The 55,141-nt window shown below is 73.7% G+C and carries 51 protein-coding genes, 1 pseudogene and 2 riboswitches (2 of these 54 running past the window's edge); of the genes and pseudogenes, 21 read left to right on the forward strand and 31 right to left on the reverse strand.

Annotation, left to right across the window (positions count from 1 at the left end; all coding sequences use genetic code 11):
* Positions 1-80, forward strand: partial view of a glycosyltransferase family 2 protein gene (locus ACZ7BZ_RS22495; RefSeq protein ID WP_470359838.1) — the final stretch only. It extends 964 nt beyond the left edge of the window; 80 of the gene's 1,044 nt are visible here — the last part of the coding sequence; the start codon falls outside the window, past its left edge; it ends in the stop codon at positions 78-80.
* Positions 81-137: 57 nt separating this feature from the next.
* Here ACZ7BZ_RS22495 and ACZ7BZ_RS22500 read toward each other — a convergent pair whose 3' ends face one another.
* Positions 138-734 carry a TetR/AcrR family transcriptional regulator gene (locus ACZ7BZ_RS22500; protein ID WP_470359839.1) on the reverse strand — a complete coding sequence of 199 codons (597 nt, stop codon included), beginning with the start codon at positions 732-734 and terminating at the stop codon, positions 138-140.
* A 123-nt stretch (positions 735-857) separates the two neighbouring features.
* Between ACZ7BZ_RS22500 and ACZ7BZ_RS22505 the strand changes: the two genes are divergently transcribed.
* Positions 858-1,127 carry a putative antibiotic biosynthesis monooxygenase gene (locus ACZ7BZ_RS22505; RefSeq protein ID WP_470359840.1) on the forward strand — a complete coding sequence of 90 codons (270 nt, stop codon included), beginning with the start codon at positions 858-860 and terminating at the stop codon, positions 1,125-1,127.
* 67 nt (positions 1,128-1,194) lie between these two features.
* Here the strand turns inward: ACZ7BZ_RS22505 and ACZ7BZ_RS22510 are convergent, their stop codons facing one another.
* From ACZ7BZ_RS22510 to ACZ7BZ_RS22525, 4 genes are all read right to left on the reverse strand, one after another.
* Entirely contained in the window at positions 1,195-2,058 is an 864-nt protein-coding gene (locus ACZ7BZ_RS22510) for a 5-oxoprolinase subunit C family protein (protein ID WP_470359841.1), read from the reverse strand.
* A gap of 52 nt (positions 2,059-2,110) precedes the next feature.
* Positions 2,111-2,728, reverse strand: coding sequence for a 5-oxoprolinase subunit B family protein (locus ACZ7BZ_RS22515; protein ID WP_470359973.1), 618 nt, complete (start codon positions 2,726-2,728; stop codon positions 2,111-2,113).
* A gap of 104 nt (positions 2,729-2,832) precedes the next feature.
* Complete coding sequence (locus ACZ7BZ_RS22520) at positions 2,833-3,627, reverse strand: LamB/YcsF family protein (RefSeq protein ID WP_470359842.1); 795 nt, start codon at positions 3,625-3,627, stop codon at positions 2,833-2,835.
* Complete coding sequence (locus tag ACZ7BZ_RS22525; protein WP_470359843.1) at positions 3,624-4,478, reverse strand: GntR family transcriptional regulator; 855 nt, start codon at positions 4,476-4,478, stop codon at positions 3,624-3,626. The genes ACZ7BZ_RS22520 and ACZ7BZ_RS22525 overlap by 4 nt, the downstream gene beginning before the upstream one ends.
* A 160-nt stretch (positions 4,479-4,638) precedes the next feature.
* Here ACZ7BZ_RS22525 and ACZ7BZ_RS22530 point away from each other — a divergent pair, with 160 nt between their 5' ends.
* From ACZ7BZ_RS22530 to pcp, 3 genes are read left to right on the forward strand one after another with little or no spacing between them, the layout of a single operon-like run.
* Positions 4,639-5,361, forward strand: coding sequence for a DUF969 domain-containing protein (locus tag ACZ7BZ_RS22530; protein ID WP_470359844.1), 723 nt, complete (start codon positions 4,639-4,641; stop codon positions 5,359-5,361).
* On the forward strand, positions 5,358-6,326 hold the full coding sequence (locus ACZ7BZ_RS22535) for a DUF979 domain-containing protein (RefSeq protein ID WP_470359845.1): 969 nt from the start codon (positions 5,358-5,360) through the stop codon (positions 6,324-6,326). The genes ACZ7BZ_RS22530 and ACZ7BZ_RS22535 overlap by 4 nt, the downstream gene beginning before the upstream one ends.
* A 35-nt stretch (positions 6,327-6,361) precedes the next feature.
* Positions 6,362-7,006, forward strand: coding sequence for a pyroglutamyl-peptidase I (gene pcp, locus ACZ7BZ_RS22540; protein WP_470359846.1), 645 nt, complete (start codon positions 6,362-6,364; stop codon positions 7,004-7,006).
* Positions 7,007-7,040: 34 nt separating this feature from the next.
* On the opposite strand, the gene ACZ7BZ_RS22545 is transcribed toward pcp, so the two are convergent.
* Positions 7,041-9,506, reverse strand: a complete 2,466-nt coding sequence (locus tag ACZ7BZ_RS22545; RefSeq protein WP_470359847.1) for a tetratricopeptide repeat protein — start codon at positions 9,504-9,506, stop codon at positions 7,041-7,043.
* Positions 9,507-9,859: 353 nt separating this feature from the next.
* Here ACZ7BZ_RS22545 and ACZ7BZ_RS22550 point away from each other — a divergent pair, with 353 nt between their 5' ends.
* Positions 9,860-10,048 carry a hypothetical protein gene (locus ACZ7BZ_RS22550; protein ID WP_470359848.1) on the forward strand — a complete coding sequence of 63 codons (189 nt, stop codon included), beginning with the start codon at positions 9,860-9,862 and terminating at the stop codon, positions 10,046-10,048.
* 21 nt (positions 10,049-10,069) lie between these two features.
* Here the strand turns inward: ACZ7BZ_RS22550 and ACZ7BZ_RS22555 are convergent, their stop codons facing one another.
* From ACZ7BZ_RS22555 to ACZ7BZ_RS22575, 5 genes are all read right to left on the reverse strand, one after another.
* Positions 10,070-10,567 (reverse strand): phosphoribosyltransferase, encoded by a 498-nt coding sequence (locus ACZ7BZ_RS22555; RefSeq protein WP_380459623.1) that lies wholly within the window; start codon positions 10,565-10,567, stop codon positions 10,070-10,072.
* Positions 10,568-11,256: 689 nt separating this feature from the next.
* Complete coding sequence (locus ACZ7BZ_RS22560) at positions 11,257-11,679, reverse strand: SRPBCC family protein (protein WP_470359974.1); 423 nt, start codon at positions 11,677-11,679, stop codon at positions 11,257-11,259.
* Complete coding sequence (meaB, locus tag ACZ7BZ_RS22565; RefSeq protein ID WP_470359849.1) at positions 11,676-12,668, reverse strand: methylmalonyl Co-A mutase-associated GTPase MeaB; 993 nt, start codon at positions 12,666-12,668, stop codon at positions 11,676-11,678. Before meaB ends, ACZ7BZ_RS22560 begins: the two co-directional genes overlap by 4 nt.
* Before the next feature lie 13 nt (positions 12,669-12,681).
* Complete coding sequence (gene scpA / locus ACZ7BZ_RS22570) at positions 12,682-14,889, reverse strand: methylmalonyl-CoA mutase (RefSeq protein WP_470359850.1); 2,208 nt, start codon at positions 14,887-14,889, stop codon at positions 12,682-12,684.
* Positions 14,886-16,754 carry a methylmalonyl-CoA mutase family protein gene (locus ACZ7BZ_RS22575; protein ID WP_470359851.1) on the reverse strand — a complete coding sequence of 623 codons (1,869 nt, stop codon included), beginning with the start codon at positions 16,752-16,754 and terminating at the stop codon, positions 14,886-14,888. Before ACZ7BZ_RS22575 ends, scpA begins: the two co-directional genes overlap by 4 nt.
* Before the next feature lie 451 nt (positions 16,755-17,205).
* On the opposite strand from ACZ7BZ_RS22575, the gene ACZ7BZ_RS22580 reads away from it, so the two are divergent.
* Complete coding sequence (locus tag ACZ7BZ_RS22580) at positions 17,206-18,234, forward strand: C40 family peptidase (protein WP_470359852.1); 1,029 nt, start codon at positions 17,206-17,208, stop codon at positions 18,232-18,234.
* A 73-nt stretch (positions 18,235-18,307) separates the two neighbouring features.
* Here ACZ7BZ_RS22580 and ACZ7BZ_RS22585 read toward each other — a convergent pair whose 3' ends face one another.
* The 4 genes from ACZ7BZ_RS22585 to ACZ7BZ_RS22600 form a co-directional block, all read right to left on the reverse strand.
* A complete protein-coding gene (locus ACZ7BZ_RS22585; protein ID WP_470359853.1) occupies positions 18,308-19,216 on the reverse strand; it encodes a M56 family metallopeptidase in 909 nt (302 codons plus the stop codon).
* Entirely contained in the window at positions 19,213-19,584 is a 372-nt protein-coding gene (locus tag ACZ7BZ_RS22590) for a BlaI/MecI/CopY family transcriptional regulator (RefSeq protein ID WP_470359854.1), read from the reverse strand. The genes ACZ7BZ_RS22585 and ACZ7BZ_RS22590 overlap by 4 nt, the downstream gene beginning before the upstream one ends.
* Positions 19,585-19,850: 266 nt before the next feature.
* On the reverse strand, positions 19,851-22,592 hold the full coding sequence (locus ACZ7BZ_RS22595; RefSeq protein ID WP_470359855.1) for an FtsX-like permease family protein: 2,742 nt from the start codon (positions 22,590-22,592) through the stop codon (positions 19,851-19,853).
* On the reverse strand, positions 22,589-23,350 hold the full coding sequence (locus ACZ7BZ_RS22600; RefSeq protein ID WP_380457606.1) for an ABC transporter ATP-binding protein: 762 nt from the start codon (positions 23,348-23,350) through the stop codon (positions 22,589-22,591). The genes ACZ7BZ_RS22595 and ACZ7BZ_RS22600 overlap by 4 nt, the downstream gene beginning before the upstream one ends.
* Positions 23,351-23,526: 176 nt before the next feature.
* A riboswitch (M-box (ykoK) riboswitch) is annotated at positions 23,527-23,703 on the forward strand.
* Positions 23,704-24,060: 357 nt separating this feature from the next.
* Between ACZ7BZ_RS22600 and ACZ7BZ_RS22605 the strand changes: the two genes are divergently transcribed.
* The 3 genes from ACZ7BZ_RS22605 (at position 24,061) to ACZ7BZ_RS22615 (ending at position 27,386) form a co-directional block, all read left to right on the forward strand.
* Positions 24,061-25,743 carry an NRAMP family divalent metal transporter gene (locus ACZ7BZ_RS22605; protein WP_470359856.1) on the forward strand — a complete coding sequence of 561 codons (1,683 nt, stop codon included), beginning with the start codon at positions 24,061-24,063 and terminating at the stop codon, positions 25,741-25,743.
* Positions 25,744-25,916: 173 nt separating this feature from the next.
* The gene (locus ACZ7BZ_RS22610) at positions 25,917-26,651 is read left to right on the forward strand and encodes an MgtC/SapB family protein (RefSeq protein WP_470359857.1); all 735 of its coding nucleotides are present in this window, start codon (positions 25,917-25,919) and stop codon (positions 26,649-26,651) included.
* A gap of 57 nt (positions 26,652-26,708) precedes the next feature.
* Positions 26,709-27,386 (forward strand): YoaK family protein, encoded by a 678-nt coding sequence (locus tag ACZ7BZ_RS22615; protein ID WP_470359858.1) that lies wholly within the window; start codon positions 26,709-26,711, stop codon positions 27,384-27,386.
* Positions 27,387-27,489: 103 nt separating this feature from the next.
* Here the strand turns inward: ACZ7BZ_RS22615 and ACZ7BZ_RS22620 are convergent, their stop codons facing one another.
* Complete coding sequence (locus ACZ7BZ_RS22620; protein WP_470359859.1) at positions 27,490-28,146, reverse strand: Rv1733c family protein; 657 nt, start codon at positions 28,144-28,146, stop codon at positions 27,490-27,492.
* 360 nt (positions 28,147-28,506) lie between these two features.
* On the opposite strand from ACZ7BZ_RS22620, the gene ACZ7BZ_RS22625 reads away from it, so the two are divergent.
* From ACZ7BZ_RS22625 to ACZ7BZ_RS22635, 3 genes are read left to right on the forward strand one after another with little or no spacing between them, the layout of a single operon-like run.
* The gene (locus ACZ7BZ_RS22625) at positions 28,507-29,031 is read left to right on the forward strand and encodes a PadR family transcriptional regulator (RefSeq protein WP_380457495.1); all 525 of its coding nucleotides are present in this window, start codon (positions 28,507-28,509) and stop codon (positions 29,029-29,031) included.
* Entirely contained in the window at positions 29,028-29,714 is a 687-nt protein-coding gene (locus ACZ7BZ_RS22630; RefSeq protein ID WP_470359860.1) for an ABC transporter ATP-binding protein, read from the forward strand. The genes ACZ7BZ_RS22625 and ACZ7BZ_RS22630 overlap by 4 nt, the downstream gene beginning before the upstream one ends.
* On the forward strand, positions 29,711-31,945 hold the full coding sequence (locus ACZ7BZ_RS22635) for an FtsX-like permease family protein (RefSeq protein WP_470359861.1): 2,235 nt from the start codon (positions 29,711-29,713) through the stop codon (positions 31,943-31,945). The genes ACZ7BZ_RS22630 and ACZ7BZ_RS22635 overlap by 4 nt, the downstream gene beginning before the upstream one ends.
* Before the next feature lie 66 nt (positions 31,946-32,011).
* Here ACZ7BZ_RS22635 and ACZ7BZ_RS22640 read toward each other — a convergent pair whose 3' ends face one another.
* Positions 32,012-32,464 (reverse strand): nucleotide triphosphate diphosphatase NUDT15, encoded by a 453-nt coding sequence (locus ACZ7BZ_RS22640; RefSeq protein ID WP_470359862.1) that lies wholly within the window; start codon positions 32,462-32,464, stop codon positions 32,012-32,014.
* Positions 32,465-32,501: 37 nt separating this feature from the next.
* On the reverse strand, positions 32,502-34,001 hold the full coding sequence (locus tag ACZ7BZ_RS22645; protein WP_470359863.1) for an SDR family NAD(P)-dependent oxidoreductase: 1,500 nt from the start codon (positions 33,999-34,001) through the stop codon (positions 32,502-32,504).
* A 292-nt stretch (positions 34,002-34,293) separates the two neighbouring features.
* On the opposite strand from ACZ7BZ_RS22645, the gene ACZ7BZ_RS22650 reads away from it, so the two are divergent.
* A complete protein-coding gene (locus tag ACZ7BZ_RS22650; protein WP_380457510.1) occupies positions 34,294-35,733 on the forward strand; it encodes a GuaB1 family IMP dehydrogenase-related protein in 1,440 nt (479 codons plus the stop codon).
* On the opposite strand, the gene ACZ7BZ_RS22655 is transcribed toward ACZ7BZ_RS22650, so the two are convergent.
* Positions 35,734-36,741: a DUF5995 family protein gene (locus ACZ7BZ_RS22655; RefSeq protein WP_470359864.1), complete on the reverse strand. Its 1,008-nt coding sequence runs from the start codon at positions 36,739-36,741 to the stop codon at positions 35,734-35,736. It abuts the gene before it with no gap.
* A 180-nt stretch (positions 36,742-36,921) separates the two neighbouring features.
* Here ACZ7BZ_RS22655 and ACZ7BZ_RS22660 point away from each other — a divergent pair, with 180 nt between their 5' ends.
* Positions 36,922-37,764 carry a poly-gamma-glutamate hydrolase family protein gene (locus ACZ7BZ_RS22660; protein WP_470359865.1) on the forward strand — a complete coding sequence of 281 codons (843 nt, stop codon included), beginning with the start codon at positions 36,922-36,924 and terminating at the stop codon, positions 37,762-37,764.
* A 49-nt stretch (positions 37,765-37,813) separates the two neighbouring features.
* Here ACZ7BZ_RS22660 and ACZ7BZ_RS22665 read toward each other — a convergent pair whose 3' ends face one another.
* Positions 37,814-38,203 carry a DUF3224 domain-containing protein gene (locus ACZ7BZ_RS22665; protein WP_470359866.1) on the reverse strand — a complete coding sequence of 130 codons (390 nt, stop codon included), beginning with the start codon at positions 38,201-38,203 and terminating at the stop codon, positions 37,814-37,816.
* A gap of 176 nt (positions 38,204-38,379) precedes the next feature.
* A complete protein-coding gene (locus tag ACZ7BZ_RS22670) occupies positions 38,380-39,468 on the reverse strand; it encodes a PP2C family protein-serine/threonine phosphatase (protein ID WP_470359867.1) in 1,089 nt (362 codons plus the stop codon).
* A gap of 126 nt (positions 39,469-39,594) precedes the next feature.
* Here ACZ7BZ_RS22670 and ACZ7BZ_RS22675 point away from each other — a divergent pair, with 126 nt between their 5' ends.
* The 3 genes from ACZ7BZ_RS22675 (at position 39,595) to ACZ7BZ_RS22685 (ending at position 42,582) form a co-directional block, all read left to right on the forward strand.
* Positions 39,595-40,542: a pseudouridine synthase gene (locus tag ACZ7BZ_RS22675; protein ID WP_380457523.1), complete on the forward strand. Its 948-nt coding sequence runs from the start codon at positions 39,595-39,597 to the stop codon at positions 40,540-40,542.
* Between the two features lie 217 nt (positions 40,543-40,759).
* The gene (locus ACZ7BZ_RS22680) at positions 40,760-41,518 is read left to right on the forward strand and encodes an SDR family oxidoreductase (protein WP_470359868.1); all 759 of its coding nucleotides are present in this window, start codon (positions 40,760-40,762) and stop codon (positions 41,516-41,518) included.
* The gene (locus ACZ7BZ_RS22685; protein WP_470359869.1) at positions 41,515-42,582 is read left to right on the forward strand and encodes an S-adenosylmethionine:tRNA ribosyltransferase-isomerase; all 1,068 of its coding nucleotides are present in this window, start codon (positions 41,515-41,517) and stop codon (positions 42,580-42,582) included. The genes ACZ7BZ_RS22680 and ACZ7BZ_RS22685 overlap by 4 nt, the downstream gene beginning before the upstream one ends.
* 30 nt (positions 42,583-42,612) lie before the next feature.
* Here ACZ7BZ_RS22685 and ACZ7BZ_RS22690 read toward each other — a convergent pair whose 3' ends face one another.
* From ACZ7BZ_RS22690 to ACZ7BZ_RS22700, 3 genes are all read right to left on the reverse strand, one after another.
* Complete coding sequence (locus ACZ7BZ_RS22690; protein WP_470359870.1) at positions 42,613-43,017, reverse strand: nuclear transport factor 2 family protein; 405 nt, start codon at positions 43,015-43,017, stop codon at positions 42,613-42,615.
* Positions 43,018-43,130: 113 nt separating this feature from the next.
* Entirely contained in the window at positions 43,131-46,811 is a 3,681-nt protein-coding gene (locus ACZ7BZ_RS22695) for a SpoIIE family protein phosphatase (RefSeq protein ID WP_470359871.1), read from the reverse strand.
* 285 nt (positions 46,812-47,096) lie between these two features.
* Positions 47,097-48,548 (reverse strand): MFS transporter, encoded by a 1,452-nt coding sequence (locus ACZ7BZ_RS22700; protein ID WP_470359872.1) that lies wholly within the window; start codon positions 48,546-48,548, stop codon positions 47,097-47,099.
* Positions 48,549-48,666: 118 nt separating this feature from the next.
* Between ACZ7BZ_RS22700 and ACZ7BZ_RS22705 the strand changes: the two genes are divergently transcribed.
* Positions 48,667-49,206 (forward strand): winged helix-turn-helix transcriptional regulator, encoded by a 540-nt coding sequence (locus ACZ7BZ_RS22705; protein ID WP_470359873.1) that lies wholly within the window; start codon positions 48,667-48,669, stop codon positions 49,204-49,206.
* Between the two features lie 69 nt (positions 49,207-49,275).
* On the opposite strand, the gene ACZ7BZ_RS22710 is transcribed toward ACZ7BZ_RS22705, so the two are convergent.
* The 5 genes and pseudogenes from ACZ7BZ_RS22710 to ACZ7BZ_RS22730 all read right to left on the reverse strand — a co-directional run bounded on the left by ACZ7BZ_RS22710 (position 49,276) and on the right by ACZ7BZ_RS22730 (position 52,862).
* Entirely contained in the window at positions 49,276-50,484 is a 1,209-nt protein-coding gene (locus ACZ7BZ_RS22710; protein ID WP_470359874.1) for an alpha/beta hydrolase family protein, read from the reverse strand.
* Between the two features lie 111 nt (positions 50,485-50,595).
* Positions 50,596-50,844 (reverse strand): annotated as a pseudogene (locus ACZ7BZ_RS22715) (steroid 3-ketoacyl-CoA thiolase); the annotation flags it as partial.
* 93 nt (positions 50,845-50,937) lie between these two features.
* Positions 50,938-51,084 (reverse strand): hypothetical protein, encoded by a 147-nt coding sequence (locus tag ACZ7BZ_RS22720; RefSeq protein WP_470359875.1) that lies wholly within the window; start codon positions 51,082-51,084, stop codon positions 50,938-50,940.
* 110 nt (positions 51,085-51,194) lie between these two features.
* A complete protein-coding gene (locus tag ACZ7BZ_RS22725) occupies positions 51,195-52,250 on the reverse strand; it encodes a serine hydrolase domain-containing protein (RefSeq protein ID WP_470359876.1) in 1,056 nt (351 codons plus the stop codon).
* Between the two features lie 189 nt (positions 52,251-52,439).
* Positions 52,440-52,862, reverse strand: coding sequence for an HIT family protein (locus ACZ7BZ_RS22730; RefSeq protein ID WP_470359877.1), 423 nt, complete (start codon positions 52,860-52,862; stop codon positions 52,440-52,442).
* Between the two features lie 178 nt (positions 52,863-53,040).
* Here ACZ7BZ_RS22730 and ACZ7BZ_RS22735 point away from each other — a divergent pair, with 178 nt between their 5' ends.
* On the forward strand, positions 53,041-53,229 hold the full coding sequence (locus ACZ7BZ_RS22735) for a YegP family protein (RefSeq protein ID WP_188299765.1): 189 nt from the start codon (positions 53,041-53,043) through the stop codon (positions 53,227-53,229).
* Between the two features lie 134 nt (positions 53,230-53,363).
* Here ACZ7BZ_RS22735 and ACZ7BZ_RS22740 read toward each other — a convergent pair whose 3' ends face one another.
* A complete protein-coding gene (locus tag ACZ7BZ_RS22740) occupies positions 53,364-54,059 on the reverse strand; it encodes an MSMEG_1061 family FMN-dependent PPOX-type flavoprotein (RefSeq protein ID WP_470359878.1) in 696 nt (231 codons plus the stop codon).
* 144 nt (positions 54,060-54,203) lie between these two features.
* On the opposite strand from ACZ7BZ_RS22740, the gene ACZ7BZ_RS22745 reads away from it, so the two are divergent.
* The gene (locus ACZ7BZ_RS22745) at positions 54,204-54,518 is read left to right on the forward strand and encodes an antibiotic biosynthesis monooxygenase family protein (RefSeq protein ID WP_470359879.1); all 315 of its coding nucleotides are present in this window, start codon (positions 54,204-54,206) and stop codon (positions 54,516-54,518) included.
* Between the two features lie 56 nt (positions 54,519-54,574).
* Here ACZ7BZ_RS22745 and ACZ7BZ_RS22750 read toward each other — a convergent pair whose 3' ends face one another.
* Positions 54,575-54,820 (reverse strand): SCO4226 family nickel-binding protein, encoded by a 246-nt coding sequence (locus ACZ7BZ_RS22750; protein WP_470359880.1) that lies wholly within the window; start codon positions 54,818-54,820, stop codon positions 54,575-54,577.
* A 299-nt stretch (positions 54,821-55,119) separates the two neighbouring features.
* Positions 55,120-55,141, forward strand: a riboswitch (FMN riboswitch); it runs 106 nt beyond the window's last position.

The following is a 55,141-nucleotide window of genomic DNA, read 5'->3' on the forward strand; positions in this document are numbered from 1 at the left end:
ACCGCTTCATCGCCGTCCAGCGCCTCCACCGCGCCGTCCGCCGCACCCGCCAGGCCGCCCAGGCCGCGCGCCGCCGCTGACCTCGACGGGGTCGCTGTCGGTCTCGGCGGATTCGATGACCTCGACGGAGCCGCCGTTCAGCCGCCTGCGGATGAGGTGAGCCGGCGGACCAGGGTGACCACGGCCGCCCGGTCCGTCGCGGCGTCCGCCGTACCGGCGAGCAGCAGTCGGACCATCTGCGGCAGCGTGAACCACGCGTTCACCAGCCCGATCACCGCGAACATCAGCCGCCCCGGATCCACGCCCCCGGCCACCCCGCCGGTGCGCTGCGCGGCCGCGACGGCCGCCACCTTCTCGCCGTAGTGCGCGGTGCGTTCCGGCCCGGCGGCCAACTCCTCGGCCTCCGTGCCGCGTTGCAGACCCTCCCAGGCCAGCAGGCGGGAGAGGTGGGGGTTGGCCGAGTGGTAGTCGAAGACTCGTCCGGCGTAGTCGCCGAGGTCCAGTACCGCTCCCGGCGCGAGCGGCACCGCCTCCGCCAGCTTGCCCAGTTCGGACGTCAGCACGGCGGCGAAGAGCTGCTCCTTGTTGCCGAAGTACTGGTAGATCCGCTCCTTGTTCACCCCCGCCCGGGTCGCCACCCGGGCGATCCGGGCGCCGTCCGGCCCGAACTCGGCGAACTCCTCGACCGCGGCGTCGAGGAGGAGCTGCTGCGTACGTGCGGTGTCCCAGGCCATGGCCCGAGGATATCCCAAATCTCCAACCCTTTGGTTGGACATCTGCGCCCGCGCGTGCCAAACTCCAACCGAAGGGTTGGAGATTAGGGCTCCAGCCACTCACCACAGGGGAGGACCCGAGCCATGACCACCGACACCATCACCGCGGCCGCACCCGTTGGCAACGCCCCGACTGCCCCGCATGTCCCGTCGGTCCACCGCCGCGCCCTGCTCACCTGGCTCGCCGTCTACCCGACCATCACCACCGCCTTCGTCCTCCTCGGCCCCCATCTCGGGAACCTGCCGGTGGCGCTGCGCACCCTGGTCATGACCGCCCTGGTCGTCCCCGTCGTCGTCTACGCGGTGATGCCCCTGCTCCTCAAGGCGGAGACCAAGCTCGCCCGCCGGAACTAGCGGGCACCGCAGGCCGTCCGCACGTGCCGCGGTCAGCGGCCGGTCGAGATACCGGTGCGGCGCGAACTCACCGCCGCCGGCGCATCGGGGTGAAGCGGACGGGGGTGCCGGGGGCGGCCTGGGCGGCGGAGGGGAGGGCGGCGGCGGGAATGACGCCGATGACGGGGTAGCCGCCGGTGGTGGGGTGGTCGGCGAGGAAGACCACCGGGCGGCCGTCGGGCGGCACCTGGACCGCGCCCAGGACCATGCCCTCGCTGGGGAGTTCGCCTTCGCGGGCGCGCTCCAGGGGAGGGCCGTCCAGGCGCAGGCCGATCCGGTTGCTGGTGGGGGAGACGCGGTAGCCGGAGCCGGTCAGGACGGCGAGGGAGCGCGCGGTGAACCAGTCGTCGCGCGGGCCCAGCAGCACCGGCAGGAGCAGCGGGTCCGGCGGTGCGGGCGTCGGCAGCACGTCCGCTCCGACAGGCGGGCCGGCCGGCTCGCCGAGCGGCAGCGCGTCCCCGGGGGCCAGCGGTGCGGGGCCCAGCCCCGAGAGCAGATCGGCCGAGCGGCTGCCGAGGACCGGCGTGGCGACGATCCCACCCGCGAAGGCGACGTAACTGCGCACACCCCGCGTCGCGGGGCCCACCTCCAGCAGCGCCCCGGCGGGCAGCCGCACCGGGGCGCCCCAGGCGGCGGGGCGCCCGTCGACCCGCACGGCGCACGGCGCGCCGACCACGGCCACCGTCACCGCGCGGTCCACCCGCACCGCGCAGCCGAGCACGGTGGTCTCCAGGGTGGCCGCCGTCGCGGGATTGCCGACCAGGCGGTTGGCGAGCCGGTGGGCGGGCTGGTCGAGCGCACCCGAGCGCGGCACGCCCAGGTGCGCGTGCCCGGGCCGACCGAGGTCCTGGACGGTCGTCAGCAGGCCGGCACTGGTGATGGTGACGGTCATGTCTCCTCGATCACGCTTCCTGGGGAGGGCTCCTGCGGTCATGCTCCCGCAGTCAGGCTTCCTCGATCACGAACCGGACCCGCGTCCCCGGGCTGAACAGGGCCGCGGGTTCCCGGGACGGGTCCCACAGCACGGCGTCGGTGCGCCCGATCAGCTGCCACCCGCCCGGCGAAGAGCGGGGGTAGGCGCCGGTGTACGGGCCGGCGAGGGCGATCGACCCGGCCGGAACGGCGGGGCGGGGGACGGCCCGCCGTGGCACCCGGTAGCGCTCGGGCAGGCCGGTCAGGTAGCCGAAGCCGGGGGCGAAGCCACTGAACGCGACGCGGAACTCGGTCGCGGAGTGGATCCGCGCGACCTCCTCCTCGGCGACGCCCCACAGCGCGGCGACCTCCGCGACGTCGGCGCCGTCGTAGCGCACCGGGACGGTCACGGTCTCCGCGGTGCCCGCCACCAGCGGCGGCACGCACCAGCCGGCCAGCTCGGCGGCCAGGGCGGCGGGATCGGCCACGCCGTCGAGCAGCACGGTCCGCTCGGCGGGCACGACCTCGGTGACGGGCGCGAGTTCGGACGCCGCGCGGCGGCGCTGGAGTTCGGCGTGGAAGGCGGTCGCCTCCTCGGCGCCGGCCAGCTCGACCAGGAGTGCGTCGAGGCCGACCCGCAGGACCCGCATCCTGGTCCCGTTCAGCCGGTTCATCTCGTCGGCCCGGTCCGTCCCGGCCCGCTCCGCCCGCTTCGTCGGCTCGGCCCGCTCCGTCCGCGCCGTCGGTTCGGTGCTCACGCGAACGCCTCCACGCGGACTCCGGCCGTCCACAAGGCCGTTCGCACCCGACGGGCGAGGTCCGCGGCTCCCGGGGTGTCGCCGTGCACGCACAGCGAGCGGGCCCGCAGCCGGATCCGGTCGCCCGTGCGGGCGGTGACCTCGCCGTCCCGGGCGATGGCGACCGAGCGGTGGACGACGGCGTCCGGGGCGTGGACGACGGCGTCGGGCTCGCGGCGCGGGACGAGCGTGCCGTGCGGGGTGTACGCGCGGTCGGCGAAGGCCTCGGCGACCACCGGCAGCCCGGCCCGCCCGGCCGCCGCGTGCAGCTGTGAACCGGGCAGCCCGAGTACGGACAGGGCGCGTTCCCGCGCCTCCGTGGCCAGGCGGACACCGCGGACCAACGCCTCGGCCTGCTCCTCGTCGTGCACCGCCCGGTTGTACAGCGCGCCGTGTGGTTTGACGTACGCCACGTGTGCTCCGGCTGCCCGCGCGAACACCTTCAACGCCCCTATCTGGTAAGCGACTTCGTCCGCCAGCTCGTCGGGCGGGACGTCCATCGCCCGCCGCCCGAACCCGGCGAGGTCCCGGTAGGAGACGTGCGCGCCGATCCGCACGCCGCGTTCCGCGGCCAGCTCGCACACCCGTCGCATGGTGGTCGGGTCCCCGGCGTGGAAGCCGCAGGCGACGTTGGCGCTGGTGACCACCGACAGCAGGGCATCGTCGTCGGTGAGCGACCAGCGGCCGAAGCCCTCGCCGAGGTCGGCGTTGAGGTCGACGACCGGTACGTGAGCGCCCTCGGGCGGGGTCATCTCGCCCCGTCCGCCATCGGGCCGTCCACCGCGAAACCGTCCGTCACGGTGCCGTACGTCATCGGGCGGTCCGCCGCGAAGCCGTCCGTCACGGTGCCGTCCGTCACGGTGCCGTCCGCCACCGGACGGCCCGTCACGGTGCCGTGTGCCATGGCGCCGTCCGCGATCCGGCCGTCCGTCATCGCACGGACGATCACCGCGCGCGCGTCGTCCAGGTACCTGGTCAGCTCCACCACGGCGTCGTCGATCTCGCCCGTCTCCAGCAGCCCGGTGAGCGTCTGGTTGCGGCGCAGGAACGGTGCGTGGAGCCCGCGTGCCGACGGGACGGCGGCGAAGGCCAGGCGCAGTTCGGCCATCAGGCGGGCCATGCACTCGTCGATCCGCCGGCTGCCGGCGATCCCCGCGACGGCCTGGTGGAAGTGCAGGTCGGCGGTGCCGACGGTGACCCAGTCGCCGGCCGCCTCGGCGGCCTCCGCGTGGTCCAGGGCGGTCCGCACGGCGGCCAGCCGCTCGGGTGCGGCGCTGTGCAGGGCGCGCACGCCGGCGGTCTCCAGGGCGAGGCGCAGCGTGTAGATGTCGGCGACGTCCGCCGGTTCGAGGATCCGGACGAACACGCCCCGGTTCAGCTCGTGGACGACCAGCCGTTGGTCGGCGAGCAGCCGGAACGCCTCGCGGAGCGTGTTGCGCGAGACGGCGAGTGCTTCTCCGAGCGCCTCCTCCGACAGCCGGGTGCCGGGGGCGAGCAGGCCCTCGGTGATGTGGTCGCGCAGCACCTCGGCCACGCGTTGGGCGGCGCTGGCGCGGTCGAGTCGGCCCCGGTCGGCCGCGAGCGCGTCGAAAACTCCAGTCACGTTCCACCTCCTGAACTCTTGTCGGATTGTTCCACAATCCCCTAGCCTCGCGGCAACCCCCGCACGGTCGCGGCCCACCCGGACGCGACCGCCTCCGCCCGTGGCGCCCGAGACGGTCAGCCAGTGGGCGGAGGCCCGTCCGAAAGGCGGCCAGGAACACATGATCGTTCTTGTCGGCATCCTCGTCGTGGTGGCCGGGTTCGCCACCCGGCGGAATCCGCTCCTCGTCGTCGGCGCCGCCGGCGTCCTCACCGGACTGCTGGGCGGGATGAGCCCGTTGAAGGTCCTGGAGGCCTTCGGCACCGGCTTCGCCTCCAGCCGCTCGGTGACCCTCTTCGCGATCACCCTGCCGGTGATCGGCCTGCTGGAGCGCCACGGCCTCCAGGAACAGGCCCGCACCCTGATGAACAGGTTCGCCAAGGCCAGCGCCGGCCGCGTCCTCGCGGTCTACCTGGTGGCCCGCCAACTCACCGCCGCCTTCGGCCTCACCAGCCTCGGCGGACCGGCCCAGGCGGTGCGCCCGATGGTCGCGCCGATGGCCGAGGCCGCCGCCGAGCGCCGCCACGGCACCCTGACCGACAGGGCCCGCGAACGGGTGCGCTCCTTCGCCGCGAGCGCCGACAACGTCGGCCTGTTCTTCGGCGAGGACTGCTTCCTCGCCGTCGGCTCGATCCTGCTGATCACCGGTTTCGTCGACGCGACCTACCACACCGACCTGGAGCCGGTGCAGCTCGCACTGTGGGCCATCCCCACCGCGGTCTGCGCCACCCTCATCCACGGCGCACGCCTGCTGCGCCTGGACCACGTCCTCGCCCGGGACCTGACCACAGCGGCCCCCACCTCGGCGACCGCCGCCGACCGCATCGAGGAGACCACCAAGTGATCAAGGTCGAGTGGCTGTACTGGCTGGTCGGAGCCGTCTTCCTCGCCATGGCGGCGCAGATGGCCGCGGACCGCGGCAACCCCAAGCGCTACGGCAGCGGCGCCTTCTGGGGCCTGCTCGGCGCGAGCTTCGTCTACGGCTCCTGGGTCGCCGACAAGAGCGCGCCCGCCGCGCCGCTGGGCGTCGCCGTCCTGGCGATGATCTGCCTGGCAGGCTTCGGCTTCACCGGTCGCGGCACCCCGACGGCCGCCGCCCCCGAGCGGCGGGCCGCCTCCGCCGCCCGCCTCGGCAGCCGGCTGTTCATCCCGGCGCTGGCGCTCCCGCTGGTCGCGCTCGCCTGCGGAACACTCCTCAAGGGCGTGCACCTGGGAGGCGGCGTGCTGCTCCAGACCGGCAGCGAGACGCTCCTCGGGCTCGGCATCGGCTCGCTCGTCGCCCTGGGTCTCGCCCTGCTGCTCACCCGCGAGCGCAACCCCGTCGTCGCGCTCCACTCCGGCCGCGGATTGCTGGAGGCCATGGGCTGGGCCCTGCTGCTGCCCCAACTCCTGGCCGTCCTGGGCTCGATCTTCCAGAGCGCGGGCGTCGGCACCCAGGTCGGCAGGATCACCACCCACTTCCTGCCGGACGGCAGCAAGTACGCGGCAGTGGCGCTCTACTGCGTGGGCATGGCCCTGTTCACGATCGTCATGGGCAACGCCTTCGCCGCCTTCCCGGTGATGACCGCCGCGATCGGCTGGCCGGTCCTGATCACCCAACTGCACGGCAGCCCGGGCGTGGTTCTGGCCGTGGGCATGCTGGCCGGTTTCTGCGGCACGCTGGTCACGCCGATGGCGGCCAACTTCAACCTCGTCCCGGCGGCGCTGCTCGGACTCAAGGACCAGTACGGGCCGATCAGGGCCCAACTCCCCACCGCCGGCGCCCTGCTGGTCTGCAACATCGCCATCATGTCGCTCTTCGCGTTCTGACGACTCCCTCTTCCGGCTTCCAGAAAGGCCGCCCCATGACCAGGGTCCTGCTCACCGGCTTCGAACCGTTCGACGGCGCCGACGTCAACCCGTCCTGGGAGGTCGCCCGCCTGGTCGCCGACAGCCCGCCCGAGGGGCTCCTGGTCACCGCCACCCGGCTGAGCTGCGTCTTCGGGCAGGCGGCCGACGAACTGCGCACGGCGATCGCGGGCTGCGCCCCCGACCTGGTGGTCTGCCTCGGCCAGGCGGCCGGTCGGCCGGACGTCACCGTCGAGCGCGTCGCCGTCAACATCGACGACGCCCGCATCCCCGACAACGCGGGCCGGCGACCGGTCGACCGGCCCGTCCTCCCCGGCGGTCCCGCGGCCTACTTCGCCACCCTGCCCGTCAAGGCGTGCGTGGCCGCCGTCCGGGCGGCCGGAGTCCCCGCCTCCCTGTCGCACACCGCCGGGACGTTCGTCTGCAACCACGTCTTCTACGCCCTGATGCACCTGCTCGCCACCGAACAGCCCACCACCCGAGGCGGATTCGTCCACATCCCGGCCCTGCCCGAGCAGGTCCTCGACGGCTCCGCCCCGTCCCTGCCGGCCGACCTCGTCGCCCACGCCGTGCGCGCCCTGATCACGGCGGCCGCGACCCGTACGGTGGACCTCCGCGTCCCGGAGGGGGCGACCCACTGAGGGCTACCCCCTCCGCCGGACCGGCCGACCGCGGCTACTCGTCGGACTGTGCCAGAACCTGCTCGGCCTCGTGCCCGGCGTTGGCCGCGCGGTACGCCGCGGCCGACGCCTCGCGCAGGGCCCGTACCTCGTCCTTCGGCCGGCCGGCGGCGAGCAGGGATGCGGCGAGCTCGCCCAGTGCGTGCCCCAACTGGAACTGGTCGCCCATCTCCTCGAACATGGCGACGGACCGTTCGCCGCACTCCACCGCCTCCTCGAACGCACGGGCGGCTCGCAGGGTCGTGCCGAGGTTGTTCAAGTTGAGGGCCTCGCCGTAGCGGTCGCCGAGGTCACGTTCCCGGGCGAGGGCGGTGCGCTGCGCCCGTTCGGCCTCGTCGAGCCGCCCCAACCGGTTCAGCGTCTTGCCGAGGTTTCCGTAGGCCCTGGCCTCGCCGCGTTGATTGCCGAGGTCCCGGTAGCGGGCCAGGGCGGTGCGGTGGGCCTCCTCGGCCTCTTCCAGCCTCCCCAGGTCACGCAGCGTCAGACCGAGGTTGTCCCAGGCGGTGGCTCCGCTGAGGAGATCGCCGAGGTCCTGGCACTGGGTGAGGGCGGTGCGGTGGGCCTCCTCGGCCTCTTCCAGCCTCCCCAGGTCACGCAGCGTGACGCCGATGTTGTTCCAGGCCGACGCTTCACGGAAGTCATCGAGGTCCTGGTACTGGGTGAGGGCGGTGCGGTGGGCCCGTTCGGCCTCCTCGAACCGCCGCACACCGGCCAAGGCGGCGCCGAGGCTTCCCCAGAGCATGGCTTCGCCGGCCGGATTGTGACAGTCCTGCGCAGCCGCGAGGGCGACCTCGGCGACCTCCAGGTGGCTTTCCACGAGGTGGCGCAGGCTCAGGTAAGGGGTGAGGTAGCCGGGAAGGGTGTGGGCGACGTGGTCGTGACTGCCGGTCCGAGTGGCGTGTGCGACGTGAACGGTCGCCACCAGGTTGGTGTGCTCCGCATCCAGCCAGGCCAGAGCATTGGGACGGTCGGTGAACTTCCGTCCCCGATCGCTCTGGGCGTCTTTCGAGACCAGGTACGTGTTCGCGTTCCTCGTGGAGCTGCAGTAGTAGTCGAGCAGCCGACGCCGGGCGGTGGCCGTGTGCTGCGGGTGCAGTCCGGCCTGTTCGGCGGCGTAGGCACGTACGAGGTCGTGCATCCGCCAACGGCCGGTCGACGGGTCCTGACGGATCAGGCTTGCTCTTGACAGGGCTATCAGACGGGCCCGGACGTCCTTGAGCTTGCCGACCCCGGTGAACGCCACCGCGGTCTCGGTGGACAGGTCGGGGCCGGGGTTGACGGAGAGGAGCCGGAACAGCTCGGCATGGGTGGGCGCGAGCCGCTGGTAGGAGCGCTCCAGTACGGTTCGTACCGCCCGCTCCCCGTCCTCCAGAAGGTCGAGCCGTTCGCCGAGGTCCTCCAGGTACTCGGCGAGCCGGCCCGGCTTGAGACCCCGCTCCGCCACCAGCTGGGCGGTGGCGATCCGCAGGGCGAGCGGCAGGTACCCGCACAACTCGGCCACCCTGGCCGCTCCGTCGGGGTCGGCGGCGATCCGCGCGTCACCCCGCAGCGTCAGGCGCAGTGCGGCGTCCATCAGTTCCACCGCCCGCGCCGGGGCGAGGACGTCGACGTCGACCAGGCGCGCGCCCAGGCCGGCGGCGAAGTCGTCGCGGGAGGTGACCACCAGCCGGTGCGGACCGTCGGCCGGGACCAGGTGCTGCACCTGCCCGAGGGCGGAGGCGTTGTCGGCGAGCACCAGCACGCGTTCCCCGGCCCGGGCGCGGACGGCGAGCTTCGCGCGGTAGAGCGCGGCCCGCTGGTCGGTGTCGGACGGGATCCGCTCGGCCTCCGTACCGAGGTCGCGCAGGACGGTGTCCAGCGCCCGGCCGGCGTCGAGGATGCCGTCGTCGTAGCCGTGCAGGTCGAGGAAGAGCACTCCGGTGAACAGGCCCCGCCGGAGCGCCTCGTGGGCGGTGGCCAGGCCGAGCGTGGTCTTGCCCATGCCGCCCAGACCGAGCACCGAGGTCACCACCACGGTCTCGTCGGCGGAACCGCCCGCACTGGTGGTCGGATCCAGCAGCGCCAGCAGGTCCTCCAACTCCTCCTCCCGACCGGTGAACCCCGCCGGTACGGCCGGGGGAGGTGCGAGGGCGGGTAGCGCCGGCCCGGTCCGGGCAGCGGCGTCCGAGGGCTTCGAGCCCGTGCTCCGGTGCGTGCGGTCGTACTCGTCGACCTTCTTGACGAGGGCCCCGTGCAGCTTCCGCCAGTGCGCCGGATCCCCCTGCGGGCCCTCCAGCGGGTACCCCTGAGCCTCGGAGAACGCCGCACAGGCGGTGACGAAGTGCGAGACCCGGTCCCACGGGGGAACCCGGAAGGTCCCGTTCCTCCCTTCCAGGAGCTCACTGATCACGCTGGTGTTCAGGGTGCCACCGGATACCTTGACCAGCTCGGGGCCGTTGGGATTGCCCGATGTGTGCTGCAACCGTCGCAAACCGTGCCCGAAGTCCCGCAGCGCCTGCTGTGCCTGCGGACTCTGTCCTACTGCCAACGATGTTCCCGTTCGTCCGTCCCCTGCGGCGCCGAGGGCGCGGAGCGGATCCGCACGCCGGAGGCGACCTCCCCGGGCCGGGCACCGCCGTCCGCGACCGTCCGGGGCGGTCCGCGACCGTCCGCCGGACCGGCCACCACCCTAACGCCCACCTGCGGCGACGGGGGCGGGTTCCGGGCTCTTCCGCAGGCGTCCGCGGATCGACCACCGGGACCCGCGGAGCGGAATCGTGGGAGTCACGCCGGCCGGCCGACCCGCACTCACCACGAGCCCTGGAGGGGGACCTGATGTCCCACGAGCAGCAGCGCAACCGGAACCGGAACAACTCCCTCGCCACCCAGCCCCCGGCCCGGCCGACCGCGGCCGCCGACCCCGCCGGACACCCCACGGCCCAGCTCGTCCGGGGGCTCGCCACCGGCGCCGCCCGGTCGCTCACCGACTGGATCATCGAGCAGCTCAAGGAGCTGGCGGCCTGACCCCGTCCCCTCCGCCCCGGCTCAGGCGTCGAGCACCTGGCCGGGGCGCTTGACCACCGGGTCCTGCGCCGACCACGGGAACTCGATCCAGTCGTCGGTCCGCTTCCACACGTACTCGCACTTCACCAGGGAGTGCGACTTCTCGTAGATCACGGCGGAGCGGACCTCGGCGACGTGGTCGAGGCAGAAGTCGTGCACCAGCTTCAACGTCTTGCCCGTGTCGGCCACGTCGTCGGCGATCAGCACCTTCTTGTCGGTGAAGTCGATCGCCGCCGGGACGGGCGCCAGCATCACGGGCATCTCCAAGGTGGTGCCCACCCCGGTGTAGAACTCGACGTTCACCAGGTGGATGTTCTTGCAGTCCAGCGCATACGCCAGTCCACCCGCCACGAACACGCCGCCCCGGGCGATGCTCAGGACGAGATCGGGCTCGAACCCGTCGTCGGCGATCGTCTGCGCCAGCTCGCGCACCGCCCGGCCGAAGGTCTGGTAGTCCAGGATCTCTCGCACATCAGTCACGGTGCTCAGTCTCCTCGCCGCCCGGCCGAGCGGCGAATCCGGCCCCCTGGGCAGCCCACCCCGCGCCGACCCCAGGGGCCGGGCATCAGCCGGGTGGTCGAGCCACGCCCACTGGCCCTCGGGCGCGACGGTGAGCCCGAGGAGGTCGGGCACGGGGCGACCGTTGTCGAGCCACCAGTGGTGCGCGGCCTCGACCTCGTCCCAGAGCCGACGCGGTCCGTGCTGCCAAACGGTGTACTGCTCGGTGGGGCCGCCGCCGTCCCCGTCGCCGCCGTCCCCGTCGACGGCGGCCCAGGGGCCGCACACGCCTCACCCAGCTGTACCTGGGTCGTGCGTCGGTCGGTTCGAACCAGCTCGATGATCTTGCCGTAGTTCCCAGGTGGAGGTGGCCGACCGGTGTGCGGAGTTGCCCCGGCGGGATCGCGACGACGAAGCGACCGGTGGGCGTGGGCTGTTGCTCGTCGAATCGCTGGCGCACACCTGGGGGTGGCGGTCGACGGGTGCGGGCAAGGTGGTGTGGTTCGAGTGCCTGGAGAACGCCGGAGCGCCGTGCCCCACGCATGGGTGGGGCACGGCGCTCGAACTTCACACCGGCTGTGAGGTGGCGTAGTGGCGACCGTCGCCCGACTCGTGTGGTGGGTGCTGTTCTCTGCCGCCGTGGTGGCGGGGTTCGCGTCGGGTTGTGACCGCTAACTGCGTTCCAGGGTTTCCTTCATGACCTGGGCGCCCCGGCTGACCCGCAGGCGGACCTGCTCGGCCCTCTCGTGCGGCAGCACGTCGGTGGTCCATACCAGCCGGCAGCGGTCCGGGTCCTCGGGGAGGACCTGGAACGAGGCGTGGTGGTGCGTCAGGGGAATCTTGAAGCCCTCGACCGCCGAGTACGCCAGCCGCCGCAGCTCGTCGTCCACGCTGACGATCAGCTCCCGGATGACCGTGCCGCCCGGCATGGTCAGGTACCGGACGTCGCCGTCAATACGGGTGTCGAGGACGTAGCCGGGGATGAGGCGCTGGTGTACGGCGCCCACATCCCTTACGGCGTCCCAGACTTCAGCTGCGCCGGCCTCGATGACGATGTCCTCGACGATGGTGGCGATGGTCCCCTGCCCTCTCAGGACGTACCGAAGAAGCTGTCCAGGATCCGTTGCGCGGCCAGCCCCGCCGGCAGCGTACCGGCCCGCACCTGGGCCTCCAGCTCCGGGGCGAGCCGCCGCACCTCCGGGTGTTCGTGCAGGCGCGCGTACAGCTGATCGTGGACCATCGCCCACGTCCACTCGACCTGCTGCTCTCGCCGCTTGGCCGCGAGTGCGCCCGTCGCGTCGAGCACCTTGCGGTGCTGCTGCAGCCGCTCCCACAGCACGTCCAGCCCGGCCCCGTCGAGCCCGCTGCAGGTCAGCACCGGCGGCGTCCATGCCGCGTCCGGCGGCTGCAACAGCCGCAGCGCGCCCGCCAGTTCACGCGCCGCAGCCTTCGCGTCCCGCTCGTGCGGCCCGTCCGCCTTGTTGACGGCGATGACGTCCGCGAGCTCCAGCACGCCCTTCTTGATGCCCTGGAGCTGGTCGCCGGTGCGGGCCAGTGACAGCAGCAGGAAGGTGTCGACCATTCCGGCCACTGCCGTCTCGGACTGCCCGACTCCCACCGTCTCGATCAGGACGACGTCGTACCCCGCCGCTTCCATGACCACCATGGACTCCCGGGTGGCCTTGGCGACGCCTCCCAGCGTCCCCGAGGTCGGCGACGGCCGGACGAAGGCGGCCGGATCGACCGCGAGCCGCTCCATCCGGGTCTTGTCGCCCAGGATGGAGCCGCCGGTCCGGCTGGAGGTGGGGTCGACGGCGAGCACCGCGACCCGGTGGCCCGCCGCCGTCAGCATCGTTCCGAAGGAGTCGATGAAAGTCGACTTGCCGACACCGGGCACGCCGGTGATGCCCACCCGCACCGCCCCGCCCGCGTGCGGCAGCAGCCGCTGGAGCAACTGCTGCGCGAGCGCGCGGTGGTCGGGCCGGGTGGACTCGACGAGGGTGACGGCGCGCGCGATCCAGGCGCGCGAGCCGTCCAGGACACCCGTCACATATGCATCGAGGTCGATGGTCCGAGGAGGCATGACGATCAGGCGATCACAGCTCGTGGCCGAGATCGGCCGCCAGCGACTTCAGCAGGTCGTAGGCCGCGTCCGGGATGACCGTTCCGGGCGGGAAGACCGCCGCCGCGCCGGCCTCGTACAGCGCCTCGAAGTCCTGCGGCGGGATGACGCCGCCGACCACGATGGTGATGTCCTCCCGCCCCGCAGCGGCCAGTTCGGCGCGCAGCGCGGGCACCAGGGTGAGGTGTCCGGCGGCCAGCGAGGAGACGCCGACGATGTGGACGTCGGCTTCGACGGCCTGGCGGGCGACCTCGGCCGGGGTCTGGAACAGCGGGCCGACGTCGACCGTGAAGCCGAGGTCGGCGAAGGCGGTGGCGATCACCTTCTGGCCGCGGTCGTGGCCGTCCTGGCCCATCTTGGCGACCAGGATGCGCGGGCGGCGGCCCTCGGCCCGCTCGAACCGCTCGACCAGGTCGCGGGTGCGCTGGAGGGGCGCCGACGGGCCCGCTTCGTCTCGGTACACACCGGAGATGGTACGGATCTGGCCGGAGTGGCGGCCGTACACCTTCTCCAGGGCGTCCGAGATCTCGCCCACCGTCGCCTTCGCCCGGGCCGCGTTGACGGCCAGGTGCAGCAGGTTGCCGTCCAGCGAGCCGCCGCGCTGCGGGCCGGCCTCGGCGGCCGCCGTCAGCGCGCGCAGCGCCGACTGCGTCAGCGCCTCGTCGCGCTCCTCCCGCAGCCGCCGCAGCTTCTCGATCTGCCGGGCCCGGACCGCCGAGTTGTCGACCTTGAGCACGTCGATCTGCTCGTCGTTCTCCACCCGGTACTTGTTGACGCCGATCACCGGCTGGCGGCCGGAGTCGATCCGGGCCTGGGTGCGGGCGGCGGCCTCCTCGACGCGCATCTTGGGGATGCCCGCGTCGATGGCCTTGGCCATGCCACCGGCCGCCTCGACCTCCTGGATGTGCTGCCAGGCCCGGGCGGCGAGGTCCTGGGTCAGCTTCTCGACGTACGCCGAGCCGCCCCACGGGTCGATCACCCGGCAGGTGCCCGACTCCTGCTGCAGCAGCAGCTGGGTGTTGCGGGCGATGCGGGCGGAGAAGTCGGTGGGCAGCGCCAGCGCCTCGTCGAGGGCGTTGGTGTGCAGCGACTGGGTGTGGCCCTGGGTGGCGGCCATCGCCTCCACGCACGTACGCGTCACGTTGTTGAACACGTCCTGGGCGGTGAGCGACCAGCCCGAGGTCTGCGAATGGGTGCGCAGGGACAGCGACTTGGCGTTCTTCGGGTCGAACTGCTTGACCAGCTTGGCCCACAGCAGCCGGGCCGCGCGCAGCTTGGCGACCTCCATGAAGAAGTTCATGCCGATCGCCCAGAAGAACGACAGTCGCGGCGCGAAGGCGTCCACGTCCAGGCCCACGTCCAGGCCCGCGCGCAGGTACTCGACCCCGTCGGCCAGGGTGTAGGCGAGTTCCAGGTCGGCCGTGGCTCCGGCCTCCTGGATGTGGTAGCCGGAGATGGAGATCGAGTTGTACCGGGGCATCTTCTGCGAGGTGTACGCGAAGATGTCCGAGATGATCCGCATCGACGGCTGCGGCGGGTAGATGTAGGTGTTGCGGACCATGAACTCCTTGAGGATGTCGTTCTGGATGGTCCCCGCGAGCTTCTCCGGGGGCACCCCCTGCTCCTCGGCGGCCACGATGTACAGCGCGAGCACGGGCAGCACGGCGCCGTTCATGGTCATCGACACCGACATCTTGTCCAGCGGGATGCCGTCGAAGAGCTGGCGCATGTCGTAGATGGAGTCGATGGCGACGCCCGCCATGCCGACGTCGCCGGTGACCCGCGGGTGGTCGCTGTCGTAGCCGCGGTGGGTCGGCAGGTCGAAGGCGACCGAGAGGCCCTTCTGGCCGGCGGCCAGGTTGCGGCGGTAGAAGGCGTTGGACTCCTCGGCGGTGGAGAAGCCAGCGTACTGGCGGACGGTCCACGGCTGGTTGACGTACATGGTCGGGTACGGCCCGCGCAGGTACGGGGCGATGCCGGGGTACGTCTCCAGGAAGTCCACGCCGGCCAGGTCGGCCGCGGTGTACAGCGGCTTGACGCCGATGCCCTCGGGGGTGTCCCAGACCAGTTCGTCGGCGTCCTTGCCGGTGGTCCGGCGCCAGGCGGCCTGCCACTGCTCGTCGGTGACGTCCGGGCGGGCGCTGTCGTCGTTCAGCCCGATGCCGGTGAAGTCGGGGATCATCGCGCCACTCCAATGAGGTCCAGCAGGGAGGTGAGGACGGCGATCGCGTCACCGCCCGCGTAGATGAACTCGTCTACTCCGGCGGGCACTTCGGCCGGGCGACCGGCCAGCAGAACCCGCTGGGCGCCGGCCGCCTTCAGGGCCTCGGCGACGGACGCGGCGTGCTCGCCGTACAGGGCGTCGCTGGAGCACAGGCAGGCGACGGTCGCACCGGATTCCCGGAACGCCGAGGCGAAGGCGGCCGGGTCGACGCCCTCGACGGAGGTGGTCGCGATGCCGCCGGCCTGGAACAGGTTGGCCGCGAAGGTGGTGCGCCCGGTGTGCGCGGAGGCGCTGCCGATGGAGGCCAGGAACAGCGTCGGACGGGCGCCGGTCGCGGCGACGAAAGCGTCCGAGCGGTCCCGCAGCGCCTCGTACGCCTCGGCCCGGCGTACCTGCGGCAGCCCGCCCGCGTACCGCGCCGGGGCCGGCTCGCGGACCAGCGGCTGCTCGTCCAGGAGCGGGAACTCGCTGACGCCGGTGACCGGTTCGCGCCGCTTGGCGAGCTTCACCGACCGCTCGGCCCAGGTCGCCGCGATCCGCTCGCCGACCAGGCCGGAGGTCAGGGCGGCGAACTGGCCGCCGGCCCGCTCGATCTCCTGGAACCAGGCCCAGGCGGCCTGGGCCAGCTCCTCGCCCAGCTGCTCGACGTACCAGGAGCCGCCGGCCGGGTCGATCACCCGGGCCAGGTGGGACTCCTCCAGCAGGATCGACTGGGTGTTGCGGGCGATCCGGCGGGCGAAGGCGTCGGGCCGGCCGAGCGCGCTGTCGAAGGGCAGCACGGTGACGGCGTCGGCGCCGCCGACCCCGGCGGCCAGGCAGGCGACGGTGGTGCGCAGCATGTTCACCCACGGGTCGCGGGCGGTCATCATCACCCGGGAGGTGACGGCGTGCTGGCGCTGCGCCGAGGCCTCGGCGGAGGCACCGGACACCTCGGCGACGCGGGCCCAGAGGCGGCGCGCGGCACGGAACTTGGCGATGGTGAGGAACTGGTCGGCGTCCGCGGCGTAGCGGAACTCCAGCTGGCCGAGCGCGGTGTCGACGGGGAGTCCGGCGGCGGTCAGCGCGCGCAGGTAGGCGACGCCGGTGGCCAGCGCGCAGCCCAGTTCCTGGGCGGGGGAGGCGCCTGCCTCGTGGTAGGGCAGGGCGTCCACGGTGAGCGCCCGGACGTTCGGGTACTCGGCGGCGCAGCGGGCGGCCAGGCCGACGGCCTCGGTGAGCAGGACGTCGGTCTCGGCGGCGGAGCCGGTACGGGCCTGGAGGCCGAGCGGGTCGGCGCCGAGGTTGCCGGCGGCGGCGTCGGGGGAGACCGCTCGTTCCTGGTACAGCGTGAACAACCGCTCGGCGGCGGCGGTGAATTCGGGTCCGGCGTCGAGGGCCACGGCGGCGAGGTCCAGGTACACCCCGGCGAGCGCCTCGGGCAGGGCGGTGACCGGCAGGCCCTCGCCGCCCAGCTCCAGCCAGAGCGAGGTCACGCCGTGCTCCAGGTCGGCCAGTACGGCCTCGTTGGCGCGCCTCCGGTCCGGGTCGGCGTGCCGCTGGCGTACGTCCCAGCCGGCGACGGCGGAGCCCTGCGGTCGGCCGCCGCGGACGAACGGCGGGAAGCCGGGGTAGCCGGGCTCGGCGGTGGTGTTCTCGGCGGTGTACAGCGGGCGGGCGCGCAGCCCGTCCGGGAGCGCGGTGGTGAGCGCCTGCTCGGCGGCGGCGGCGTCCTCGGGCTGGGCGCCGGACTTGCGCAGCACACCCTCGACGAGCTGCTGCCACTGCTCACGGTGCGCGGCCGGGAACTCGGCGGCGAGGGGGAGCCTTTCGGGCGGGACCTTCATGTGCGCAGGCTAGCGCCCGTTGGCGGACCGGAAGGAGGGGCGTCACGTGTGACCTTGTTCTCGATTTGGCGTGCTTCCGGCACGGTGTTCGCACTCCGTGCGGCGGGGAGTGCCACGGGGCGGTTCGTGGGGCGGTTCGCGGGGGTCGGATCGGTCCGGGGAAAGTGCCCGGGATCAGGGGGATTGCGGAACCCCGCCCCTCATCTATTAAGTTACTTCGAAGAAGGCGGGCGGGGACGGCATCCCCCGTACGGCTCCGCCCGTCCTTCGCCGTCTTTTCACACTCCCGAGCGCCCCCGGACGCCCCCGGACGCCCCGGATGAACGTGCGAACGCCTCCCCTACGTTCCTACGAGTGTCCACGCGTCACCGAACCTCCCCGCCCGTCCCCCGAAGGAGAGCCCACCGCGATGGGAAAACGCCGCAAGCCCAGCCCCCCGAGCCGGGCCCGCATGGCGGTCCTCACGACGGCGATGGCCGGCGGAGCGGTGCTCGCCGCCGGCACCGCCCACGCCGAGCCGGCCCCCAGCCTCGCCTCGGTCAAGGAGCAGGTGGACAAGCTCAACGAGGAGGCCGAGCAGTCCGTCGAGCAGTACAACGGCTTCCAGGACAAGCAGCAGAAGCTCCAGGGCGACGCCAACCGTATCCAGGAGAAGGTCGCCCGCGGCCAGGAGGCGATGAACGAGCTGCGCACCCGGCTCGGCGCGGTCGCCGCCGACCAGTACCGCAACGGCGGCATCGACCCGTCCGTCCGGCTGATGCTCGACTCCGACCCGGCCGGCTACCTGGAGCGCGCCTCGGCGCAGAACCAGGTCGCCGGCAGCCAGGCGGCCCTGCTCAAGCAGGCCCAGGAGGAGCAGCGCAAGCTCGACCAGGACCGCGCCGAGGCGACCGCCACGCTCGCCCAGCTCGACTCTGTCGGCACCGAGCTGACGGCCAAGAAGCAGCAGATCCAGACCAAGCTCGCCCAGGCCCAGGCCACGCTCAACAGGCTGAGCGCCGAGGACCGTGCCAAGGTCAACGCCCAGCAGGCCGCCGACAAGGCCAAGACCGAGGCCCGGCAGGCGGCCGAGGCCGACCGCGCCTCCCGTTCGTCCGCGCGCCCGGACATGAGCAGCCCGGCCCCGCCGGCCAGCGGGCGGGCCGCGGCCATCATCGCCTTCGCCCAGGCGCAGCTCGGCAAGCCGTACGGCTGGAGCAAGAGCGGCCCGGACAGCTTCGACTGCTCCGGCCTCACCAGCCAGGCCTACAAGGCGGCCGGCGTCACGATCCCCCGGATGTCCCAGGACCAGTGGAACGACGGCCCGCGCATCTCGCGGGACGCCCTCCAGCCCGGCGACCTCGTCTTCTTCTACGACGACATCCACCACGTCGGCATCTACATCGGCGACGGCAAGATGATCCACGCCCCGCGCACCGGCAAGAACGTCGAGGTCCTGCCGATCTCCGCGATGCCCTACAAGGGCGCCGTCCGCCCGTAACGCCGCCACGCCTCGCGCCGCCGGGCCCGGGTCCCGTATCGCCGGGCCCGGGCCCCACGCCGTTGGGCCCGGATCACGGATGTGGCGCGCAGGCCAGCAGGTACGGCAGGAGCGGTAGGAGCGGTAGGAGCGGCAGCGCCGACAGGGTCAACACCCCGAGCCGCCCGGCCGGTCGGCTCCGCCGACCGCCGCTCGGCCGGGCCAGTCGGTGGACCCTGGCCAGCACCCCGGTGGAGGCGACTCCGAGCGTTGCGCCCGTAGTCGCCCCGGAGGTGGCCAACGCGCAGAGCGCCGAGGCGAGTTCAGTCCGGGACACCTGTGTGAGCGCCGCGTCGTCCGCCGCCATCTCCAGCAGCAGCGCCACCTCCGAGCGCCCCAGCCGGGCCAGCGGCAGCGGCCCCAGCAGCAGCGCGAAGGTGTCGGCGGGCAGCCGGAACAGGTGGTGGCGGCCGCGGATGTGCCCGTGCTCGTGGGCGACGGCCGCGGCCAGCTGCCGTTCGTCCAGCAGCCGCAGCGCCCCGCGCGACAGCACGACCCGGGAGCGCCGCCCGGGCAGGCAGTAGACCGTCGGGTGGGCGTGCTCCAGCACCAGCACGCCGCAGCGCCGCTCCCGTACGGCGACCACGTCCAGCATCGCCCGGTGGCGCCGCCGGGCCCGCCCGGCCCGGATGCCGACGGCGGCCAGTACGGCGAGCAGCGCCCCGGCGGCGACCGGCAGCCACCGGCCGTGGGTGTGCGGCAGCACCGGCCCGGTCGGTTCGAGGTGGGGGAGCAGGCCCATCAGCCCGGCCGGCTCGTGCGCGGCGGGCTCTACGGCGTGGTGCGCGGCGAGCACCAGGGCGACGGTGAAGGAGACCATCAGCGCCAGCCACAGCGCCGCGCCGAGGGCCGGCCGGGCCTGCAGCCGGGGCGAGCCGGCCAGTCGGCGGGGCAGCAGCACGCCGGTCACGGCCAGGTAGAGGCCGAGCAGGGCGAGCGTCACTCGGTGCCCCGGGTCTTCACCTGTTCGAGGGCGGCGAGCAGCGCGGACGCCTCGTCCCCGCTGATCCGGTCGACGAAGTGCAGCAGCGCGCCGGCCCGGTCGGTGCTGGTGTCCAGCGCCTGGTGCATCAGCTGGGCGGTGTACGCCTCGCGGGTGCAGGTGGGCTCGTACACCCAGGCGCGGCCGACCTTGTCGCGGCGCAGCCAGCCCTTGGTGTGCAGGATGTCGGCGACGGTGGTCACGGTGGTGTAGGCGACGGCCCGCTGCCGCTGGAGGTCGTCGACCACCTCGCGCACCGTGGCCGGCCGGCCCCAGGACCACAGCCGGTCCATGATCTCGGCCTCGAGATCGCCGAAACCCCGTAGCACCGCCCTCGTCTCCCTCGCCGCACCGACTGCCGGCGCCCTTCGCCCGCTGGAACGCGGCCCATCGTACGGTGAGCGCCGGGCGCCCGCCCCCTGGTGGAAGGGACGGGCGCCCACGGAGTCCGGGCGGTGCCCGGGTGGTGTTCGGATGGTGCTCGGGTGGTGCTCAGTCGGGGCTCAAGGCGCGCTCGACGTGCTCGAACGGGTGGGAACCGGGTGGGAATCGGGGGGCGGATGGGGAACGGCGTGGGGAGGCGGCCGGCGAGGGGTCAGGAGAGCCGTCGCGCCAGCGGCACCTTGGAGCGGGTGAGCAGCGCCGCGAGCAGCCCCGCCACCACCGGCAGCACCAGCACCACCAGCAGCAGCTCGCCCCAGGGTGCGGCCAGCAGCATCGGCTTCGAACCGAACCCGCTGGCCCGGGACTTCAGCAGCCCCACGGCCGGGATGAAGCCGTTGGCCGCCCCGAGCACCGCCCCGAGCAGGGCGATAAGCGCGCACTGGAGGCCCGCCATGGTCCGGCGGATCCGCGGCGGGGCGCCGACGGCGGCCAGGGTGGACTGATCCTGCCGGGAGTCGGCGGCGGCGAGCCCGGTGGCGATCCCGGCGGCGCCGAGCACCACGAGTCCGGCGAAGCCCGTGAGCGCCAGGGTGAGGGCGTCGCCCTTCGACTGGTAGCCGCGTTCGACGTCCAGCTCCGAGTAGTGGTCCAGCTGGGCGGCGGCGGCCGCGGCCCGCTGCTGGGCCTTGCGGTCGGGCGGGGTGGCCGGACGCCACACCGAACCCTGGGGGGCCGAGGAGATGCCGAGCTTGGCCAGCGCGGTGGTCGGCACCAGGCCCTGGGCGAAGCGGGCGGCGTCCGGGCTGTCGACCAGCACCGCGTCGACCGGGATCTCCTGGAGGTCGGGCTTGGGGATCTGCCCGGGCTGAAGCGGTCCGCCGCCGCCCCCGCGCAGCTCCATCACGACCTTGCCGTCGGCGCCGATCAGCGACCGGTCGAAGACCAGCATCTTCCCTGCGGCCAGGGCCTGTTCGGCAGCCTGGTCCCGTATGTCGAAGAGGTTGTGCAGCACGGTCGCGTCGCCGGTGGCCAGGTGCGGGACGGCGGTGAGCGTGCGCCAGTTCGGGGTGCCCTTGAGCTGGACGGCGCTGGAGCAGTTGTCACAGAAGCGGTAGACCGCCTGGCCGAGGTCGGCGCGCGGCCCGAGCCCGGTGAGCTGCTTCTCAACCTCGATCGGCAGCTGTGCGGCCTGCGGCCCCTCGCTGTGGGCGATCAGCTGGACGGCGCCGTACGGGGCCTCCGGCCGGTAGTCGCGCCGGTTCTCGGCGTCGGTGCTGGTGCTGTACACCCCGATGGCGACGGCCCCGGCGACGGCGGCCATCACCGCGGCCACGGCCGGTGCGGTGCGGGAGCGGTTGCGCGCGGAGTCCCGCAGGGCCAGCCGGGGGCCGAGCGGCAGTCGTCCGGCGAGCCGGCCGAACAGGGCGACCAGCACCGGCGTGCAGGCGAGCAGGCCGAGTTCGGCGGTGACCGAGCCGCCCAGCACGGTGAGGGTGCGGGTGTCGTAGGTGCTCACCACGGGCAGGCCGCGCTGCACCGCGCCGGCGCCGTACATCGCGATCGCGCCGCCGCCGAGGATCAGCACCACGCCGACCACGGTGACCAGGCGGTTGGGTGCCTGGACGGTGTCCCGCCCGGTGAGGCCGGCGGTGACGCTGCGCCGGGCGGCCTGCCAGGCCGGCAGCGCGGCCGCGAGCAGCGCGGTGAGCAGGCCGATCCCGGCGATCGCCAGCAGGTCCAGCGGGGGCAGGGCGAAGTGTCCGAAGCGTGCTCCGCCGACCTCCTCGATCACCGGCCGCAGCCAGGCGACCAGGCCGGTGCCGACCGTCACGCCGAGCGCCGCGCCGGCCAGGCCGAGCACGAGGCCGCCGCCGAGCACCACCGCGCCGATGTGGGTGCGCCGGCCGCCGGCGGCGCCGAGCAGCGCGAGCTGGCGGCGGGAGCGGCGGGCGCCGACCGCGAAGGCGGGCCCGGCGAGCAGGGCGACCTCCAGCAGCGCCATCCCGGTCACGGTCGCGACCACGACCTTGGTGCTGTTGCCGCTGGCCGGGTCGTGGTAGGTGGTGGAGTCCCGGAAGTAGGGGACGGCCCGGTACGGCGGCGGGTCGAGCGCGACCGAGCGCGCGGTCAGGGTGTAGCCGTGGGCGTTGAACTGCTGGACCTTGGCCCAGTCGAGGGCGGCCCCGCCCGGCAGGTGCACCAGCCAGGCGGCGTGCCCGCTCGCGGGCCGGTCGGCGGAGGCCTGCCCGGGCTTGGCCGCAGCGGCCAGCGGGTCGAGCAACTCGCCCGGCCTGGCCACGAGTTCGACCCGGCCGAGGTCGCCCGGGTGCTCCACCACACCGGTGATGGTGAAGGTGGTCCCGTCCAGCCCCTGGACGGTGGTGGTGCCGCCGAGCGGGAGCCCGGAGTTGTCCAGGAAGGCCTGGGTGACGGCCACTTCGCGCGGGGCGCCGGGGGCGCGGCCCTTGACCAGGTCGAGCCGGCCGTGCCAGACCGGGTCGCCCAGGTCGGCCTCGGTGGTGAGGGTGCGGACCAGTCCCTCGGGGGAGGTCGCGCCGGTCTCCGGGCCCGGCCGGGCCGGGGTGAGTGCGCTGCCGGGCGGCAGCAGCGAGCCGACCAGGGTGGCCGGATCGGTGCCGGCGGCCTTCAGCTGTTCGGGCGTGGGCTGCTGCCCCGGGCGGGGCTGGACGGCGAAGGCGCCGTCCTCGGCGATCGGGGCCTGTTCGACCGTCTGGCCCGGGTTGAGCGCGGTGACCAGCGCGTCCGCGCCGCCCACCACCCGCTCGACCCGTTCGGCCGGGGAGAGTTGTCCGCTGCGGTGGACCACGTCGGCGCCGGTGACGCCGAGTACGGGCAGCGCGATCATCGCCAGGATCAGGGCGCTGCGGCCCTTGGCGCGCAGGGCGTCGCGCCGGGCGATCCGCAGCGCGATCTTCCATGCTCCGAGCCTCATCGCGTCACCTCGCCCAGTGCGTGGGGCCGGTGGACGGCCGCCTGGCAGCCGCCGGAGCGGCGCCCGGTGCTCTCCGAGGCGACCGCGCCGTCCCGCAGGTGGACCACCCGGTCGGCCCAACTGGCGTGGGAGGCCTCGTGGGTGACCATCATGGCGGCGGCGCCGGCGTCGCAGCGGGCGCGCAGCACGGCGAGCACGGCGTCACCGGTGGCGGAGTCCAGTGCCCCGGTGGGTTCGTCGGCGAGGACGAGTCGGCGCTCGCCGATCAGGGCGCGGGCGATGGCGACGCGCTGCTGCTGGCCGCCGGACATGTCGTCGGGGAAGCGGTCGGCGAGTTCGCCGATGCCGAGTTCCTCCAGGGCTGCCAGGGCCTCGCGGCGGGCGGTGCGGCCGGAGACGCCGTCGAGTTCGCGCGGCAGGGCGATGTTCTCGGCGGCGGTGAGCGCCGGGATCAGGTTGTAGTCCTGGAAGACGTACCCGACGGAGCGCCGCCGCAGATCGGCGAGCTTGCCCTTGCTCAGGCCGCCGAGGGTCACGCCCTCGACCAGTACCTGGCCCTCGCTGGGCAGGTCCAGCCCGCCGGCCAGGGTGAGCAGGGTCGACTTGCCGGAGCCGGAGGGCCCCATCACGGCGACGAACTCGCCGGCGTGGACGGTCAGGTCGACCGCGCGCAGGGCGTGGACCTCGGCGGCGCCGCGCCCGTGCACCCGGGAGACCCCGGCCAGCTGCAGGACGGGCGCGGGCCGGCTCGGATCGATGTGGGACACAGTTCCCCCTCGTGAGCTGTTCAGCTGCATATGTCGGTGAACTATATATGCCGGTAGAGGATGCGCAAGCCCTCGCGGGTTTGGTCAAGGTTCTACAAAGCTGTCGAAGGTCGGCCGAAAAGGTGACTCCGGGTGGCCGGGCCGGTCTATGCTTTGGGAGGTTTGAAAAGGCACCTCGTTCGGTGAGGCGTCTTCACGGACACAGGCCACTGACCCGACGACGTCGAGAGACGCCCAGGTTCAGGACAGGTCTTCCCGAGTTAAGGGTTGACCCCAAGTGGCTTCCGGCCGATCCGGCTGGACACGCCGTGGAGTGCCAAAGCTCTGACGAGTTGGGGTGTACCGGTCCTCGAAGGCCGGTGTGCTCCTTGCCGTGTCGCGATGCGGCGCACAGACGGTGCGCCCCCGACCGGGAGGAGGCGAGAGACATGGACTGCGATAGTCCGGGCCACAGTAGCCCCTACCCCCGCATGCTCTCGAACACCTCCGGCACGCGGTAACCAACTTTCCCTGCGCGTTCACCCGGCGCTTCGTCGTGCGCTCAAGCACGCCTCGACGCAAGGCGCCTGACGCATCGTCATGCCCGCACGGCCGCCGCCGCTCAGCGTCGCCGTACGGAGTCGATGCCGTGCGCCCGCAGGGAGGTTCGCTGCTGCGTGCCCCCTGACACCCCCTCAAGGAAGGGGGAGGGAGGCCCCGCCATGACCAACGTGATGCTGGACCCGAACGTCTCCACGGTCCCCACCGGCCCCACTGCCGCCGCTCCGGACGCCGCCCGGTCCGCCGTCCTGGACGACGCCCACCTCGGCGACATCAAGGGTGCGCTCGGCACCATTCGACTCGACGACACCACCCCCCGCCACGGCCTCTCCGCCCGGCTCAAGACCCTGCTGGCGATCGTCGGCCCCGGCCTGATCGTGATGGTCGGCGACAACGACGCCGGCGCCTTCTCGACGTACGGCCAGGCCGGGCAGAACTACGGCACCCAGCTGCTCTGGACGCTGCTGCTGCTCGTCCCGGTGCTGTACGTCAACCAGGAGATGGTGCTGCGGCTGGGCGCCGTCACCGGCGTCGGGCACGCCCGGCTGATCCTGGAGCGGTTCGGCAAGTTCTGGGGCGCCTTCAGCGTCATCGACCTCTTCCTGCTCAACGCGCTGACCCTGGTCACCGAGTTCATCGGCGTCACGATGGCCGCCGGGTACCTGGGCCTGCCCAAGGTCGCCTCGGTGGTGCTGGCGGCGGCGATCATCATCGCCTCGGCCTTCACCGGCTCCTTCCAGCGCTTCGAGCGGGTCGCCATCACGCTGTGCGTCGGCTCGCTGCTGCTGGTCCCGATCTACTTCCTGGTCCACCCCAGGACCTCGCAGATGGCCCACGACTTCGTGACCCCGAGCATGCCCGGCGGCGCCGGCCAGCTCGCGGCCGTCATGATGGTGATCATCTCGATCGTCGGCACCACCGTCGCCCCCTGGCAGCTGTTCTTCCAGCAGTCGTACGTCATCGACAAGCGGATCACCCCGCGTTTCATGAAGTACGAGAAGGTCGACCTGTGGATCGGCATCGCGATCGTGATCATCGGCGCGGCCGCGCTGATCGGCCTCACGGCGGCGGCCTTCGCGGGCACCGACGGCTTCGGCCAGTTCTCCGACACGGCCGCCGTCGCCAAGGGCATCGAGGCCAAGGCCGGCCACCTGGCGGGCGTCCTGTTCGCCATCGCGCTGCTGGACGCCTCGATCATCGGCGCCTTCGCCGTCTCGCTCTCCACGGCCTACGCGATCGGCGACGTCTTCGGCATCAAGCACTCGCTGCACCGGGGCGTCAAGGGCGCCAAGGGCTTCTACGCGGTCTACGCCGGCCTGGTGGCGGTCGCCGCGACCATCACCCTGCTCTCCAACGGCTACACCCAGGGCCTGATCACCCAGTTCGTCCAGGTGCTCGCCGGGGTGCTGCTGCCCTCCGCCACCGTCTTCCTGCTGCTGCTCTGCAACGACAAGGCGGTCCTCGGCCCCTGGGCCAACGGGCCGAGGACCAACGCCTTCACCTCGACGGTGGTCGGCGTGCTGGTGATGCTCTCGCTGATCCTGACCGCCTCGGTGGTCTGGCCGGGCATCAGCTCCGACGCGATCCTCTGGATCATGGGCAGCTGCGGCGTGGTGGGGGTGCTGGTCGCCGGATACTTCTTCACCGCCGGCCGCACCGGCACCAAGGAGGACCCGATCGACCGCACCGGCCGGGAGAACTGGCGGATGCCCCCGCTGGAGACCCTGGGGAAGCCGGTGATGTCCACCGCCCGCAAGGTCGGCATGGGCGCCCTGCGCGCCTACCTGCTGATCGCGATGGTCATGGTCATCATCAAGGTCGTCCAGACCGCGCTCAACCACTGAGCCGCCGAGCGGAAGCCCGTACGGACGGGTGGCGGGCGACGGCTCGCCCCCGTCCGTTCCCTTTCCCGCGGTCTCCCTGAACAGCTGAAACCGCTGAGCCGCTGAGCCGCGGAACAGCGGAACCCGTGAACCGTGAATCCGTGAATCCGTGAACCCCTGGAGGAGGTGCCGTCGTGCACACCCTGACCACCGTCGAGTTCCTGGTCCGGCTCTCCACCGGCGTCGCCTGCGGCGCGCTGATCGGCGTCGAGCGCCAGTGGCGGGCCCGGATGGCCGGCCTGCGCACCAACGCGCTGGTCGCCGCCGGCGCCACCCTGTTCGTCCTGTACAGCGAGGCGGTCGGCGACACCGGAAGCCCCACCCGGGTCGCCTCCTACGTCGTCTCCGGCATCGGCTTCCTCGGCGGTGGCGTGATCCTGCGCGACGGCGCCGGCGTACGCGGCCTCAACACCGCGGCGACGCTGTGGTGTTCGGCCGCCGTCGGGGTACTGGCCGCCTCCGGCAAGCTGGAACTGGCCGTTCTCGGCACCCTCGCCGTGCTCGCCGTGCACCTGGTGCTGCGCCCGGCCGGCCGGCTGCTCGACCGCTCCCCGCAGTCCGGCAGCGACCCGGACTCCACCTCCCGGGCCACCGTCCACCTGGAGTGCGAGCGCAAGGCCGAGACCCACATCCGGGCCCTGCTGCTCCAGGCCCTGGCCGCCTCCGGCCTCGCCCCCACCGGCCTGCGGGCCCGCCGCACCGAGCAGGGCGACGCCACCAGTCTGCGGGCCACCGTGGCGATCACCGGCCAGGTCGCCCCCGCGTTGGAGCAGGTCGTCAGCCGACTCTCGCTGGAGCCGGGCGTACGGGACCTGCACTGGCACCTGGACGACGACTCGGACGACCCGAGCGGCCCGGCACTCGCCTGAGCGCGCCGAGAGGGTAGAACGGAAGGTCCGTCAGCCGAACCTTCCGGGAGCCGCCCGATGCTGAAAGCCGACCCCGAGCACGGCCCGCTGGTGCCGATGCTGCTGGTGCTGACCCTGGTCACCGGGGTGGTGGACGCGGTCAGCTACCTCGAACTCGGGCACGTCTTCGTCGCCAACATGACCGGCAACGTGGTCTTCCTCGGCTTCGCCCTGGCCGGCGCCCCCGGACTGTCCGCCACCGCCTCACTGGCCGCCCTCGCCGCCTTCCTGCTCGGCGCCCTGGCCGGCGGCCACCTCGCCCGGCACCTGCCCGGCCACGGGGGCCGACTGTTGACCGTCGCCGTCGCCGCCCAGGCGGTGCTCCTCGCGGGGAGCACCGTCCTGGCGGCGGCGGCCGGCCACGGCTCCGAACCCGCCCGCTACACCCTGATCGGCCTGCTCGCCCTCGCCATGGGCGGCCAGAACGCGGTGGTCCGCTCGCTGAAGGTCCCGGACCTCACCACCACCGTGCTCACCATGACCATCACCGCCCTCGCCGCCGACCGCACCGGCCCCCGCCGGGTCGCCTCGGCCGGCTGGATGTTCGCAGGCGCGCTCCTCGGCGCCGCCCTGGTTCTCCACGCCACGGTCACCGTCGCCCTGGCCCTGGCGCTCGTCCTCCTGGTCGCCGTCGCCATCCTGACCCACCACGCCGCCAGTCCCACCCCGGCCCCGAGCTGGACGGAACGCCGCTGAGGCTTGTTCCGAGGGTCTGGGCCGGGGGCGTCCGCCCTTCCGCTCCGCCCGCGCCGGTCACTCCGCTCCGCCCGCGCCGGTCACTCCGCTCCGCCAGCGCCGGTCACTCCTCCCGGCGGTGCCCCGCGCGGCCGCTCCAGAGCGGTTCGAGGCGGGCCCAGCCGGCGGTCCAGTCCTCCTCTGCCCGGCGGTCGAGGGCCTGGAGGCGCAGTCGCAGGGCGAGGGTGAGCAGGGCGGCGAGGGTGAGCAGGGCGCCGGCGCCGGTGCAGGCGGCGGAGACGGCGAGGGCAGTGCGGTTGACCGGGGGAGCGGTGGCGTTGCCGGCCGGGTCGACCCAGACCGGGACGACGCTGCCGGCGACGGCCGAGGTCGGGGCCTCGACGGTGCCGGTGTGCGGGGTGGCGCCGGGGTAGCTCCAAGTGGCCCGGACGTCGGCCCGGTTGCCGTAGCCGCCGGAGAACCGGCTGCCGGAGTGGCTGGCGTGGTCGGCGGCGGCCGTCACCACGGCGTCGATCCGGTGCAGCCGCGCGTTGTCGGCGGCGGCCTGCGGTGCGGTGGCGCGGTAGAGCAGCAGCGCGCCACCGGCGGAGAGGGCGGCGGCCAGCAGTCCGCCGAGGAGGGTGAGCAGCCAGGCGCGGGCGCGGGAGCGGTCGAGGGAGCGGGCCAACGGTTCGTGCCGGGCTCCGAAGGCCCGCCGCAGCTGACGGCCGGTTCGCCGCGGGAGCGACGCGCGCCGGGCCGGGCGGGGTGCGCTGGACACGCTGGGGCCTCCTCAGGGACGCGGGCGCGTACGGGGTTTCGTCACCCAATCTCCACCCGACCGCCCCCCTCGCACAAGAGTGGGTCACGCTTCCGGTGCCGGGGGCCCCCGTCGGCCGGGACGTTCGGCCCTCGGCAGCGGCGCTCCGGCGGGGCAGGCTGGAGTCCGGCCGCGCCCTCCGTGCCTGGGTGCGGCTCCGGGCCGGTGACCGTGGGGGTGCCGGACCGTGGTGCGGAGCGGGAGGCGGTCGTACGGCCGTCTCCCGCCCGCCCCTGCACACGAGTTGACGTCTCACCAGGTCAGCGGCGTATTCCCGCCAGATATACACTCGGTGTATATCCCTGGTGTATGGTCCTCCTCATGAGTGTTCCTTTGACCCTCCTCGGACTGCTGGAGCGGGAGCCGAGCCACGGCTACGACCTCAAGCGTGACTACGACTCCTTCTTCGGCCGGGGAAAGCCCCTGCCGTACGGCCAGGTCTACGCGACCCTCGGCCGACTGGCCCGCGACGGCAAGGTGATGGCCGGTGAGGCCGAGCCCGGTGACGGGCCCGAGCGCAAGCGCTACGTCATCACCGAGACCGGGGCGACCGAGTTCGAGACCTGGCTCCAGGAGCCGGTCGCGCCCGAACCCACCCTGCAGTCCGTGCTGTTCACCAAGGTGGTGCTGGCCCTGCTGCTGGGCCGCGACGCCGAGCTGTACCTGGACACCCAGCGGGCCGCCCACCTGCGCCGGATGCGCGAACTCACCGAACTGCGCCGCTCCGGCCCGCTGGTGGACGCCCTGCTCGCCGACCACGGACTGTTCCACCTGGAGGCCGACCTGCGCTGGATCGACCTGACCGTCGCCCGGCTCGACGCCCTGGCCGCGGAGGTGCGCGCATGACCACCGTCATCGAGGCCCGCGACATCGCCCTCGCCTTCGGCGAGACGCCCGCGCTGCGCGGAGCGAGCCTGTCCGTCGAGGCCGGCGAGGTGCTCGCCATCATGGGCCCAAGCGGCTCGGGCAAGTCGACCTTACTGCACTGCCTGGCCGGCATCCTGGTGCCCGACGCGGGCGAGGTGCTGTTCAACGGGCAGCGCCTGGACACCATGGCCGAGTCCCGGCGCAGTGCCCTGCGCCGGGACAAGTTCGGCTTCGTCTTCCAGTTCGGTCAGCTGGTACCGGAGTTGACGGCAGAGGAGAACGTGGCCCTGCCGCTGCTGCTGAACGGTGTCCGCCGGGGCGCCGCCCTGGCCCGGGCCCGGCCCTGGTTCGCCCGGCTCGGCCTGGACGGCCTGGAGCGGCGCCGTTCCGGCGAGTTGTCCGGCGGACAGGCCCAACGCGTGGCACTGGCGCGGGGGTTGGTGGCCCGCCCGGAGGTGCTGTTCGCCGACGAGCCGACCGGCGCGCTGGACTCGCTGACCGGCGAGCAGGTGATGGAACTGATGGTCTCCTCGGCCCGGGAACAGGGCACCACCGTCATCCTGGTCACCCACGAACCGCGGGTCGCCGCCTACGCCGACCGCGAGGCGATCGTCCGCGACGGCCAGGCCCGTACCCTCTCCACCGGATCGGTGGCCCCGTGATCGTCTTCTCGCTCCGACTGGCCGTCAGCGGCGGCCGGGAGGCCGTGGCCCGGCTGCTGATGATCGCGGCGGCGGTCGCGATCGGGGTCGGGCTGCTGCTGTCCACGTTCGCCGGCATGAACGCGATCGACCGCGCCAACGCGCGGCAGCTCTGGATGAACACCGGCGTCAAGGGCGCCACGGCCGCCGCCCCGGCCGACCCGCTCTGGTGGGGCGCCCGGATGGACTACTACCGGGGCAAGACCGTCTTCCGGGCCGAGCTCGCACCGACCGGTCCCACCTCGCCCGTGGTTCCGGGGCTGAGCAAGCTGCCGGCCCCGGGCGAGTACTACGCCTCGCCCGCGCTGGAGAAGCTGCTGAGCGACTCCCCGGCCGTGGAACTCGGCGACCGCTTCCCCGGACGGCTCGTCGGCACCCTCGGCGACGACGCGCTGCCCTCCCCGGACACCCTCGCGGTGGTGATCGGCCGCACCGCCGACGAGGTCAAGGTGCTGCCGAGGGCCCACACCGTCACCAGCATCGCCACCGTGCTGCCCACCGACTGCGCGTACGACTGCTACGGCGGGGGCGTGCACGGCGACCGGATGGTCCTGCTGCTCACCGTGGTGGCCGCCGCGATGATCTTCCCGGTGCTGATCTTCATCGGCACCGCGACCCGGCTGTCCGCCGCCACCCGGGAGCAGCGCTACGCCGCGATGCGCCTGGTGGGTGCGACGCCCGGCCAGGTGTCGGTGATCTCGGCGGTGGAGTCCACGGTGGCCGCGCTGATCGGCACGGCCGTCGGCTTCGGCCTGTACTCCGCGCTGAAGCCGGTGGTGGCCGACGTGCCGTTCACCGGCGACCGCTTCTTCGCCGCCGACCTCGGCCTGACCCTGCCGCAGGTGGCCGGGGTAGTGCTGGGCGTGCCGCTGGCGGCCGCGCTCGCCGCCCGGTTCGCGCTGCGCCGGGTCACCATCTCGCCGCTCGGGGTCTCCCGCCGGGTCACCCCGAAGCCGCCGAGCCCCTGGCGGCTGGCACCCCTGGTGGCCGGCCTGGCCGAGCTCGGCTACGTCGTCGGCAACCACCCGAAGACCACCGACGGGCAGTCGCTGGCCTACCTGAGCGGCTTCGTGCTGGTGATGCTCGGCCTGGTGATCGCCGGCCCCTGGCTCACCCTGACGACCGCCCGGGCGGTGGCCCGGCGGACCAGCCGGCCGGCCTCGCTGATCGCGATGCGCCGCCTCTCGGACGACCCCCGGGCGGGCTTCCGCTCGGTCGCCGGACTGGTGCTGGCGCTGTTCGTGACCACCGGCACCCTGGGCATCATGGGCACCATCAACGCCAACCAGGGCACGCTGAACGGCGCCCCCTCGGTGCGCAAGGCGATCGTGGCCACCCCGTTCGGCAACCGGGAGGACGCGTCGGCCCTGCCCGCGGTGCCCGACGGCGTGCTGACGCGGGCCCGCGCCGTCCCCGGGTTCCGCGGGATCGCCCTGGTGCACGACAACCCGGCCGGGGCCGGCGCGTACCAGCGGGGCGAGCGCCGGTTCGTGCCCAGCCTGGTGAGCTGCGCGGACCTCGCCCAGACCCCCGTGGTCGGCCACTGCGCCCCCGGCGCCGCCGTCGCGGCGGTCGACCCGTACCAGTTCGTCGACCTGCTGGACGCCTCCCAGCACGAGTGGCCGGCCGCAGGGATCTCCGCGCAGGAGGTGGCCGGGCTCCCGGTGCGGATGCTCTACGCGACCACCGACGGCTCCGAGTCGGCCAAGGAACAGCTGCGGACCCTGTTCGTGAAGGAGTTCCCGACCTACGAGCCGCGGTTGGCCGAGGACTGGTCCTCCGAGGGGCAGAAGAAGCTCCAGAGCTGGCGGCAGCTGGCGAACGTGGTGCTGCTGACCACCCTGCCGATCGCCGGATGCAGCCTCGCGGTCAGCGTGGTGGCCGGGCTCTCCGACCGCCGACGGCCGTTCGCGATGCTGCGGCTGACCGGCGCGCCTCTGCGGCTGCTGCGCCGGGTGGTGGGGCTGGAGAGTGCGCTGCCGCTGCTGGTGGTCTCGGCGCTCGCGATCGGGACGGGCTTCGCCGCGGCGGCGATGTTCCTCAGGTCGCAGATGGGCTACGGCCTGGTCCCGCCGGACCTCGGCTACTACGGGCTGACCGGCTTCGGCCTGGCCGCCTCGCTGGGCATCATCGCCTCCACCCTGCCGCTGCTGCGGCGGATCACCGGGCCGGAGGCGGCCCGCAACGGCTGAGTCCCGCAACGGCTCAGTCCTGTAGCGGAGCCGACCACCCCGTCGCCCGTGGATCCGTCGCGCGGATCAGCGGGCGACGGGGTAACTGTCCGTCCCGTCCCGCCGTACGCCGTCCAGCCCGGACAGCCAGCTGCCGAGCACCAGCGCGGACGGGTAGAACATCGGCTCGGGCAGCGCGTCCACCGGGAAGCGCTCCCAGCCGGCGCAGGCATGCGGCTCGGTGACCAGCGCTTCGGCCAGGCTCGGCGGCGCCAGCACGGCGGCGGTCAGCCGGGGCCGACCGAGCTCGTGGTCCAGGTGCACGGCGAGCACCCGCATCCCGGCCTCGGGCAGCACGATCCCGGTCTCCTCGGCGAGTTCGCGGGCCGCCGTCCGCTCGAAGGACTCGCCCGGGTCGACCTTTCCGCCGGGCAGGCTCCAGGTCGGCGGCTCACCGGCCGTGATGCGGCGGCCGAGCAGCACCCGGCCGTCCCCGGTGGGCACGACGATCCCGGCGCCGAGCAGCGGTGCGGTGGTCAACTCGGGTTCTCCTTGGGGCTGGTGGTGCCGTGGACGGTTACCAGTTGGCGCGCTCGTAGTCCTTGAGGAAGCAGCCGTAGAGGTCCTCGCCCGCCTCACCGCGCACGATCGGGTCGTACACCCGGGCCGCGCCGTCGACCAGGTCGAGCGGGGCGTGGAAGCCCTCGTCGGCGAGGCGCATCTTGTCCGGGTGCGGCCGCTCGTCGGTGATCCAGCCGGTGTCGACGGCGGTCATCAGGATGCCGTCGGACTCGAACATCTCCTGCGCGCTGGTGCGGGTGAGCATGTTCAGCGCGGCCTTGGCCATGTTGGTGTGCGGGTGGCCGGCGCCCTTGTAGCCGCGGTGGAACACGCCCTCCATCGCGGAGACGTTGACCACGTACTTGCGGCGGGACGCGGACGCGGCCATCGCCGGACGCAGCCGGCTGATCAGGATGAACGGCGCGGTGGAGTTGCAGAGCTGGACCTCCAGCAGCTCCACCGGGCCGACCTCGCTGACGGTCTGCACCCAGCTGTTGGTGGGCGCGAGGTCGGGCACCAGGCCGCCGGCGTCGATCGCGGTGCCGGCCTCGATCCGGGCCGGGGTGGCGGAGCCGGTGACCAGGGCGAGCGAGGTGACGTCCTCGGCGGCCAGCCGCTGCCCGCCGTCGCTCGCCTGGTGGGGGAGGGCGGGCAGGTCGACGCTGCCGCTGTTGAACCGGCCGATGGTGGTGGACTGGGGCAGCTCGCCGGCTGGCAGCGGGGCGCCCTCGGCATTGACCAGCTCGCGGTAGGACTCCGCCGGGCGGCGGACGGTCTGCGCGGCGTTGTTGATCAGGATGTCCAGCGGGCCGTCGGCGGCGACCTCGTCCGCGAGGGCCATCACCTGGGCCGGGTCGCGCAGGTCGATGCCGATGATCTTGAGGCGGTGGATCCACTCGGCGCTGTCCGGCATCGCCGTGAAGCGGCGGATCGCGTCGTTGGGGAAGCGGGTGGTGATGGTGGTGTGGGCGCCGTCGCGCAGCAGCATCAGCGCGATGTACATCCCGATCTTGGCCCGGCCGCCGGTCAGCAGCGCGCGCTTGCCGGTGAGGTCGGCCCGGGCGTCCCGGCGGGAGCGGTTCAGGACGGCGCACTTCTGGCACAGGTTGTGGTAGAAGGCGTCGACCTCGACGTAGCGGGTCTTGCAGGTGTAGCAGGAGCGCGGCCGCTCCAGGATGCCGGCGATCTCGGTGGTGGTGACGGTGGTCAGGCCGAAGGCGCCGGCCGTCTCGTCGTCGATCCGGGACGGCGCGCCGGTGGCCGTGCGGGCGGTGACCTCGCGGTCGTTGGCCGTCTTGCGGGCCCGGGTCTCCTGGCGTCGGCGCTGCTTGAGGGTCCGGAATATGCCGCCGACGGCCTGGCGGACGGTGATCGCGTCCGGGTGGTCGACGTGCAGCCCGTCGAGCTCGGCGAGCACCTCCAGGCAGAGCTTCAGCCGCTCGGGGTCGAGACCAGGACCGTAGTCGATCTCCTCCTCGCCTAGACCCTGCTCGATGTCCGTCTGCTCGATGCTCACGCCTGGTGCCGCTTTCCCACTCGCCTCGCCGTTACCGCCTGAATGCTACGGGAGCGGCGCCGGCCGGGGCGAAAGCCGGAGCAGGGGTCGGGGTCTTGGAGGATCGCACATGTCTACGCGCGGAGCATTGATCATGGTTTGTTTACACCCCCAGCAATGCTCCTCGAACTGGCATTTGCCCCCGCTCTCACGGAGAATCGAATGCTGGGTGCCGGGCGCCCGAGTGCGCCCCGGCGGCATCGCCGCAACCGCACCCGAGGTGTACCTTCCCCCAGCCGGAGAGCCCCCCTTCATGCGCTTCCTGAACGACCTCAAGCCCTCGTACGACCTGACGTACGACGACGTCTTCATGGTCCCCAGCCGTTCCTCCGTGGGCTCCCGGCAGGCCGTCGACCTCTCCTCGAACGACGGCACCGGCACCACCATCCCGCTGGTGGTCGCCAACATGACCGCCATCGCCGGCCGCCGGATGGCCGAGACCGTCGCCCGCCGCGGCGGCCTGGTCGCCATCCCCCAGGACATCCCCACCGAGGTCATCGCCGACGTCATCTCCTGGGTCAAGCAGCGCCACCTGGTGGTCGACACCGCGATCACCCTGGCCCCCGGCGCCACCGTCGCCGAGGCCCTCTCGCTGCTGCCCAAGCGCGCCCACGGCGCCCTCGTGGTGGTCGAGGACGGCAAGCCCGTCGGCGTCGTCACCGAGTCCGACTGCCAGGGCGTCGACCGTTTCACCGGCCTCGCCGACATCATGTCCCGCGACCTGCTGCTGCTGGACGAGGGCACCGACCCGCGCACCGCCTTCGACAAGCTCACCGAGGCCCACCGCAAGCTCGCCCCGGTCGTCGACGGTGAGGGCAAGCTGGTCGGCCTGCTCACCCGTAGGAACGCGCTGCGCGCCACCCTGTACACCCCGGCCGTGGATGCGAACGGCAAGCTGCGGATCGCCGCCACCGTCGGCATCAACGGCGATGTCGCGGGCAAGGCCAAGGCGTTGATCGACGCCGGCGCCGACGTGCTCGTCGTCGACACCGCGCACGGCCACCAGGAGAGCATGATCAGCGCCCTGCGCGCGGTGCGCGGCCTGGACCCGCGGATCCCGATCGTGGCCGGCAACGTGGTCTCCGCCGCCGGCGTGCGCGACCTGGTCGAGGCGGGCGCGGACATCCTCAAGGTCGGTGTCGGCCCTGGCGCCATGTGCACCACCCGGATGATGACCGGCGTCGGCCGCCCGCAGTTCTCCGCCGTCCTGGAATGCGCCGCCGAGGCCCGTCGGCTCGGCAAGCACGTCTGGGCCGACGGCGGTGTGCGCCACCCGCGCGACGTCGCCATGGCGCTGGCCGCCGGCGCCTCCAACGTGATGATCGGCTCCTGGTTCGCGGGCACCTACGAGTCCCCGGGCGACCTCCAGACCGCCGCCGACGGCCGCCAGTACAAGGAGAGCTTCGGCATGGCCTCGGCCCGCGCCGTCAGCAACCGCACCGCCCAGGACTCCTCCTACGACCGGGCCCGCAAGGCGCTGTTCGAGGAGGGCATCTCGCACTCCCGGATGTTCCTCGACCCGGCCCGCCCGGGCGTGGAGGACCTGATCGACTCGATCGTGGCCGGTGTGCGCAGCTCCTGCACCTACGCGGGCGCCAACACCCTGGAGGAGTTCCACGAGAAGGCGATCGTGGGCATCCAGAGCGCGGCCGGCTACGCCGAGGGCAAGCCGCTGCACTCCAGCTGGGCCTGATCAGGCACAGCACGCGTCCGTACCGTCGGCCGTCCGGACCCCCGTCGCGGGGGGCCGGGGGGCCGCGGCCGTCTCCGGGGTGCCGTTCCGGGGGTGCCCGGGCTGGCTCTGGTGGCCGTCGTGACTCTGGTGACCTTGGTGACTTTGGTGGCCACCGTGGCTGTGGTGGGCGCCGTGGTCGCACTGGACGCGGTGGTCGCAATGGACGCGGTGATCGCTGCGGCTCTCGTAGGGCACCAGCGGGAGCAGCAGGGCGTGGCCGAGCAGCCCGACCGACCCGTCCAGTGCCGCGTCGAAGGCCCGGGTGGCGGACGGGAGCGCGCGCAGCTCCCAGAGCGCCTGGACGGCGGACCAGGCTCCCTCCCGGGCGGCCTCGACCGACCAGGTGCCGAGCAGGTGGGCGAGCGGACCGGTGTGGTTGAGGTGACCGGCGGGGGTGGGCGGCCCGGTGGGGGCGGGCGGCCCGGCGTGGGGGAACGGGCCGGCGCACTCCGGCAGCTCGGGCCCGGGCAGCAGCTGCTCCCGGGCGACCGCCTCGACCTCGGCCAGCACCCCGTTGATCCGGTGGTAGTCCCGCTCGACCTCGGCGGGCGTGCAACCCCGGCGGCGGCAGAGGTCCACCACCGCCAGCGGCAGGTCGTGCTGGATGTGGGCGTTCATCCCGGCCAGCGCGAACTGCAACGGGTGCACGCCCGGGTGGGCGCGCAGCGCGAACAGCGGCCGCCAGCAGGCGGGCGGCTCCTGCCCCGCCGCGTCGCTGTCCACGGCCAGCAGGTACCGCCCGGCGAACACCGCGTCCAGCTCGGCCATCGCCGGCGGATCGGCGAAGTACCCGTCCGCCAGCCGGTCGCGGACCGCCTCGGTGACGGTGAGGTAGAGCCGGTTGAAGACCGCGACCCCGTCGGAGAGCGGCAGGGCCGCCGCGATCTCCCGCAGCCGGCCGACCACCTCCTCGACCGTCGCCGGCGTACGGGCCGTAACCGTAGGGGCAGTTGCTGTTCCGGGCATGTGCCACCTTCCGATGCCGATCGTGCACTGATCGCATCATCGTGGCAGTGTGGAGTGGCGCCCGGCGCTCGCGGCACGCGCCCGTCGGGCCGGTGTCACACGATCAGGCCGACCGCGCCGCGCCGGATGCGGCCCCGTCCGCGACTTTGCTCCGACTCTACCTATCTCCCACCTCCTGCCATGATCCCGATCGTGATCAACCGTCGTACCCTGATCGCCGCGTTCGCCGCGGCCCCGGCGCTCAGCGCCCTCGGCGCTGCCGTGGGCGGCAGCCCCGCGAGCGCCGCAGACAGCTATCCCTCCAACACTGCGCTCTACGCCGACCCGACTCTGACCGAGGGCGTGGACTACGGCCGCCGCTACCGTCGGCACCTGATCGACGACCAGAGCCCGCAGGGCCGCGCGGCCCCCGTCCGGACCACCGTCATCGCGCCGCACGGCGGGGGCATCGAGGGCGGCACCTCCGAACTGTGCCTGGCCGTGGCCGGTTACCACCCCGTCGGCCTTGCCCCGACCCCGCCCGACGGGCCGGTGCACGACTTCTGGATGTTCGAGGGCCTGCGGGCCACCAACAACGGCGCGCTGCACGTCACCTCGACCCACTGCGACGACACCGTGGTGCGGGCGATGTGTTCCGGCAGCCTCAATGTGCTGTCGCTGCACGGCTGCACCGCCGCCAAGGCCGGCCTGGAGGCGGGTGCCCAGGCCGTGCTGGTCGGCGGCCTGAACTCCGCCTTCCGTCAGTACCTGATGGAGGAGTTCGCCGCGGCGGGCATCCGTGCCGTGACCGCCTCCGGGGAGGAGGAGATCGCCGGCGTCGCCCCGGAGAACATCTGCAACCGCAGCATGCTCGGCATGGGCGCCCAGCTGGAGCTGACCACCGAGCTCCGGGCCGCGATGTTCGCCCCGGGCAAGAACGACCGGTTCGACCGCGCGGCCAATACGCTGCCGCTGTTCTGGAGCTTCACGGCGGCCGTCCGGGCCGCGATCCAGCGGCTGGAGGCGACCCAGCCCGTGCTGTGACACTCGGCTCACCCGCCGTGCCATGCCCGCCGGGCGAACTGGGCAGGGGTCAGCCCAGCTCGTACGCCAGCACGTAGGTGTGGGTGCCGGACTCATCGACGGTCAGCCGGAACTCGCCGGTGATCCCGGCCAGTTCGCCCGACCCCGTGCCCGGCACCACGCGTATCGTCACCTCGGTGGTGTCCCAGGCGGCATGTTGGAGCACGAACGAGCCAGCGCGCCCGTCCAGTTCGCCCGTCACGTGCTCCACCGCGACGTAGGAGGCCGGCCCGCCCGACACGTCGCCGACGGACAGCATCCTCACCTCGCCGTGCCCGCTCAACCCGCCGGTGAAGGTCTTGGCGATCCTGACCCGGCCGAAGGTGGAGCCCGCCTCGTGCTGCTCCGTCTCCACCGGCTCGAACGCCGTCACCGCGAACGACCCGCTCGCCTCCGCCATGGCACGCTCCCCTCGTCGGTTCCCACCAGCGGCCGGGCCGAACCCGTCGACGCGTCCACCCGTTCACCGGTGCACCCGCGCATGCGGCCGACCCGCACGATCGATACCTGGTCGACCGTGGGTGAAGCCTCGCACGCGCCACTGACAATCGAGCCCGCACTACCGCCCCGGCCGCCTCAGTGGTCCCAGCGCAGCGCCAGCAGCGCCGCGTCGTCGGCCAGCCCCGGGTCGCCGACCCAGCCCCGGACGTCCGCCAGCACGGCGTCCAGCAGGTCCGCCGGGCTGCTGCCGTGCAGTCCGGGCAGCCGCTCCGCCAGCGGGTAGAACCGGCCGTCGGCGTCCCGGGCCTCGGACACCCCGTCGGTGTGGAGCAGCAGCAGGTCGCCCGGGCTCGGATCGAAGCGGCTCGCCGAGTAGTCCTGCCCGGTCAGCTCGCGCAGGCCCAGCGGCGGCGCCGGCACGGCCGGCGCCAGCTCGTCCACCCTGCCCGCGCGGCGCAGCAGCGGGGGCGGATGCCCGCAGTTCACCACCCGTACCGGCTCCCGGCCGGCCGGGACGTCCAGGAGCAGCGCGGTGGCGAACCGCCCGTCACCCGGCCGGGCGGTGAGCGCCGCGTCGAGCCGCTCCGCCAGCCGCCCCGGGTCGGGCTCGGTGCGCGCCGCCTCCCGGAACACCCCCAGGACGTCCGCCGCCGTCTCCACGGCCGGGAGCCCGTGCCCCTGCACGTCCCCCAGCAGGATCCGCACCCCGAAGCGGGTCTCCACCACGGCGTACAGGTCCCCGCCGATCCGCGCCTCGGCGGTCGCCGCGACGTACCGCACGGCCAGCCGCAGCGGCCCGATCCGCTCGGCGGGCGGTCGCAGCAGGGCCCGCTGGGCCGCCTCGGCCACCGTCCGCACCTGGTACAGCTCCCGCTCCCGGGCCGCCACCAGCAGCACGCTGGCCGCGCTGGCCAGGGTCGCGGCCAGCACGGTGACCGGCACGCTGATCCGCACCGAGAGCGGCAGCACGGTGTTGGTCGACTCCAGTACGCCGACCGCCAGCAGTGCCGCCGCACCGACCAGCAGCGGTACCCGGGCCTTGCGGGTGGTGGCACCGACGAGCACCGGGGCCACGGCGAGCAGCGGCGACAGGGTCGCGCCCGGGCCGAGCGCCAGGGCCGCCACCACGGCGGCGACCAGCAGCACGAGGGCGCCGTACAGCAGCAGCCGGGTCCGCCGTGGCAGGTGCAACGGCGGAAGCCCGTCCGGGCCGTCGGCGCTCACGCGAACTCCTCCAGGAATCGAAGATGCTTCGGGCCCCGAGGGCCTTCGAACCACTTTCCCCGCCCGGCCCCGGGTCAGCACCTCGGCGCGGGCCCGACGGGGCCGCGCACTACCCTTGGCCGGGAGATGAGACGCAAGAGCCACCGCCCGACCTCCCCCCTCCCGCAGCGCCGCGGCGTTGACCCGGTTCACCTGCGGCTGCCGCCGGAGGGTGACTGGCCGACGGTCCGGGATCACCTGGTCGAGCGGCTGCCCGCGGTGGCCGCGGCGCGGATCGAGACGGCACTGCGCGACGGCGAGATCGTCGGCGAGCAGGGCCCGATCGCCTACGACGAACCGTTTCGCCCCGGTGCGCACCTGTGGTTCCACCGGGACCACCCGGAGGAGGTGCCGGTCCCCTTCGAGCTGGTGGTGCTGCACCGCGACGAGCACCTGGTGGTCGTCGACAAGCCACACTTCCTGGCCACCACCCCGCGCGGCCGGCACGTGGTGGAGACGGCGCTGTCCCGGCTGCGGCACGACCTCGACCTGCCCGTGCTCAGCCCCGCGCACCGGCTCGACCGGCTCACCGCGGGCCTGGCCATGTTCGTGGTCCGGGCCGAGGAGCGCGGCGCCTACCAGACGCTGTTCCGGGACCGCCAGGTGCGCAAGGAGTACCGGGCGGTCGCCCGGTACGACCCGGAGCTGAGCCTGCCGCGCACGGTGCGCAGCCACATCGTCAAGGAGCGCGGGGTGATCGCCGCCCGGGAGCTGGACGCGCCGCCGAACAGCGAGAGCCGGATCGACCTGCTGGAGCACCGCGACGGCCTCGCCCGCTACCGGCTGAGGCCGCTCAGCGGGCGCACCCACCAGCTGCGGCTGCACATGAGCGGGCTGGGACTCCCGATCCTCGGCGATCCGGTGTACCCGGTGGTGCTGCCCGAACCGGCCCCGGACGACTTCCGCCGGCCGCTGCAACTGCTCGCCTCGGCCATCGAGTTCACCGACCCGCTGACCGGGCGGGAGCGCCGCTTCGAAAGCCGCCGCACGCTCGCCGCATGGACCGACCCGTCCGGCTGGCGGGCCGGAGGCTGACCGTGGCCTGACCGGGCTCCCGTCCTGACTCCCGGCCCGGCCGGGCTCCCCTCCCCTCCCCACCAGGCCGGGCTCCCGGCCGGACCCGGCCTGGCCCGGTCCTAGGCCCAGGCCAGGCCCGGTACTAGGTCCGGCCGACGATCTAGGGCGAACGGAGGATCCGGTCCCGGTACCGGCGGCCGATCCGCCGACGGCGCCGAGGCGCGATCGTTGGGCCATGAACGCAGCAGCGCACACCGCACCCGCCCCCGTCGCCCTGGTCACCGGCGCCTCCCGCGGCCTAGGGCTGGCCCTCGCCCACGCCCTCGCCGCCGAGGGCTGGCGCCTGGTGATCACCGCCCGCGGCGCGGCCGAACTCGCCGACGCCGCGGCCGGCCTGGCCGTCGTCACCGAGGTCGTCGCCCTGCCGGGCTCCATCGTCGACGACGACCACCGGGCCCACCTGGCCGAGGCCGCCGAGCGCCTCGGCGGCGCGAGCCTCCTGGTCAACAACGCCGGTACGCTCAACGGCGCCGCCGCCCCGGGCAGCGAGCCGCTGCCCCGGCTGGCCGACTTCCCGCTGCCGGACCTGCTGGAGGTCTTCGAGGTCAACGCGCTCGCCCCGATCGCGCTCACCCAGCTCGTCCTGCCCCAACTGCGCGCCCACTCCGGCGCGGTGCTCAACATCAGCTCGGACGCCGCCGTGGTGCCCTACCTCGGCTGGGGCGGCTACGGCGCCAGCAAGGCCGCGCTCGACCTGGCCACCGCCGTACTCGCCCGGGAGGAGCCGGAGTTGAGCGTCTGGGCGGTCGACCCGGGCAGCATGAACACCCGGATGCTGCTGGAGGCCAGCCCCGGCGAGGACATCTCCGGCGAGCCGCTGCCGGAACAGATCGCGCCCGTCCTGCTCGGCCTGCTGCGCGACCGAACCCCCTCCGGACGCTATCGCGCCGAGGACCTGGCCGCGGTGCCGGCGGCCGACCGGGGTGGGCGATGACTACCCTGGCCGAGTTGGGTCTCGACGTGACCGTCCCGCCCGAACTCTCCGCCCGCGCACCGGCGGAGGCGCGCGGCGGATCCCGGGACGGCGTGCGGATGCTGGTCGGCCGGCGGGCCACCGGCGCGGTGGAGCACCGCCGGTTCGCCGGCCTGCCCGAGGTGCTGCGCCCGGGTGACCTCCTGGTGGTCAACAACTCGGCCACGCTCCCGGCCGCGCTGCCCGGACGGCTGCCGGACGGCACCCCGGTCGCGCTGCACCTGTCCTCCGCCCAGCCGGACCAACAGGGCGCCCACCTGGTCGAGTTGCGCCGGGTGGAGCCGGGCAGGGCGGCGTCCTACTACCCGCCGGGGGTGTCACCGGCCCGCCCGGGCCTGCGCGTCGCGCTGCCGGCGGGCGGCGTGGCCGAGCTGGCGCAGTCCTTCACCGGCCGCCTCTGGTACGCCGAACTGGACCTGCCCGCACCCCTGTTGCGCTACCTGGAGCTGCACGGTCGGGCGATCCGGTACGGCTACGTGGACCGCGACTGGCCGATCGAGGCCTACCAGACGGTCTTCGCGACTGTCCCCGGCAGCAGCGAAATGCCCAGCGCCGCACGTCCGTTCACGCCCGGTACGGTGACGCGGCTGGCCGGTCGGGGGGTGCTGGTCGCGCCGATCACCCTGCACACCGGGGTGGCCTCGCCGGAGGCCCACGAGGCCCCGTACGCCGAGCGGTTCCACGTCCCGGCGGCCACCGCCCGGCTGGTCGGCCACGTCCGCGCCGGGGGCGGGCGGGTGATCGCCGTCGGCACCACCGTCGTCCGCGCCCTGGAGTCGGCGGTCGCACCGGACGGCACTCTCCAGGAGGCGGACGGCTGGACGGAGTTGGTCATCACCCCGGAGCGCGGGGTCCGCGCGGTGGACGGCCTGCTCACCGGCTGGCACGAGCCGCGCGCCTCCCACCTGCTGATGCTCGCCGCGGTCGCGGGCCGCCCGCTGCTGGCGTCCTGCTATCGCGAGGCGGTTCAACGGCGTTACCTGTGGCACGAGTTCGGCGATGTCAATCTGCTGCTGCCGGACTGAGTCGAGGCTGAGCTCCGCAGCGCGCGCCGGTCAGGCCAGCAGGGTGCGCGCCACGAGCTCGGTGTCCAGGTACTCGCGGACGGCGGTGATCAGGCCGTTCTCCACGGTGAACACGCCCAGGCAGTGGTTCTCGTACGCGGTGCCGTCGGCGGCCGTCCCGACGGCCGTCCACTCGGCCACCGCCCGCGGGCCGTCGGCGAGGACGCCGGTCAGGGTGAGGACGGGCAGGCCGTCGGGGTCGAACAGGGTGCCGACCCGGCCGAGGAAGTCGCCGAAGATCTCCTGCTTGCCGCGCCAGGTGCGGGAGAGCTCCAGGCTGCCCGGGAAGGTCCAGGTGGCGTCCTCGGCGAACAGGGTGATGGCGGCGTCGAGTTCACCGGCGGCGAGCCGGGTGACGTACTCGGTGACGACGGTGCGGGCGTCGGTCTGCTGCATGGTGGGCTCCTGTGGTCCGTCCGGCCGGGGCTGTCCCGCCGTGGCACCAGCAAAGCCCGGGGGTCGTACGGGCGGCCAACAACCCCGGGTGCCGGCCGACAGCCGTCAGTTGTTCACGCAGGTGGGAAGTCCGGCGGCAGCTCCAGTTCGAACCAGACCACCTTGCCGTCCCCGGTCCGGCGGCTGCCCCAGCGGTGCGCCAGCTCGTTGACCAGGTGGATGCCGCGCCCGCCCTCGTCCTCGGTGCGGGCCTGGCGCATCCGGGGCGTCCCGCTCTCCTGGTCAGCCACCTCCACGGTGAGCACCCGGTCGCAGAACAGCCGCAGCTGGGTGGGCGATCCGGCGTGCACCAGGGCGTTGGTGATCAACTCGCTGGTCAACAGTTCGGCCCAGTCGGTGAGTTCGGCCAGTCCCCAGGTGGTGAGCGTCTCGCGGGTGAAGCGGCGCGAGTGGGCGACCATCGCGTGGTCTCCGGTGAGCGGCAGGGCGGCGATCCGGTCGGCGCCCGCCGGGCGGACCTGCGCCATGATGACGGCGATGTCGTCCTCGGAGGTGGGCCCGGTGAGCCGGGTCAGGACGGCGTCGCAGGTCTGCTCCAGCGAGCGGCGCCGGTCGGCGACGGTACGGCGGAGCAGGTCCAGGCCCTCGTCCAGGTCGTGGCCGCGGCGCTCGACCAGCCCGTCGGTGTAGAGGGTCAGGATGGCCTGCTCGGGGAGGGTGAACTCGACGCTCTCGAACGGGACTCCGCCCACGCCGAGCGGCGCGCCGGCCGGCAGTTCGACCAGGCGGGCGTTGCCCTCGGCGTCGGCGACCACGGGTGGCAGGTGGCCGGCGCCGGCGGCGGTGCAACTGCGGTCCGCCGGGTCGTAGACCACGCAGACGCAGGTGGCGAACTGGTCCTCGCCGAGGGCTGCGGTGGCCTCGTCCAGTCGGTGCAGGACCCGGGTCGGGCTCAGCTCCAGGGTGATCAACGTCCGTGCCACCGTACGCAGTTGGCCCATAGTGGCGGCGGCCCGGATGCCGTGGCCCATCACGTCGCCGACGATCAGCGCGACCCGCCCGGAGGACAGCGGCACCACGTCGAACCAGTCGCCGCCGACCTCGCTGACCACACTGCTGGGCAGGTAGCGGTAGGCGAGTTCCAGGCCGAGGGTGCGGTGGATCTCCTGGGGCAGCAGGCTGCGTTGGAGGGTCAGTGCGGTGTCCCGCTCCCGCCGGTAGAGCCGGCCGTTGTCGATCGCCAGCGCGGTGCGCGCGGCCAGCTCCTCGGCCAGTGAACGGTCCGCCGGGCCGAACGGCACCGGATTGTGGGTGCGGATGAACTCCGCGCCGCCGAGTACGAGTCCGCGCGCCACCAGCGGCACCATCAGGTACGAGTGGATCCCGGCGGCCAGCCCCGGCTCCACCCGGTCCGGGGCCGCGACGATCCGCCGCAACTCCCGCTCGGTCACCTCGGAGACCAGGATCGAACGCCGGGTGCGCAGGCTCTGGGCGTACACCTCGGCCGACTGCGAGGTCTCGCCGACCTGGTCCGCGGCCGCCGTCATGCTGCCGTCGGGCGCCGTCTCCCCGACCGCCACCGCCCGCATCAGCACCGGTCCGACCTTCGGCACCGGCTCCGGCTCCTCACCGCCGAGCACCGCGTCCCGCAGGTCCACGGTGACGAAGTCGGCGAAGCGCGGCAGCACCACGTCCACCAACTCCCGTGCGGTGCGGTGCAGATCGAGCGTGGTGCCGATCCGGTTGCTGGCCTCGTTCAGCAGACCCAGCCGCTGCTGGGCGGCCCAGGCCTCGTCCAGCGCCTGCTGCCGGGCGGCGGCCGCGTCGCGCTCCCGGGTGAACAGCAGGGCGTTGTCGATCGACACCGCCGCCCGGACCGCCAACTCCCCGGCCAGCGTGAGGTCGTCGTCCTCGTACGGGCGCTCGACCAGGGTCCGGTAGAAGCCCGCCACACCGACCGGATTGCCGCGCGCGATCAGCGGCACGACCATGAACGAGCGCACGTTCTGCTCCCGCACCGCGGCGGTGCGCACCGGATCGTCGGCGAACCAGGCCATCCCCTCCTCGTCCATCCGCGGCACCAGCACCGGCCGCCGGTGCGCCAGGCTCCACGCGTACGGCGAACCGGGCAGGAAGCGGTGCACCCCGCCCAGCCGGGCGATCGGCGTCAGCGTCGAGCCGCGCACCGAGTGGAACGCCATCCGCCGCAGCAGCGCCGAGCCGTCCTCCGGCGCGCGGACCTCCCGCTCGCCGCGCACCAGCTCCTCCAGCACCTCCACCACCACCGTGTCGGCCAGCCGGGGCGTCGCCACCTCGGCCAACTCATGGGCGGTGCGGTCGAGATCGAGCGTGGTGCCGATCCGCGCCGACGCCGCGTTGACCAGCGCCAGCCGCTCCTGCGCGGCCTTCGCCTCGAGCAGCGCCTGCTGCCGGGCCAGCACGGTCTGGTGCTGGCGCAGGTACAGCCGGGCGTTGTCGATCGCGACGGCCGCCCGGGAGGCCAGCTCGTCACCCAGGGTGATGTCGGCCTCCGCGAAGGACTCGCGCTCGCCGCGCCGCGAGTACACCACCATGCCGAGGGTGGTGCCGCGCGCCACCAGCGGCGTGATCCGCACCGAGCGCGACCGGTCGCCCAGGAACGCCCGGCGGCGGCTCTCGCTCAGGCTGTCGGCCAGCGGCGCCAGCTCCCAGGACGGCACCACCACCGTCCGCCCGGTGATCAGCGCCCGGGCGTAGGGGGAGTCCGGCGGCAGCTCGTACACCGCATCCACCGGCAGCGCTTCGGCCGGGTAGAGCGGATCGGCGGAGGTCAGCGCCAGCCGGCGGACCGACTGCGGGGCGTCCGGGACGGGCGGCTCGACATTGCGCCCGGCGATCAGCGCCTCCAGCGCGAACACCCCGCTCAGGTCCGCGACCCGGGGCACCATCGCATCGGCCAGCTCCCGGGCGGTCTGCCGGAGGTCCAGCGTGGTGCCGATCGAGGCGGTCGCGTCGACCAGCAGGGACAGCCGCTCCTGCGCCCGGGCCGCCCGCGCATCCGCGCGGTAGCGCCCTGTGATGTCGATGACGGTGGCGCTCACCCCGAGCACCCGCCCGCCCCGGTCCGCCAGCCGGAAGTACGAGGCCGACCAGGCGTGGTCCCGCTGCGGATTCCCCGGCGTACGGCCGTGCGAACGGAAGTCCACCACCGGCCGGCCGCTCGCCAGCACCTGCCGCATCACCGCCTCGGCCTCGGCGCCGTTGATCCCCGGCAGCACCTCGGTGAGCCGGTGGCCCAGGTGCTCCCCGACCGTCAGCCCGTTGGCCAGGGCCAGCGCCTCGTTCAGCCGGACGTACCGCAACTCCGTGTCGAACACGGCCATGCCGACCGGGGACTGGGTGAAGAAACCGTCCAGCACGGCCAGGTCCGACTGGATCCGGCGCAAGGTCGTCACCTCGGACGCCACCGCCAGCACCAGCGGCACCCCGCCGGGCCCGCGGACCGGATGGGTGCGGAACTCCAGGTTCACCAGATGCCCGTCCCGGTGCCGCACCGGAAACACCCCGGACCACTCCCGGCCCGCCAGGATCTCCCGGAACAGCTCCAGCACCTCGGGCCGCTGCTCGTCGGAGGTCAGCAGCCGGGCCGCCTTCGCCCCCACCGCCTCGTCCGCCCGGTAGCCGAGCAGTGCCTCCGCGTCGCCGCTCCAGTGCAGGATCCGCCCGTCGGCCTCGATCAGCGCCGTGGCGATCGGAACCAGCAGCAGGGCGTCCTGCTGAGGCTCCCCCCGGCGCTGCGCGTCGTCGTCCACCATGGCCAGAGAACCGCCCGGAGCTCGTTCCCACCAGCCCTGCCATCCTCGCACGCGGTCCCCGCGCCCCGCCCCTCGTGCCCCCCGCACACCGCGTCCCTCAAACCCCGCCCGGCCCCACGCCTCCCGAGCAGCCGCCACCCGCCACTCCGGCGGCCCATCCACCGCCCCGCCCCCGCACAGACAGCCGGCGGGCCCGGCCTCCTACGTCCGCCCGCGCAGTGCGTGGCGCTTGCCCCCGGCGGGGAGCCGCCTGCTGCGCGCGGGAAGTCGGCGGGCCCGGTGCGGTCAGCGGGCGGCGGTGGCGGGTACCCGGGAGAGGGGTGTGGGCTGCGGGGGCGGGGTGGCGCGGCGGGCGGCGAGGGCCAGGGCGGCGCCGATGAGGCAGAGGGCGGCGGCGACCAGGACAGCGCGGTCGGTGCCGGTGGCCAGGGCGTCGGCCGCGGGCCCGGGGCCGGAGGCGGTGGGGTGGGCGGAGCCGGCGACGGCGACCGTCACGGCCACACCGAGGGCCGAGCCGATGTAGCGGGAGGTGTTGTTGGCGCCCGAGCCCATGGCGGCGCGGTGGGCGGGGACGCTGCTGACCGCGAGGCGGGCGAGGGCCGCGTTGAGGACGCCGCTGCCGAGGCCGGCCACCGCCAGGCCGGGCGCCAGCCGGAGCCAGGAGGAGCCGGGCGTGAGCCCGTACAGTCCGGCCTCGCCGAGGCCGCAGATCAGCAGGCCGAGGGCGACCTGAGTGGTGGCCGACAGGTGGGCGGCCAGTCGTCGGGCCTGGAGTGCGGCGATCACGGACAGGCCGGACCACAGGGCGAGCACACCGCCCGCCGCCAGGCCGGAGAGGCCGAGCACGTCCTGGAGCAGGGTGGGCAGGTAGCTCATGAACCCGACCAGCGAGAGCCCGGTGAACAGGGCGCCGCCCGTGGCGGCGATGAAGCCGGGGCTGCGGAACAGCGCCAGGTCGAGCATCGGCTCGCGGACCGTGGCCTCGACCACCACGAAGGCGACGAGCAGCCCCACGCCACCCGCGAGCAGCGTCACCGCCGTGGGCCGCCCCCAGCCGCTGCGGCCCTCGGCGAGTCCGGCGATGAGCAGGGTGGTTCCGGCGGCGAGGGTGAGCACGCCGTACGGGTCGAGCGGGCGGGGCCGCTCGGCCCGGGATTCGGTGAGGCAGGTGGCGGCGCCGGCGGCCACGGCGGCCGAGACCACGGCGAGTCCGCCGCCGACTGCGCGCCAGCCGGCCCACTGCTGGACGAGCGCGCCGTAGACCGGCCCGACCGCGATGCCGAGGCCGACGGCCGCGCCCCAGATCCCGAGCGCCCGGATCCGGCCGGGCCCGGCCGGATGGGCGTGGCTGATCAGGCCGAGCGCGGGCGCCAGGATCGCGGCGGAGGCGATGCCGAGCAGGACCCGGGCGGTCAGGTAGACGGCGCCGCCGGGGGCGAGGGCGGCCAGGGCCTCGGCGGCGGCGAACAGCAGCACGCCGACGGTGAAGACCCGTTTGCGGCCGTGGTCGTCGGCGGCGCTGCCGGCGGTGAGCAGCAGGGCCGAGATGCCGACCAGGGTGCCGGTGAGGATCCAGGTGCGGCCGGAGGGGCCGAGGTGGGCGGCCTGGGCGGTGGCGGCGAGCGAGGCGGTGGGGGCGGTGTAGGCGACGGTGACCAGGGCGGTCGCGGCCGCGGTGACGGCGAGCGTGGCGCCGGGCCGTACGGCTGTGGCGGAGCCGGGTGGTGCGGGGGACATGGGTGTTCCCTCCGGAGGGCGGACCATTGAGTCTGGTGAATGAACCTTCGCGGGCAAGACGCTACCACCTAAAGTCTGTTCATTGAACCCGCATCGACAGTGGACTACGCTGGCCCGCATGGCGCTGGGAACCGACTACGAACTGCAGGACTGCGCACTGGCCCGCGCCCTGGAGGTGATCGGCGAGCGCTGGAGCCTGTTGATCCTCCGCGACGCGTTCTACGGCGTGCAGCGCTTCAACGACTTCCTCGCCCACCTCGGCATCCCGCGCGCCGTCCTCACCGCGCGTCTCAACGCCCTGGTCGCCGCCGGGGTGCTGCGCAAGGAGCCGTACCAGCAGGCGCCGCTGCGCAACGGCTACCTGCTCACCGATGTCGGCCTCGAACTCTGGGGACCGCTCTACCAGTTGAGCCGCTGGGGCGGCCGGCACGCCACCCCGGGCGGCCCGCACCACCTGTTCGCGCACGTCGTCTGCGGCACCGATCTGGACCTCATCGGCGCCTGCCCGACCTGCGGTGGCGGACCCGTCCCACCGACCGAGGTCGCCATGCGCCCCAACCCGGCCCGCACCGGCGGTCACCGCGAGGACCCGGTCTCCCGCGCCCTGGTTCGCCCGCACCTGCTCCTCGAACCGATCGCCTCGGCCGCGGCGGCCTGACGGGGTGCCCCCGAGGCCGCCGGCAGCTTGCCGACGGCCTCGGGGGGCTCTGGGGGAGCCGGGTGCCGGTCAGGAGTGGAACCGGACCTCCGGGTTGGCGGCGGTCGGGCCGTCCAGCAGCGGCTGGTCGAGGCCCTTCAACTGGAGGTCGAAGAACGCCGCGACGTACTGGCGGGTGAGTTCGACCGCGCGCTTGCCCGTCATGGTGGTGTCCGGGCCCTGGGGGAGGCCGAGCCCCTCGAAGAAGAGCGGGAAGTCGGTGAAGCTGCCGTGGTCGGTGCCGTCGAAGGTCAGCCATCGCTTCCAGCCGTCGAGCCGCTGCCAGCTGTCGGTCCAGCTGCCGTCCTCGGCGCCGTCGGGCAGCGGGTGGCCGATCATCAGGTACGGCTTGCCGCCGATGCCGGACTCGGGCACCTCGTAGTCCATGGTGCCGTCCAGGTCGGCCCCCGCCCTGATCCGGTCGTCGGTCAGCAGCGCCGGGACGCTGGCCGCGCCGCCGGCGGAGTGCCCGGCCATGCCGATCCGGTCGCGGTCGATCATGCGGGCGTGGCGCCAGGCCGGGTGGGGTCGGTCGGTCAACTGGTCGATGACGAAGGAGACGTCCTTCGCCCGGCTCTCGTCCAGGCCCTTCCAGGCCTCGGGGGTGGTGAGCTTGCCGCACTCCACGCAGGGGAGCGTCTGCCCGTCCGGGAGCGTGGTGCCGGTGTTCTCGTAGGTGTGGTCGACCAACGCGACCACGTACCCGCGGCTGCCCAGGTCCTCGGCGAGGCTGGTGAGGGAGGTGCGCGGCATGGTGAAGCCGGGGGAGAGGACCACCAGCGGGAAGTGGCCGCCCTGGGGGCGGGCGTCGGTCCTTGACCACGTCCGGGTGTTGGTCACCGACTCGGTCGGGACGGTGTTGCCCGGGAGCTTGCCGTCCAGCAGCATCCGGGCGGCCGCGGCCGTCATGTACGGGGCCGGGCTGCCGGTGCCGGTGTGTGCGGGGTAGTACATCGTGACCATCAGCTGGCGCGGCCCGGTGGAGGGGACCCATGGGTCCGGCCGGTGCTGGTCGACCAGGTGCAGCACCTCCTGCCCGACGGCGTACGGCCCGGTCGGGCGCGGGAGTTCGAGGTGGAGGGCGCTCGGCGCGGTGCCGCTGGCCGGGCCGCTCGTGGCCGCGGCCGTGGTGGCGGGCGCGGCCACGGCCGGTGCGGCGGCGACGGAGAGGGGCAGGGCGAGCAGCAGCGCCGCTGCGGCGGCGGTGCTGGTGCGAAGTCGGCTCGAGTGTCGGCTCATGTGGGCGACGGTAGGCCGCGGACAAGGGAGTTGACGTCGGCTCGGCGGTGTACCGATCCCTTCCGGGAGGGACCGGCTGCGCCCCCTAGGGGTCGGCCTGGGCGGGCGGATTCAGTCGATCGCCCCCAGGATCGTCGCGTTGGCCAGGCCGCCCGCCTCGCGCATGGTCTGCAGCGCGAACCGCCCGCCGCTGCGGGGCGGTTCGCGCACCAGCGTGGTCGTCAGCCGGGCGCCGCCGGCGCCCGGCGGGTGGCGGAGGGCGATGGCCCCGCCGTTGACCTTGAGCCTGGCCGGATCGGCGCCGGTCTCCTGCGGCGAGGCCAGGCCAGGCCAGGCCAGGACGACGCTCGCGAAGGCCTTCGTTCACCAGGGCCGGGTCGACGCCGCTGCGCCCCATCAGGGCCTGGAGGGCCCGGAGGCCCGCGCCGAGAGCACCTCCGCCCACGGGCGGGCCTACGCCGCGCCCAGCGGATGCGGGGACCGGTGCACCAGTCCGCCGACCGTCACCGTCAGCCGCCCCCGGGCGAACCGGACGCTCCCCTCGGTGCGCAGCGACTCGTGCAGCGCGGCCCGGAAGCCGGGGGAGAAGGGCTCGTCCACCCCCAGGACACGCTCCGCCCGCCCGTGCAACTGGGCCGGCAGCAGCCCGCGAAGTCGTCACACGGGCAGGAAGGAGGCCCAGCGTATTCGCCCGAACGCGCCCCGCCCCGTCAGCGCCCCGCCGCGCCGAACCCGACCTGCAGCCGCCGCAGCAGCGCCGTGCCCGCAGGGTCCACCGACCGCCGGGTGTTGGCCAGTACCACCACCCCCACCTGCTGCTCCGGGTCGAAGGCGACGAAGGAACTGAACCCGCCCGTCCCCCCGTTGTGCCACAGCTGCAGGTGCCTGCCCTGCTGGGCGTGCAGTCGGTGGCCGAGCCAGCCGAGGTGCGTCCAGGCGAACGGGTTGACCCGGTGCAGGGTCTCCCGGGTGAGCAGGATCGCGGGCGTCAGCGGCGCGTCCGGCTCGCGGTCGGCGGCCAACTGCGCCCGCAGGAGGGTCGCGAGGTCGGCGGCCGTGGAGCGCAGCCCGCCCATGCCCGGCAGCGCCGCGAAGTCCCAGGACGGCACCGGACCCCCGCCCGCGGCGTGGCCGCGCGCCAGCCGTTCGGACTGCTCGGCGTCCGGCCGCAGGCAGGTGTCCGCCAGCCCCAGCGGGGTGCACACCTCGCGCGCCACCAGCTCCCCGTACCCGGTGTCGGCCCGGTGGGCGAGGGCCAGCCCGAGCAGCCCGGCGCCGAGGTTGGAGTAGCGGAAGTTGCGCCCGGGGACGGAACACAGCCGCGTCCGGGCGAGCCCGGAGAGTACGCGCCCGGCGGTGCAGTGGGCGTACGGGTCGGGCCTGTTGGGCCGGAGCAAGGCCCGCAGCATCATGCCCCGGGGGAGCCGGGGGAGCCCCGAGGTGTGGGTGGCGAGGTGTCGCAGCGTGATCGCCTCCCCGCCCCGGGCGGGGACGGTCGCCGGCCCGGGGAGCACCTCCGCGAGCGGCTCGTCGAGGCGTACCGTCTCGTCGAGCGCCAGCCGCGCGAGCACCAGCGAGGTGAACACCTTGCTGACGGACCCGATGTCGAACAGCGTGTGCGCCCCGGGCACCCCGCCACCCGGGCTCGTCCGCCCGACGCCGTGGATCTCCACGGCGCCCCCGGCCAGCCCGGCGACCACCGCGCCGACGTGCCGGTCCGCGAGCCGGTCGGCGGTCTGTTCCACGAGGCGGGCGAGTTCGTTCATGGGCGTGAGCCTAGGCGCCCGCGACCTGCGAAGTCGTCCGCCCGGAAGATGAGTTCGACCGCCCTGGACGCTCCCCGGGGTCCACGCCCCGATCCGCCCGGCCGCGCCCCGCGTTGTTCGGCTGTCGGGCCCCGAGAGCGATGCCCCCTCGCCCTCCCCGCCCCGCTGCTCCTCGTCCTCCCCGCGCCCCTACCCCTCGCCCTCCCCGAGCGCCGCCCGCAGTCTCGCCGCGACCTCCGCCGCCCCCGCCTCGTCCGGGTACTTCCGCCGCGGCCAGAAGAACCCGCGCAGCCCGTCCTTCGGATTGCGCGGCACCACGTGGACGTGCAGGTGCGGCACCGACTGGCTGATCCGGTTGTTCGCCGCCACGAAGCTGCCCGCCGCGCCCATCCCCCGCTCGACCGCCGCCGCCACCCGCTGCACCCGCAGGAAGAACGGCCCGACCTCCTCGGCCGGCAGGTCCGCCAGGGTCCGGTGGTGGGCGCGCGGCACGACCAGCACGTGGCCGGGGAACAGCGGCCGGCGGTCCAGGAAGGCCACCGCCGTCCCGTCGTCGAGCACCCGGTGCGCGGGCTCCTCGCCGGCCACCACCGCACAGAACACGCAGTCCATCCGTCCATTCAAACCACCGGTCGCGCCCCCGGCACCCCCGCAAACCCGGCTCGGCCCCGCGTCACCCGTCCGGCGGCCGACCGGGTGCGCCCGCCCCCACACCGGGCGCACGGTGCAGCGAGGGGGCAGGGGGACGGATCGACGCGGCGCACCCGCGCCGCACGAGGAGGTGGCCCGGATGTCGGGCAAGTTCGAGGTCTACCAGGACGCCGGCGGCAAGTACCGGTTCCGGCTCAAGGCGGGCAACGGCGAGATCGTCGCCACCGGCCAGGGCTACGTCAGCAAGGACGCCGCCCACAAGGGCGTGGAGGCCGTCCAGCGGGCGGCCGACGGCGCCCCGGTGGTCGACGTCCCGAAGGCCGCCTGACCCGGGTCGGGACGCGCCGGCGCCCCGCCCCAGGGCCCGCCAGGGCCCGTCGGCGGGGCGCACCGGTCGCCGCAGCAGCCGCCCGGCCGGGCGGTACGCCCACGTGCAGCTCGCAGCTGTCCGCAGCCGCCCGCCTACTCGTACCGGTACAGCAGCGCCTCCCGCTCCGTCTGCTCGATCATCTCGACGGTCAGCGAGTCGTCCCGCAGGTGCGACAGCGTGACCTCCGCCGAGGTCGGCTGGGCGTCCTTGGCCAGCCAGTTCTCCGGCTTCCAGGCCGATCCGCGCAGGAGCGACTTCGGGCAGTGCGCGTACACCTCCTCCACGGCGACCACGATCGCGCTGCGCGGCGGCTTGCCGACGGCGGTCAGCTGCCGCAGCAGCTCCGGGTCGGTGGAGACGCAGGCCCGCCCGTTCACGCGCAGCGTGGTGTCCCGGCCGGGGACGACGAACAGCAGCCCGACCCGTCCGTTCTCCAGGATGTTGTGCAGGGTGTCCAGTCGCTTGTTGCCGGTGGCGTCCGGAATGGCCAGGGTGTACTCGTCCAGCACCGAGACCAGCCCGGCCGGCCCGCCGCGCGGGGAGACGTCGCAGCGGCCGGCGGCGTCGGAGCTGGCGACGAACACCAGCGAGGCGCAGGCGATCAGCCGCTGGGCGACCTCGTGCAGTCGGTCGACCTGCTTGCGGCGCGCGTGGTCGCCGGGCTGCTCGTAGACCTCGCGCAGCTGGGCCGCGTCGGTGAGGGCCGTCGCGGCGAGGGCGGCGAACAAGCTGTTCGGGGCGTCCGGCGCGGGGGTTGACGGTGCGGTGGCTTCCGGTATGAGGGTCATGCCGGGAATCTAGCGGAGGCCTCGCTCCGCACCACCGGTCCCGGCTGCCTCAACTCTTCGTGAAAGAGTCGCCACACCCGTCGCCACCAGCGGTTTTCCGCTCATAATGGGGCCAAGGACTCCAGCCAGCCGGAGGTGGTGGCCGTGATCGTCAGAATCTGGGCCGGGCAGGTCACGGCCGATCGCATCGAGGAGTTCTGCGCGCACCTGCTCAGCCAGGTGTTGCCGCAGTTGGGGCGGACGGACGGCTGCTTCGGTGGTGAGCTGCTGCGCTCGGTGACCGAGGGCGGGCACCGGGTGCTCGTGGTGAGTCGCTGGCGCGACGAGGAGGCTCTGCTCGGGTACGCCGGGCCGATGTGGCGGATCCGGCCGGTCTGGTCGGAGGGTGAGTTGCACTACCTCGTGCACCCCCCGGAGGTCACCCACTTCACGTCGATCGCCGCACCCGCCACACTCTGAGCCCGGCCGAGAGCCCTTGGGCCCTTGGGTCGGCCGTCACATCGGGTCGGCGGCCGTCAGATCGCCAACGGCACCGAGTGGATCTCGTCCGCCGGGTGCCCGGTCCGGTCGTGGACCCGCTGCACCGCTTCCCGGGACGGCGCTTCGGACAGGCAGTACACCGTGCCCGAATCCGGGTCCGCCCAGGCCTGCTCGAAGTGCACGCCCTCCTCGCCCTCGACCGCCAAGTCGGCCGCGTGGGCCGCCTTGAGCTGCTCCGCCGTGATCCCGACCATCCCGTGATGGACGTCCATGAACCTCATCGTCGTCGCCTCCGAGCCGTACGAATCAGAACCGTTCGGATCCGCTCGGAACCATTCGGATCCGCGCCGTACGGATCCGAACCGTACGGGCTCCCGGTCCTGCGGACCTTTCGGTCCTACCACCAGCCTCACCCTCCGCGTACGGCAGCGCCACTGCCACCACCACCACCGTCGCCGCTGCGACCGCCGTCACCACCCCGCCGCGCATTCCCCGCAAGGCCGTGAAACAGGCCACACCGGAACACTCTCCCTGGGCTCGCGTCCCGCGTGGCACAATGACGTCAACAGCAGTGACGTTCAGCGCACTCCGGGGTCGGTGAA

It is taken from the genome of Kitasatospora sp. NPDC036934, from assembly GCF_055608425.1.

Bases quoted from the DNA above. Each gene is read 5' to 3' on its own strand.
- pcp (WP_470359846.1), top strand. From the start codon at position 6,362: ATGACCAGGGTCCTGCTCACCGGCTTCGAACCGTTCGACGGCGCCGAC.
- meaB (WP_470359849.1), bottom strand. From the start codon at position 12,668: ATGCCTCCTCGGACCATCGACCTCGATGCATATGTGACGGGTGTCCTG.
- scpA (WP_470359850.1), bottom strand. From the start codon at position 14,889: ATGATCCCCGACTTCACCGGCATCGGGCTGAACGACGACAGCGCCCGC.
- ACZ7BZ_RS22605 (WP_470359856.1), top strand. From the start codon at position 24,061: ATGACCAACGTGATGCTGGACCCGAACGTCTCCACGGTCCCCACCGGC.
- ACZ7BZ_RS22650 (WP_380457510.1), top strand. From the start codon at position 34,294: ATGCGCTTCCTGAACGACCTCAAGCCCTCGTACGACCTGACGTACGAC.
- ACZ7BZ_RS22615 (WP_470359858.1), top strand. From the start codon at position 26,709: ATGCTGAAAGCCGACCCCGAGCACGGCCCGCTGGTGCCGATGCTGCTG.
- ACZ7BZ_RS22695 (WP_470359871.1), bottom strand. From the start codon at position 46,811: ATGGTGGACGACGACGCGCAGCGCCGGGGGGAGCCTCAGCAGGACGCC.
- ACZ7BZ_RS22530 (WP_470359844.1), top strand. From the start codon at position 4,639: ATGATCGTTCTTGTCGGCATCCTCGTCGTGGTGGCCGGGTTCGCCACC.
- ACZ7BZ_RS22630 (WP_470359860.1), top strand. From the start codon at position 29,028: ATGACCACCGTCATCGAGGCCCGCGACATCGCCCTCGCCTTCGGCGAG.
- ACZ7BZ_RS22665 (WP_470359866.1), bottom strand. From the start codon at position 38,203: ATGGCGGAGGCGAGCGGGTCGTTCGCGGTGACGGCGTTCGAGCCGGTG.
- ACZ7BZ_RS22505 (WP_470359840.1), top strand. From the start codon at position 858: ATGACCACCGACACCATCACCGCGGCCGCACCCGTTGGCAACGCCCCG.
- ACZ7BZ_RS22520 (WP_470359842.1), bottom strand. From the start codon at position 3,627: ATGACCCCGCCCGAGGGCGCTCACGTACCGGTCGTCGACCTCAACGCC.
- ACZ7BZ_RS22595 (WP_470359855.1), bottom strand. From the start codon at position 22,592: ATGAGGCTCGGAGCATGGAAGATCGCGCTGCGGATCGCCCGGCGCGAC.
- ACZ7BZ_RS22500 (WP_470359839.1), bottom strand. From the start codon at position 734: ATGGCCTGGGACACCGCACGTACGCAGCAGCTCCTCCTCGACGCCGCG.
- ACZ7BZ_RS22680 (WP_470359868.1), top strand. From the start codon at position 40,760: ATGAACGCAGCAGCGCACACCGCACCCGCCCCCGTCGCCCTGGTCACC.
- ACZ7BZ_RS22580 (WP_470359852.1), top strand. From the start codon at position 17,206: ATGGCGGTCCTCACGACGGCGATGGCCGGCGGAGCGGTGCTCGCCGCC.
- ACZ7BZ_RS22550 (WP_470359848.1), top strand. From the start codon at position 9,860: ATGTCCCACGAGCAGCAGCGCAACCGGAACCGGAACAACTCCCTCGCC.
- ACZ7BZ_RS22750 (WP_470359880.1), bottom strand. From the start codon at position 54,820: ATGAGGTTCATGGACGTCCATCACGGGATGGTCGGGATCACGGCGGAG.
- ACZ7BZ_RS22575 (WP_470359851.1), bottom strand. From the start codon at position 16,754: ATGAAGGTCCCGCCCGAAAGGCTCCCCCTCGCCGCCGAGTTCCCGGCC.
- ACZ7BZ_RS22730 (WP_470359877.1), bottom strand. From the start codon at position 52,862: ATGGACTGCGTGTTCTGTGCGGTGGTGGCCGGCGAGGAGCCCGCGCAC.
- ACZ7BZ_RS22700 (WP_470359872.1), bottom strand. From the start codon at position 48,548: ATGTCCCCCGCACCACCCGGCTCCGCCACAGCCGTACGGCCCGGCGCC.
- ACZ7BZ_RS22685 (WP_470359869.1), top strand. From the start codon at position 41,515: ATGACTACCCTGGCCGAGTTGGGTCTCGACGTGACCGTCCCGCCCGAA.
- ACZ7BZ_RS22735 (WP_188299765.1), top strand. From the start codon at position 53,041: ATGTCGGGCAAGTTCGAGGTCTACCAGGACGCCGGCGGCAAGTACCGG.
- ACZ7BZ_RS22740 (WP_470359878.1), bottom strand. From the start codon at position 54,059: ATGACCCTCATACCGGAAGCCACCGCACCGTCAACCCCCGCGCCGGAC.
- ACZ7BZ_RS22660 (WP_470359865.1), top strand. From the start codon at position 36,922: ATGATCCCGATCGTGATCAACCGTCGTACCCTGATCGCCGCGTTCGCC.
- ACZ7BZ_RS22710 (WP_470359874.1), bottom strand. From the start codon at position 50,484: ATGAGCCGACACTCGAGCCGACTTCGCACCAGCACCGCCGCCGCAGCG.
- ACZ7BZ_RS22705 (WP_470359873.1), top strand. From the start codon at position 48,667: ATGGCGCTGGGAACCGACTACGAACTGCAGGACTGCGCACTGGCCCGC.
- ACZ7BZ_RS22655 (WP_470359864.1), bottom strand. From the start codon at position 36,741: ATGCCCGGAACAGCAACTGCCCCTACGGTTACGGCCCGTACGCCGGCG.
- ACZ7BZ_RS22725 (WP_470359876.1), bottom strand. From the start codon at position 52,250: ATGAACGAACTCGCCCGCCTCGTGGAACAGACCGCCGACCGGCTCGCG.
- ACZ7BZ_RS22625 (WP_380457495.1), top strand. From the start codon at position 28,507: ATGAGTGTTCCTTTGACCCTCCTCGGACTGCTGGAGCGGGAGCCGAGC.
- ACZ7BZ_RS22690 (WP_470359870.1), bottom strand. From the start codon at position 43,017: ATGCAGCAGACCGACGCCCGCACCGTCGTCACCGAGTACGTCACCCGG.
- ACZ7BZ_RS22510 (WP_470359841.1), bottom strand. From the start codon at position 2,058: ATGACCGTCACCATCACCAGTGCCGGCCTGCTGACGACCGTCCAGGAC.
- ACZ7BZ_RS22515 (WP_470359973.1), bottom strand. From the start codon at position 2,728: ATGCGGGTCCTGCGGGTCGGCCTCGACGCACTCCTGGTCGAGCTGGCC.
- ACZ7BZ_RS22675 (WP_380457523.1), top strand. From the start codon at position 39,595: ATGAGACGCAAGAGCCACCGCCCGACCTCCCCCCTCCCGCAGCGCCGC.